Origin of the sequence: Paraeggerthella hongkongensis, from assembly GCF_003726035.1 — a bacterium.
In the GTDB taxonomy this organism is placed as follows: domain Bacteria; phylum Actinomycetota; class Coriobacteriia; order Coriobacteriales; family Eggerthellaceae; genus Paraeggerthella; species Paraeggerthella hongkongensis.
The window spans coordinates 1-42,764 of the sequence record NZ_QICD01000020.1 but is presented as its reverse complement, the minus strand read 5'-3'; the positions used below and the strand labels follow the sequence as shown (position 1 = coordinate 42,764).

Sequence of the window (42,764 nt, the reverse complement as noted above, 5' to 3'; positions counted from 1 at the left end):
GCTGCCGAAGGTCGAGGCCTGCATCGAGTACGTGCGCGCCTTCCCCGAGGGCAAGGCCCTCATCACCAGCCTCGAGTGCGCCGCCGCGGGCCTCGAGGGCAAGACCGGCACCATCATCACGGCGTAGCTCCCGCCACGTCGTGCAGCGCCCCGCTCCCTTCTAAGCCGGAGGGGCGGGGCGCTCGTGCATCCCGTGCACGGGGCGCTTGCGCGCGAAAAACTGCCAGCGACAGGGGTTTTCGCGCGCAACCTCTTGGGGTTGACGCGGACGGGCGCTTATTTGGCAGAGATTGGAAGGTTTGCGGCTCCTGAACGCGGAAGATTCCGCCTATAGCAAACAAGTGGTCGCATAATGCCTGGTCGCAGATTTCATCTTCCCTTTTCGTGCGCGCCGTCGCGAACGAAAAGCCACAAACCTCGGAATCTCTGCCATTTTCGAGCCCTCCGCGGACAGATTGGGGTAGCGTCCCGAGTTTTTTGGGCGCGAATCGGGATTCCCAGCGGCAGCATGGTTGATCGCGGCGACCTCCATTTCGCGCAAAACCGCCTTCGATGCAGTCGCGCGCGCAGCTAGGGTGGTTCGGTGCCGCGCTTTCGCGGTGAAAAAAGCCCCAGGCGGCGGGCTTCCCGTAGGCGCGGCGGCGGGTTGTTTGGTATAGTGATGAGCCGATTGGGTCACTGCGACGAGAAAGAACACCATGTCGTTAATCGTATGCAAATTCGGAGGTACGTCGGTCGCTTCGCCTGAGCGCATCCAAATGGTCGCGAAGAAGCTCATTGCGAAAAAGCAAGCCGGGCACGACGTTGTGGCCGTTGTGTCCGCCATGGGCAAGACGACCGATGAACTGGTCGGGTTGGCGGCCTCGCTCAACGACAACCCGCCGGCTCGCGAGATGGACCGCCTGCTGTCCACGGGCGAGCAGGTTTCCATGACGCTTCTGGCCATGGCCATCGAGGCGCGCGGCTACAAGGCCATGAGCTTCACCGGCCGTCAGGCCGGCATCGAAACGGACGGCACGCACGCCAAGGCCAAGATCGTGAAGGTGCACAACGAGCGCATCATGGATGCGGTTCGCAACGGCATGATCGCGGTGGTGGCCGGATTCCAGGGCATCGATGCGAACGGCGACATCACCACGCTCGGCCGCGGCGGATCGGACACTACGGCGGTGGCGGTGGCGCACGGCTTGGGCGCCGACGTGTGCGAGATCTATTCCGACGTGGACGGCGTGTACACGGCCGATCCGCGCGTGTGCCCTCGAGCGCGCAAGCTCGACGTTCTCAGCTACGACGACATGCTGGAGCTTTCCAGCTCGGGCGCGGGCGTGCTTCAGATGCGCGCCGTGGAGTTCGCGCGCAAGTACCAGGTGGTCATTCATTCCCGCTCGGCGTTCTCTGATGCCGAGGGCACCTATATCAAGGAGGAAACCGACATGATGGAGGAAGCCGTCATCACCGGCATTGCCCACGATACGTCCGAGGTGAAGTTCACCATTCGCGGCGTGCCCGACATGACGGGCGTGGCCGCCAAGGTGTTCTCCGCGCTGGCGGGCAATAACGTGAGCGTGGACATGATCATCCAGAACATCTCGCTGGACGGCATCACCGACATCAGCTTCACGTGCCCGGGCGCTGATCAGCAGCGTGCGTGCGAAACGGTGGAGCGGATCCTGCCGGATATCAACGCGCGCGAGTACGATGTTGACGAGGATATCGCGAAGGTGAGCTTGGTGGGCACGGGCATGAAATCGTCGCCCGGCGTGGCCGCCAAGGCGTTCCAGACGCTTGGGGAGAACCAGATCAACATCTTGGCCATCTCCACGTCGCCCATTCGCTTGTCGGTGGTGGTCGACGGCGCGCAAACGGCGCAGGCCGTGCGCTGCTTGCATACGGCGTTCGATCTGGATTCCGATAGCGTGTTCGAGGAAACGCAGCTGAGCGCTGAGGAGATCGCCGCGAAGATGAACAAGGGCCGGTAAGGGTTGCGTCGTTCTGCCGAACGACGCAACCGCCCGACGCTGCGAGGGGCCGGTGCACGCCGTCTTCGCGCGATCCCGGCGGCTCGCGTACCCAAGGTACGCTTCGCCCCCGCGATCTCGCGAATTCGGCGCACCCCTGCCCCTCTCGCTGACGTACTACGCCAACCTGGGACCCAACCGGCTGGGCGTTAACTCAGGCGCAACGCGAGCGCCAACCTGAAAACAAGGGGAAAGGGAGTTGCTATGGCTTGGACGAAGGAAATACCGGCGAATCCGGTGGTGGCGATCGCGGGAGCGACGGGCGCTGTGGGCGCCGAGTTCCTGCAGGTGCTGCACGACGTGGACTTCCCTGCGAGCGAGGTGCGCGCGTTGGCGTCTGCGCGCTCGGCTGGCAAGGCCCTGCCGTTCGCCGGCTGCGGGCAGGTGCCCGCGGGCGACCTTATCGTGCAGGAGATGACCCCCGAGTCGTTCCAGGGCGTGGACATCGCGCTGTTCAGCTGCGGAGCCGGCATGTCCAAGCAGATGCGCCAGGCCGTGGTGGACGCCGGCGCCGTGATGATCGACAACTCCAGCGCGTTTCGCATGGACGAGGACGTGCCGCTGGTGGTGCCCGAAGTGAACCCTGCGGACGTGGCCTGGCACAACGGCGTGATCGCGAACCCGAACTGCTCCACCATCCAGATGGTGGTGGCGCTCAAGCCCTTGTACGACCTGTCGCCGATCACGCGCGTGGTGGTGTCCACGTACCAGGCGGCCAGCGGCGGCGGCGCGCCGGCCATGGAGGAGCTGTACAGCCAGACGAAGGACTTCCTGGGCGGTACGCCTTCCGAGGATCTGACGGTCGAGGTGTTCCAGCATCGCATCGCGTTCAACTGCATTCCCCACATCGACGTGTTCATGGACGACGACTACACCAAAGAAGAGTGGAAGATGGTCGTCGAGACGCAGAAGATCATGGGCGACCAAAACGTCAAGGTCGCGCCCACGTGCGTGCGCGTGCCCGTGCTGCGCTGCCATGCCGAATCGGTGAACGTGGAGTTCGCCGACGAGGTGAGCGTGGAAGCCGCGCGCGAAGCGCTCGAAGCGTTCGAGGGCATCACCGTCATGGACGACGGCGCTACGAACACGTACCCCATGCCGGGCCTTCTGGCGGGAACCAACGACACCTACGTCGGGCGCTTGCGCAAGGATCCCACGGTCGAGCATGGCTTGGCCTTCTGGGTGGTTGCCGACCAGATTCGCAAGGGCGCTGCTCTCAACGCCGTGCAGATCGCGCAGCTGCTTTTGCCGTAAGGCCCGCATAGCAAAGCGCTTGCTCGACGGCCGCCTGCTTGGGCGGCCGTCGTTGCGAAACGAGGAAGAAGGGGCAGGGCAGGGGCGCGTTTCTTCGTCTTGCCCCTTTGCCTTGCTCGGTTCGCTTCGCCGCTATCTGCGTGCAGGGAACGCGTTCGGCGCAACGCGTCGAGGACGCGATGCGGGGTCAATTTGCGCTCGCTTGCTGTGTTGCGCTTGGATGCTCCTGCATTTTGCCAGGTGGTTGGTTTCGGTGCCGAAACAAACATGTCCTTTGGAATTCGTGCGGGTCTTTTAAGGTAAGCTAACGCATCGGACATAGTTGCGAAGAAGGGGGGCATGCTGATGGGTTGGGCGCGGGCATTGGTGAGCCCTCCTGAGTTTTCGGACTATCGCGAGGCCGTGCGTGAGCAGAATCTGTCTATGATGAAGGGCTTGTGCCTCGGCTGCTTGATCGTATCGTTCGGCGCTGTGCTCTTGGAGTTGATTGACGCCTCGTTTGGATTCAAGGGCGCGGGTGCGTATGCGCTTGCGGTGCTTTCCACCGTGGGCTACGTGAGCGCTCGAACCGTTCTTGTCCGCCACCTGGATATCGTGCTGGTTTCGTACTACGTGTTCTTGGGCCTGATGCTGCTTTTGTTCATGCTCATGGGAACCGTATGGGACACTGAATCGGCGGCTATTACGTTCATCATGTTCATGGTGATGTTGCCTTTGTTCGTGCTTGATCGGCCGTGGCGCATCGCTCTTTTCATCGGGGTTGCGACCGCGTTGTTCTGCTTTTTGACCACGATGTTCAAGAGTCCGGAATTGGCGTTGGCCGATGTGAGGAACAGCGTGTCGTTTTGCTTTATGGGCATTGCGATAAACACGGCTTTCATGCGCGTCAAGCTGAACGATGTGGTGACCAGGGCAGAATTCGAGAAGCTCAGCACTATCGATTCGTTGACGGGGGTGCTCAACCGTCGTTCGGGGGAAAGCCTGATCGAGTGGTTGCTCGAGGCTCGCGAAGAAGGTGCGCTATCGGCGCTTGCCATGGTGGACATTGACGACTTCAAGCAGGTGAACGACACGCATGGGCATAGCGTGGGCGATGGCGTCCTGCTCAGCGTGACGCAAGCGATCGAGCGTGAGCTGCGGCCCGGCGACGTGCTGTGCCGACTGGGCGGCGACGAGTTCGTCGTGTTCTTCTCGAAGCTTGCGTCACGGGAGGAAGGGGTTGCCCTTGCCCAACGATTCGTGGAGAACGTTCGTCGGGGCCACGAAGAAGCCGCGGGAGCAAGCGTGAGCGTAGGGGTGGCGTACTGTCCAGACTCGGGGGCTAGCTTTGCTTCGCTGTACCAGGCGGCGGACGAGGCGCTGTATCGTTCGAAAGGCGAGGGGAAGAATCGGGTAGCATGCGCTGGGCGGTCCGCCTGACTCTGCGCTTTGTTTCAATCTTTGCGGGTGAAGCCTTATACTGTGCCCCATGAAGAAAATTCGATTGGATACGCTCCTGGTGGAGCAAGGGTATTTTCCCCATGTGGACGCCGCGCTTCGCGCGGTGCTGGCTCATGAGGTGAAGGTGGACGACGTGTACGCAACCAGCGCCGCCGTGAAGGTTGCGCCGGACGCCGACGTGGTGGTGAAGAATCGCAAGCGCTTCGTTTCGCGCGGCGGGCACAAGCTGCAAGGCGCGCTCGACGCGTTCGGGCAGAGCGCGTCCGGCATGCGCTGTATTGATATCGGCTCGTCGACCGGCGGGTTCAGCGATTGCTTGCTGCAGGCAGGCGCGGCAACCGTTGCGTGCGTGGACGTCAACTACGGGCAGCTTGCCTGGAAGCTTCGGCAGGATCCGCGCGTGCGCGTGTTCGAGCGAACGAACATCAAGCTTGCCGACCCGGGCAGCCTGGGCGCTCCGTTCGATCTGCTGGTCGCCGATCTCAGCTTCATCGGGTTGGCGCAGCTTGCTCCGATATTCGCTCGGCTGAGCGCGCCGGGGAGCGTGTTCATCGGCCTGGTGAAGCCCCAGTTCGAGTCGCGCGCGGGCGAAACGGAGGGCGGCGTCGTCCGCGATGCCGCCGTGCGCGAGCGCACGGTGGCCGAGGTGCGGGGAGCGTTGGAGGAAGCCGGGTTCGACGCGACGGGCGTGGTGGAGTCGCCCATCACGGGCCCGGAGGGCAACGTGGAGTATTTGGTACGTGCGGTATTCGAAGGGTCTGATGCATGACGGAGCTGTTCTCTGCGAGAAGCTTTTCGGGCGCATGTCAAGAGCGCCTTTCCCCGTCGTTTTTCGGAACCAGTTTAGTACTCGTTTGGATACAATGCATTTTGTATGCTCGCTACATCTGGGTTGATTCTGGGTTGACCACTGTTGAGATCAACTTTGCGCGCTGCGCGTGCATCGTGGTGCTGGGAGCGATCGCGCTTCGAAAGCCGTTCTCTCATCGAGCGCAAACGGTGCTCGGATGGACGTCGATCTTGTTGATGACGTTGGGCAGTTTGTTGTTTTTCGTGCAATCGCTTATGCCCGATCTTCCGTTTACCCTGGTTGCGGCGATTTGCTCCGGGATTGGTTTGACTTGGGGTGGCGGCATGTGGATTAATTTCTACGTACGCCTTGGCCTGCATGAGGCGTTGCTGGTCGCGTTCGGGTCGTTGGCCATTTCCAGCGTCATAGGCATTTTCATAGGCTACGTGGAGGCGAAGACCGCGTTTTTCATAAGCATGCTTTTGCCGGTGGTCATTCTGGTTATGTATCTTCAGGCTCAGAAGGCGCTTGATGCGCGCGAGGCACGCGGAATCGTTACTCCGTCGCCGAATGACGTGTACGCGCACGAGCCTCGTTCAACTCTCGTGCGCTTGATTGTGGGCATCGCCTTGTTCAGTTTCGTACTTGGTGTGTCACGAGGTTTTCCGTTCGGGGAATCAATCAAGCTTTCGCCTTCATTTCAGCTAGTGCAACACGTGGGGGTGACGGTTGCGGCGCTTGGCGTTATGTGGTGGGCGCTCGTCAAAGGTCGGCGCCTGAGATTTTCGGCTTTATGGCAGGCGCAGCTTGCCGCTCTTGCGGTGGGCGTAATCATGTTGTCCACGCTTGATCCGTTTACCGGTCAAATCGGGGCTACGCTCATTGCCATCACGAATTTGTTCCAGGTGGGCTTTCTTTGGTTCACCTCGTACGATGTTGCACGTCATCGTGCTTTGCCGCCGTACCTGGTCGTAGGTTTTTTCTGGTTCCTTCATCTGTTTTTTCGCGAGAGCGGGCGATTGGTCATGTTGGGGATCGGAAATCGCGGAGGGTTCGAGCAGATGCTGGTTATTGCGGGGATGATTTGTCTGCTTGCTATGAGCGTGGGCTTCCTGCTGACGGACGCCATTCCGCGGACAAGGCCGCTGTTTGCGGAAGATTGTTCAGACGAAGGAGTTCCGTCCGCTCGGGAGGAGTGCCCCTCGTTCTCTGCGCTTGTAAACGGAGACGTACGTGTTTCCGACAAATCGGATCGCTTGATGCAGGTGCGCGAACAGTATGGGCTGACCAAGCGCGAGACCGAAGTTCTTTCTTTTCTTGCGGAGGGACGCAGTTCGTCCTATATCGCCGGGGAATTATATCTTTCGGACAATACCGTTCGCAGCTACGTGAAGAACATCTATCAAAAGCTTGACGTTCATTCGAAGCAGGATCTTATTGACTTCATGAAAAAATGACCGATTGGCTCTTTGCGCCCCTGGATTCTTGTTGCTTGGCTTCACGTGTTCGATCATCGCACGAAATCCCGTGGCATAAGAAACCCCTAAAGTCGTGACCGATTTTATTAAATCTGGTCTAACTTTAGGGGTTCGCTTTACTCAGCCGGGCTTTCGTTGGAGGGATCAATCTTGTTGAACGGCCTGTCGATGCGTCGTCAACCTGCAATAGCGGAGCGGGCTGCGATGCGCCCGAAGATTAGACACTCCGCGACATTGCCGCCACCTTGGTACATGCCGCTCCAAATGGAGCCGAATTCGCCCGCAGAGTACAGGTGCGGGATGGGGGTTCCATCCGGATCGAGGATTTCTGCTTTGGCGCTGCGAACAGGTCCGCCGTCGGTGTTGAGGAACGCAGGGCAGCACAACTGCGCGTAAAACGGAGGGGTGGAGATGGGGGTGAGAGTCTTTGCCGGTCGATGGAAGAAGATGTCGGTGCCGTTTGTGCAGCATTCGTTCCATTGGTCTACCGTGGTTTTTAGCTCGTTCGCGGGAACGCCCATCTGGTCGGCTAACTCCTCGATGCTGTTTGCGGAATAGGCAAGCTTGTCGGCAACCGGATCGGACGTGGTGGAAGCAGGTATGGCTCCCGCCTCCAGACCTTGTTGGTCGAATACGAACCATGCTTTGCTTGGCTGGGCGAGATGAGGCCATTCACCGCCGATTTGCATGTGGCCATGGCGACTTCCAACGGCTAGGGATACGTTGTCCCTGTACGCGATATCCGACTTGTTACTATAGCCGTCCCAATCCATATAGTAGCGACGTCCGTTCGTCCCTACCGTGATGCCGAATTGCTTCGGGCATGGTGAAATGATCTGGTTGTTCGTGAACTTCGTATTCGCCAAATCCCGTCCGGCCATCCAAAAGCCCGCAACATGCTCCATGTGCCAAAAATCCGCACCGACTTTCATGCACGCCTTATGCCCGTCTCCGGTATTCAAGTCTTCGATGGCGGGGTGTGCGGCTCCTTGCCCAATGAAGTCTTGACGCATGGTGGGATTTGCCTCGAAACCTCCCGTGCACATGATGACGCCCTTGTTTGCCTTCACGTTCTTGCCGCCGATGACGGCGCCGAGGATTTCTTTCGTGGTCGGGTCTTGCACGAGCTCGCTGAGTGGGGCTTCGGTGCGGTATTTGATGACGTCGGCATGGCTGGTTATGACGCTGTCGAGCAGCTTGGTAATATGTTTAGCGCCTTTGATCTCAACGTCTTTCTTGCCGGCTATCGTGAGTTTTCCCAGTGAATAGCAGTGCTCGAATTCGGGCCATTCGGGCGTAGGGGCCAAGGGGTCGTCCTTTGTGCTGGGCGGGATGACGGATGCTTCTTCCAACGCTCCTCCCAAGGTGTTGAATACCCAGTCGTAATTTTCGGCAGCCCCCTTGGCATAGGCTGCAATTACGTCATCGGGCGTGGTTCCTTCGCTGCCGCGCATTTCGAGCATGTACTGGTTGAACGCATTTTCGTCGTTTGTGTAAACGATAGTCCCCTTGCAGAAAGGGCTGTTGCCGCCCGGCATGGTGCCTTTTTCGGCTAGCAGGCATGTCGCGCCGTTTCCTTCGAGGGCGACCGTGATTGCGGCGGCTTGGCCTGCGCACCCTGCGCCAACAACCACTACGTCGAACTCTTCGTCCCATTTTGTGTCGGCGCCTTTGGTTGCCAAGCCCTTTTCCGAGCTGCTCGATGCCCCCTGCGGTGCGCATCCAATGACACTAAAGCTTGCGGCGCCTGCAAGTGCCACGCCTGCGGTCTTGAGGAATGTGCGACGACTCTGGTTTGTAAGACTGCTTGATTCTCCCATGGCGAATCCTCCTTGGTTCGATTCATACGCAACGGCTGTTGCGCATGTGCTGAAGAAGATCCTAAAAAAAGAGGCTTTTGCGCGGCACACCCCAAGTGCGGTGTTTTGTGCGGCAATGTGGCTCCCCCTGCAAAACGAGGGGGTGTAGTGACGTTGCCGTTGACCTGCTTGAATTGTGCAGGAAGCCGTGTAGTTGCTTGTGTGCGTGACGCGGCCTGTGGTCGATGCTCGTTTTCGGGAAGCACGCCTCGTACGGCCCCTTCTTGTCCAAATGTGCGACAATAGACGGATGCAATTGTGCAGGCGCGGCCATGGGCGGCGGCCTGTGCGAAGTTGAGAACAAGGAGCATCCGTGGCGGAATTCATCTATCAAATGTACAAGGCGCGCAAGGCGCATGGCGACAAGGTCATCTTGGACGACGTGTCGCTTTCGTTCTATCCCGGCGCCAAAATCGGCGTGGTGGGCCCCAACGGCATGGGCAAGTCGACGCTGCTCAAGCTGATGGCCGGTCTTGAGGAGGTCTCGAACGGCGAGGCGCGCCTCTCTCCCGGTTACACGGTGGGCATTCTGCAGCAGGAGCCGCCGCTCGACGAGGACAAAACCGTCCTGGAGAATATCGAGCTGGCGTTCGGAGAGGTCAAGGCGAAGATCGATCGCTTCAACAAGATCGGCGAGCTCATGGGCGAGCCCGATGCCGACTTCGATGCGCTCATGGCCGAGATGGGCGAGCTTCAGGACGCCATCGACGCGGCGAACGGCTGGGATCTGGACAGCCAGCTGTCCCAGGCCATGGACGCGCTGCAGTGCCCCGACCCCGACATGCCGGTGAACGTGCTGTCCGGCGGCGAGCGTCGCCGCGTGGCGTTGTGCCGCCTGCTGCTTGAGGCGCCCGACCTGCTGCTTTTGGACGAGCCCACCAACCACCTGGACGCCGAGTCCGTGCTGTGGCTGGAGCGCTTCCTCAAGAACTACCAGGGTGCCGTGCTGGCCGTCACGCACGACCGCTACTTCCTGGACAACGTGGCCGAGTGGATCTGCGAGGTTGACCGTGGCAGCTTGTTCCCGTACAAGGGCAACTACTCCACGTATCTGGAGACGAAGGCCGCGCGCCTGGAGGCCCAGGGCCAGCGCGATGCGAAAATGGCGAAGCGCTTGCAGTCGGAGCTCGAATGGGTGCGCTCCAGCCCGAAGGCTCGTCAGGCGAAGAGCAAGGCCCGTTTGGAGCGCTACGAGCAGATGGCCGCCGAGGCCGCTGCGTCGAAGAAGCTCGACTTCACCGACATCCAGATCCCCGTGGGTCCGCGCCTGGGCGCGAAGGTGCTCGTGGCCGAGCATCTGCATAAATCGTTCGGCGACCGCGTGCTGATCGACGACCTGTCCTTCGAGCTGCCGCGCAACGGCATCGTGGGCGTGATCGGTCCGAACGGCGTGGGCAAGACCACGCTGTTCAAGGCCATCGTTGGGCTGGAGGAGTTGACTTCGGGCACGCTCGATGTCGGCGAGACGGTGAAGATCTCCTACGTCGATCAGAATCGCTCTGGCCTCGACCCGAAGGCGAACGTGTGGGAAGCCGTGTCCGGCGGCACCGATTACATTCGCGTGGGCGATACCGAGATTCCGACGCGCGCTTACGTGGCCAGCTTCGGCTTCAAGGGCTCTGATCAGCAAAAGCCCACGGGCGTGCTGTCCGGCGGCGAGCGCAACCGCTTGAACCTGGCGCTCACGCTGAAGGAAGGCGGCAACCTGCTGCTTTTGGACGAGCCGACCAACGACCTGGACGTTGAAACGCTCGAGTGCTTGGAAGAGGCGCTGCTGGCGTTCCCGGGTTGCGCCGTGGTGGTCAGCCACGACCGCATGTTCCTGGACCGCGTTGCCACGCACATTCTGGCATGGGAGGGCACCGACGAGAATCCCGGCAACTGGTTCTGGTTCGAGGGCAACTTCGAGTCCTACCAGAAGAACAAGGTGGAGCGCTTGGGCGAAGAGGCTGCGAAGCCGCATCGCATCCATCGCAAACTCACGCGCGACTAGCGCACCGTCTAGCCGGTTTCAAGCGAAGGGGCTGCATCAAACGTGATGCAGCCCCTTTTCGGTGTGCCCGGCGCGTTCGGCAGGGCTTTGCCGGGTCGATTCGCGCCCATAATGGTGCGGGAGGCGGCCCGTGGTCGCCTCCGGGAAGCGCGCTAGTTTTTCAGCGAGTTGATCGGCGCGGGCATGCGGCCGCCGCGATGGGCGAACACCGTGCCCGCATGCTGGTTGACCGGCATGACGGGCGCGTAGCCCAGCAGGCCGCCGAAGTCCAGCCGATCGCCCACCTGCTTGCCGATCGCGGGGATAACGCGCACGGCGGTGGTCTTGTTGTTGATCATGCCGATGGCGCATTCGTCGGCGATGATGCCGAAGATGGTCTCGACGCTGGTGTCGCCGGGTACCGCGATCATGTCCAGGCCCACCGAGCATACGCAGGTCATGGCTTCAAGCTTCTCCAGGGACAGGGCGCCGGACTCCGCTGCGCGAATCATGCCGGCATCCTCGGACACGGGAATGAACGCGCCGGACAGGCCGCCGACCGACGACGACGCCATGACGCCGCCCTTCTTCACGGCGTCGTTGAGCATGGCGAGCGCAGCCGTGGTGCCGGGGCCGCCGCACTGGCCGACGCCGATCGCTTCCAGGATCTCTGCCACCGAGTCGCCTTCGGCCGGCGTGGGAGCCAATGAAAGGTCCAGGATGCCTTGCTGCACGCCCAGGCGGCGCGACGCTTCGCGCGCCATCAGCTCGCCTGCGCGCGTGATCTTGAACGCAGTTGCCTTGATGGCTTCGGCAACCGACGTGATGTCGGCGTCCTTCGGCAGGTCGGCCAGCACGGCGCGCACCACGCCGGGTCCCGATACGCCCACGTTCACCACGGCGTCAGCCTCGCCCGATCCGTGGAACGCGCCGGCCATGAAGGGGTTGTCCTCCACGGCGTTGCAGAACACCACCAGTTTGCCTGCGCCGATGCACTGGCGGTCGGCCGTGGCCTCCGCCGTCTGCTTTACGATGCCGGCCATCAGATAGGCGGCGTCCATGTTGATGCCCGCGCGCGTGGAGCCCACGTTCACGCTCGAGCATACGTTGTCGGTTACGGACAGGGCATGGGGGATCGACTTCATCAGCGTGGTGTCGGCTCGCGACGCTCCTTTGTGGACGAGCGCGCTGAAGCCGCCTACGAAATCGACGCCCACTTCCTTGCCGGCCTTGTCCATGGCGATGGCGATGGGGGTGAAGTCGGCTGCGTCGGTGGCTGCGCAGATTTCGGCGATGGGCGTGACGGAGATGCGCTTGTTCACGATGGGGATGCCGTACTCGCGCTCCAATTGCTCGGCGGTGGGGACCAGTCGTTCGGCGGCGCTGGTCATGCGGTCGTAGACCTTGCGGGCCATGACGTCGATGTCGGCGTCGGTGCAACCGCGCAGGTTCAAGCCCAGCGTGATGGTTCGGATGTCCAGGTGCTGCTTGCTCACCATCGCAAGCGTCTCGGCGATTTCTGCCGGCGTGATCTGCATGGCGTCCTGTCTTTCTCTCTGGCGTTTGGGTATCGGTACAGTCTAGCAAATTATAGGGCGGTATGCCGGACAAGACAGAGGGACGGGAGCGCGGCTGCAGTCGCGCGCGGGCATTGTCGATCCGAAAACACGTTTTTGGGCTCAAAAACGTGTTTTCGGATCGACAATGAGCTTCCCGGCATGGCGCGAGCGATTCGTCCTGTCCGGTTTCTACCCCAGCACGGCGTCGATGGCTCCGCGAGCGCGCTCCACGGCGCAGTCGAGTTCGTCTTCGGTGATGGTCAGCGCCGGGTTGAAGTACACGACGTTGCCCAAGGGACGCAGCATCAGGCCGCGGTCGAGCGCCTGCCGGTAGATCCGATATCCCATGCGCTCGCCCGGGTCGAACCCTTCCTTGGTGTCGCGGTCGACTACCAGCTCAAGCGCGTGAATCATGCCCAGGCGGCGAATCTCTCCCACATGGGGGTGGTCGCCGAACGCCTCGGTCAGCCGCGCTTGCAGGTGGTCCGCTTTGACGGCGGCTCGTTCGAGCACGCGATCTTCCCGCATGATGCGCTGCACCGCCAAGGCCGCCGCCGCTGCGATGGGGTTTCCGGCGTAGGTGTGGCTGTGCATGAACGCCTTGCCCTCGGAGTAGTCGGCGTAGAAGGCGCGGTAGATGTCGTCGGTTACGGCCGTTACCGCCATGGGAAGAAAGCCCCCGGTCAGGTTCTTGGAAGTGCAGAGCATGTCGGGGGAGACGCTTGTCTGGTCGAAGGCGAACATGGTGCCGGTGCGACCGAAGCCCGTGGCCACTTCATCGGCGATGAGGTGCACGTCGTGCCGATCGCACAGCGCTCGCAGCTTTTCCAGGTACAGCGGCGGGTACATGCGCATGCCGGCACTTCCCTGCAAAAGCGGCTCGACGATGACGGCGCACGTTTCGCGCCCGTGCTGCTCGAACTGCCGCTCGGCATGCTCAAAGCAGGGGCAGCTGCACGCGTCGCGCGTGCAGCCGTACGCGCAGCGGTAGCAATCGGGCGCTTCGATGACGTGAGACCGGTGCATGAGCGGCGCGTACATGCCCGCGTACGTGGCATCGGCGCACACGGACAGCGCGCCCAGGGTTTCGCCATGGTAGCCTTCGGATAGGCACATGAACCGCTGTTTTTCCGGATGGCCCGTTTGCAGGTGGTATTGGAAGCTCATCTTGAGGGCGCACTCCACCGATGTGGAGCCGTTGTCCGAGAAGCAGAGCTTGTCCAGCCCTTCGGGCATGATGGCGGTCAGCTCTTCGGCAAGCTGGATGATGCCCTCGTGGGAAAAATTGGCGAACAGCACGTGGTCGAGTTTCTTCGCTTGCTGCGCAACGGCTTCCGCGATGTCGGGATTGCAATGCCCCAGCGTATTGCACCACCAGGAGCTGATGATGTCGATGTAGTCCTTTCCGTCCAAGTCGAACAGGCGCACTCCCTCTCCGCGTTCGATGATGATGGGAGGGAAGTCCTCGTAGTCCTTCATCTGGGAGCAGGGGTGCCAGATGTGCGCGAGGTCGCGTTCTTGCCAAGTTGCCATGCGGGGTCCTTTCCGAAGTTGATGAAAAAGCGCGCCGTGCGGGCGTTCCGCGCGGCGATGGGTCAGTCGAACAGGCTTGCCAAGGCGGCGGCGTCGCAATCAAGGGCTTGCGCACGGGGCGGGACGCAGACGATCACGGGAATGCCCGTGATCTCGCTTGCCATCAGGCGGTTGTCCTCGTGGAGCAGATTGCCCGCTTCGTAGTTGTTGAGCACGATGCCGCGGCACGGGATGTCCTTTTCGTCCAGGTACAACGCGGTGGTGGCAAGCGCGTTCAGGGTCCCCAGCCCCGCATCGGCGATCACGATGGCCCCTAGGCTCAGGGCGCGTACGACATCCTCCAGCATGATGCGCGCGCGTTCGTCCCAGCGCAGCGGGCAGACGATGCCGCCGCTGCCTTCGACCAGCACCAAGTCATGGCGCCTGCAGGCTTGTGCGTAGTCGCGTCGGACGACGTCCAGGTCAACGGGGTTTCCTTCCAGCCGCGAGGCCAGATGCGGCGACACCGCCGTGCGGTACGTGTAGGAGACCAGGTGCTCGTGGGGCTCGTCCAGCCCGGCAACTCGAGCGACGTACGAAGCGTCGCCGAGGAGGTTGCCGCGGCCGTCCGTTTCGATGCCGCTGATGGCTGCCTTGTAGTAGCCCGCATCGTATCCCGCTTCGCGCAGGCGCTTGAGGATGAGTGCGCTCACGTAGGTTTTTCCGACGTCGGTGCCGGTTGCGGTGACGAACAGGCCGCGCGATGTCGTGTTCATGCGGTTCCTCGTCTCTGATCGAAGGTTGCTCGACGCATGTGGGGCGGCGCGCTTCATGATGCGTCAGATGATGGGGTCGGGCACGGAGAACCCGGCGGAAGCGGCCATCGCCCGATCGGACGCCACGGAGAAGCCGCCGGTGGTCAGCATGTCCCCCGATATCAGGGCGTTTGCGCCGGCTTCAAGGCAGGCGCGCCCGGCTTCGCCCAGGAGCGCGCGGCCGCCGGCAAGGCGCAGGGACGTGCCGGGCAGGGCGAACCGGAACAGCGCCACCGTGCGCAGCACGTCGTCGTGCGCGAGCGGCGGCATGCTTGCCAACGGGGTGCCGGCGATGGGGTTCAGCACGTTGAGGGGCACCGAGTTCGGGCGCAGCGCGCGCAGCTCGAGCGCCAGGTCTATGCGGTCGATAAGGCTCTCTCCCATGCCGATGATGCCGCCGCTGCACACTTCCAGCCCGGCTTCGCGCGCGGCTTCGATTGCGCGTAGCTTGTCGTCGTAGGCGTGCGTGGTGCAGATGCGGGGAAAGAACGCGCGCGACGTTTCCAGATTGTTGTGCACGCGCTCAAGCCCGGCTTGCGCCAGCAAGGAGAAGTCTTCTTTTTCGAGCAGGCCGAGGGAGGCGCATACGGAAACGCCCGTGGCGCGCTTGACGGCCGCGATGGCCAGCGCTGCCCGTTCGACCTCGCTGCGCGAGAGCCGCTGCCCGGATGCCACGAGCGAGAATCGCTGCACGCCTGCTCGGACGTCGCGTTTCGCCTGGGCGACGATATCTGCGGCGGTGCGGAAGGGGTACTCCTCCACGCGCGCGCTCCAGTGGCGCGACTGGGCGCAGTACGCGCAGTTCTCGGGGCAGCGCCCGCTTTTGGCGTTGACGATGCTGCACAGGTCGAACGCGTCCCCGCACTGCGCGCGGCGCACGCGGTTGGCTGCGGCGGCCAGGTCGTGCAGGGGCGCTTTTGCGAGCGCGACCAGATCGGCGCGGTCGAGCTGGTCGCCCCGCGAGGCGGCGCGCTCGCATCGGTCGAGGTGGCTTTGGTCGAAGGTGGTCATGCGCGGCCTCGCTTCGAAGCGACTAGCGGCAAAAGGCGCTTGGCCAGCACGGCGCTGGCGAAGCACAGCGCGATGTCTCCCGGCACGGCCAAAACAAAGCAGTACAGCACAAGCGGCCCCAGCGCTATGGGGGCGCCTATGACGAAGTTGCTGATAAGGTAGAAGTACGCCATGCCCATCAGGTAGACCGCGCCCAATCCGGCGAAGCATGAGGCAAGCAGGCGCTTCGTGGACGGCTTCGGCGCGGCCCATGCAATGCGCGCCGTCAGGTACGTTCCCGCGCAAAAGCCGATCAGGTACCCGAAACTCGGCTGCGCCAGATACCCGATGCCGCCGCCCGATGCGAAGATAGGCAGCCCGATCAATCCCAGCGCCACGTACGCCGCCACGCTCAGCGTTCCCCAACGCGGGCCCAGCAGAAGGCCGGCCATGGTGGTGAACAGGAACTGCAGGGTGAACGGCACGACGGGCACCGGTATTTTAACGAAGGCCCCCACGGCGATGAGCGCGCAGAACAGCGCGCACAAGACGAGCGATCGGGTGTGGTTGCGTGCGTCGGGCAGGGCGTTGGATCGTGCCGCCGCGCGGGTTGCTCTATCGGGCATGGGCCGTGCTCACCTCTCCGTACGGGAGTTCCAGGCGCGCTTTGTCCGGAAGCTCTATCACCAGTTTGAAATCGTCGGTCAGATCGACGGCGCGGGCGCGCGTTCGCGATCCGTCGCGCGTTACCACGATGGGCTCGCCCAGCAAAAAGCAGCGACGGCGGTACTCGCTGTAGAACGAGCGATCCTCCAGATGTTCGTAAAGCGTCCAGAAACGCCCCAGGATCTCGGCGACAAGCCTGTTGCGCACCGCTTTCTCCCCGTCGCTGCAGATGGAGCCCGCAATATCGCCGATGGCGTCGGGGAAGCCTTGCGCCGGCGGCTTCACGTTGACGCCGACGCCCAGCACCGCGTGCTCGAAGCATCCCGACTCCATATCCACGGCGCCTTCGGTGAGGATCCCCGCCACCTTCTTCCCGTCGCAGTAGATGTCGTTCACCCACTTGATGGCAGCGGGCCTGCCCGCCACCTGCTCGATCGCCTGCGCGCAAGCCACGGCTGCGGCAGTGGTCAGGTACTGCGCGCGATCTGCTTGCAGCGCCGGGCGCAGCACGATGCTCAGGTAGATGCCGGTTTCCGCGGGCGAGAAGAACTCCTTGCCGCGTCGGCCCTTGCCCGCCGTTTGGCTTTCCGCAACCACCACGGTGCCTTCGGGGGCTCCCTCGAGGGCGCGCCGGCGCGCTTCGTCGTTCGTGGATTCCACCTGCTTGCGAACGACGAGGGAAAACGGATGCTCCGATGGAAGAAAGCGCTCGATGGCCTGGGGCGACAGCAAGTCGTTTTCTTGCGAAAGCGCGTAGCCTTTGTTTGTCGCGGCGGCGATGTCGTAGCCTTCCGCGCGAAGCGCGTTGACCGCTTTCCAGATGGCGTTTCTGCTCACGCCGATGGCGCGAGCCAGCTTTTCGCCCGATACGTACCGGTCTCGATTGTCTTCCAGCAGGCTGAGCAGCTGCTCTTTGGTTCCCACGGCGCCCCCTTGTTCGGTAGGGGCATGGTAGGGGAGCCGCGTTGCGAATGTCAACAATTCAAAAGCGTACCGGGTGACAATGTGTGTCCGAACCATGGGTTTCGCGTGACCGCTGGCGGCCTCCCCGGCATCCTCGGCTTGCCTTCCTTGTTCCGAAACCCTAGAATAACGTTATTGAACAAACTGTTCATTATTGATCGACTTGTCGAAAAGGAGTGTCTCCATGGCGGAAGCGCGCGGCGCCGCGACGGTGCCCTGCTGCGAGGATAGGCGCATCACGCGGTCGAAGAAGGCGTTGAGGGATGCGATGGTCGCGCTTATGGAAGAGCGCGGTTTCGACGGCATCACCGTCAACGACCTGTGCGAGCGCGCCGATTTGAACCGCGGCACCTTCTACAATCATTTTCGGGACAAGGACGATTTGCTGGCAACCCTGGAAAACGAGATCATGGCCGATCTCGACAGCTTTCAAGGACAGATGCAGGAGCTGACCGTTCCTTATCTTTGGGCTCATAAAACCAAGAGAAGGCCCCTTCCTTTTTTGGTCAATTTATTTGACTACCTGCGCGAACAAGGCGATTTCCTGCACGCCGTCCTGGGGCCGGGCGGCGATGTGCGCTTCGGGCCGCGCTTGCGCGAGTCGGTGTGCACGAACCTGATCGAGTCCATCCTGCACGAGCGCTATCGCAACGACCCCGAGCCGTTCGTGCAGTATTACGTGGCGTTTTACGCGTCGGCGTACATGGGCGTCATCATGCGCTGGATCGAAACGGGCATGCAGGAAAGCTCGGAGGACATGGCGCTTATTTCCATCCGGCTCTTTTTCATCAAGCCGGGCGAGTCTATCAAGTTGTAGGTGATATCGATGAGTCTCAACGACGAAGCAACACCTTCGAAGGAGAACGTCATGGCGGGCAAGACCATGCACAACCACACCTTGCGCATCGGCATCGACGTGGGATCGACCACGGTGAAGCTGGCGATTTTGGACGAGGCGAACGATGTGAGGTTCTCTGTCTATCGCCGTCATCACGCCGACGTGCGCGCCACGATCGTCGAGGTTCTGAGCGAGGCTGCGGCCGATTTCGGCGACGAGCGCATGACCATCGCCATTACCGGATCGGGCGGCTTGCTGCTGGCCCAATGGCTGGGCATCGAGTTCGTGCAGGAGGTCATCGCGTCCAAGACCGCGGTGGAAACCTTCATTCCGGAAACCGACGTGGCCATCGAGCTGGGCGGCGAGGATGCGAAGATCATCTACTTCGACCAGGGCATCGAGCAGCGCATGAACGGCACGTGCGCCGGCGGCACCGGCGCGTTCATCGATCAGATGGCCGCGCTGCTCAACACCGATGCCGGCGGCTTGAACGAGCTGGCGCGCAACCACGCGACCATCTATCCTATCGCAAGCCGTTGCGGCGTGTTCGCGAAGACCGACGTTCAGCCCCTGCTGAACGAAGGCGCGCGCAAAGAGGACATCGCCGCGTCCATTTTCCAGTCCGTGGTCACCCAGACCATCAGCGGCCTGGCGTGCGGTCGGCCCATTCGCGGCCACGTGGCGTTTTTGGGCGGCCCTTTGCAGTACCTTCCCGAACTGCGCAAGCGATTCTACGAAACGCTCAACTTGGATGACGAGCACATCATCGTGCCCGAGGGCGCCCACCTGTTCGTGGCGAGCGGCTGTGCCATCGCCGGCGCCGCCAGCGAAACGGTGAAGGCCGAGTTGTTGTCCGACGTGCTCGATCGTCTGAAGAGCCTGGGCGACATGCAGGGATCCGAAGTGGTGCGCTTGGACCCGCTGTTCGCCGATGAATCCGACTACGTCGAGTTCAAACGCCGCCACGATGCCGAGGTGGTGCGTCGCGGCCAGCTTATGGCCTACGACGGCACGGCCTATCTGGGCATCGATGCGGGATCGACCACGTTCAAAGCGGCTTTGGTCGGGGAGGACGGGGCCCTTCTGTGGTCCCATTACGCCAGCAACAAAGGCGACGTGCTGGGGTGCGCCCGCGCGGCGCTTTCCAACCTGTACAACGACATGCCGGTGGATGCGGAAACGGGCGAGCCGCTGGTGCGTATCGGCCATGCGACCGTGACCGGTTACGGCGAGCACTTGCTGCTGGAAGCGCTGCGCCTCGACTCGGGCGAGATCGAAACGGTGGCGCACCTGAGGGGCGCTCAGGAGATGCTGCCGGGCGTGGAGTTCATTCTCGATATCGGCGGACAGGACATGAAGTGCCTGCGCGTGAAGGACGGCGTCATCGAGCACATCATGCTCAACGAGGCGTGCAGTTCGGGTTGCGGCAGCTTCATCGAAAGCTTCGCCACGGGCTTGAATCTGGGCGTGTCGGAGTTCGCGCAGGCTGCCGTGGAGGCAAAGCGCCCGGTTGACCTGGGAAGCCGCTGCACGGTGTTCATGAACAGCCGTGTGAAGCAGGCGCAGAAGGAAGGCGCCACCGTGGGCGACATCGCGGCGGGCCTGGCGATTTCGGTCATCAAGAACGCGCTGTTCAAGGTCATTAAAATCCGCGACCCGCACGACGTGGGCTCGAAGGTCATCGTGCAGGGCGGCACGTTTCTCAACGATGCGGTTCTTCGCGCGTTCGAGCAGTTGTCCGAAGTGGATGCGGTGCGCCCGGACATCGCGGGCAACATGGGCGCGTTCGGCGCGGCTCTGCTCGCGCGCGACCGGTACCGGGCAGCGTTGGCCGAGCGCGAGCGCAGGGGTCAGGCGGCCGCGGCGTGGAGCTCGGCCGACGACGAGGCGCTTGCGCCCGCTGCGCTGGAATCGACCATGCTCACGCTCGAGCAGCTGGAATCGCTTTCGCCCACGCACAAGACCGTGCGCTGCAAGGCGTGCTCGAACCACTGCTTGCTGACCGTGAACGATTTCGGCGTGGACGAGCGCACGGGCAAGCGCCGTCGCTTCATCACGGGCAACCGTTGCGAGAAGGGCGCCGGCACGTTCGATGAAAGCAAAAACGTGCCGAACCTGTACGAATACAAGTCGAACCGCCTGTTCGACTACGAGCCGCTTTCCGCTGAAGCGGCAACGCGCGGTTCGGTGGGCATTCCGCGCGCGCTCAACATGTACGAGAACTATCCGTTCTGGTTCACGTTCTTCACCGCACTGGGATTCCAGGTGGTTCTGAGCGATCCTTCCACGAAGAAGACCTACGAATCGGGCATCGAGTCCATGCCGTCCGAGAGCGTGTGCTATCCCGCCAAGATGTCGCACGGCCACATTATGAACCTGCTGGACAAGCGCCCCGATTTCATCTGGTTCCCGTGTTCGAAGTGGGAGCGCCAGGAGGACCAGGGCGCGGGCAACCACTTCAACTGCCCGATCGTTGCCAGCTATTCGGAGGCATTGCGCCTCAACGTGGACGACCTTCGCACGTCCGGGATTCCGTTCCTCAACCCGTGGCTGCCCTACGATCAGAAGGAGCATCTGAAAAAGCGCCTGTTCGTGGAGTTGGTCGAAACCCACCCCGAGCTCATGGGGGCGGCGGGTGCGCCCACGCAGGCTCAGGTGGACGCCGCGGTGGAGGCTGCATGGGCCGAAGACGAGGCGTTCAAGCGCGACATCCGTGCGAAGGGCGAGGAGACGCTTGCGTGGATGGAGCAGACGGGCACGCACGGCATCGTGCTGGCGGGACGTCCGTACCATAACGACCCGGAGATCAATCACGCCATTCCCGAATTGCTGACTAGCTTCGGGCTTGCGGTGCTGACCGAGGACTCGATCGCCCATCTGGGTCAGCTGGAACGCCCGATTCGCCTGGTCGATCAGTGGATGTACCACACGCGCCTGTACGCCGCCGCCAAGGTGGCCACCGAGAGAGCCGACCTCGATCTTATCCAGCTGAACAGCTTCGGCTGCGGTTTGGACGCGCTTACCACCGACCAGGTGCAGGAGATTTTGGAGCGCGCGGGCAAAGTGTACACCGTGCTCAAGATCGACGAGGTGTCGAACCTGGGCGCCGCGCGCATCCGCGTGCGCAGCTTGCTGGCCGCGCTCAAGGACCAGGCCGAAGAGCGCGCCGACGCCCTGCGCAAGCCGCGTCCCTGCCCGGTGGGCATCAGCGTGCCCGAAACCTTCGCCGAAAAGGCATCGCCCGAGGTCATAGCTGGCTTCAAGCAGCGTGAAGGCGCGACGACCGAGTTCCCGCGCGCCGTGTTCACCCAGGAGATGAAGGACGCGGGCTACACCATCCTGGCGCCGCAGATGGCTCCTATCCACTTCGATTTGCTGGTGGAGGTGTTCCGCAAAGAGGGTTACAACTTCGAGCTGCTTCCCTCGGTGGACCACGGCGCGGTGGACGCGGGCCTCAAGTACGTGAACAACGACATCTGCTATCCGTCCATCCTGGTTACCGGCCAGATCATGGAGGCGGTCATGTCCGGGCGCTACGACACGGACAAGCTGGCCATCGTCATCACCCAAACCGGCGGCGGCTGCCGCGCTACGAACTACATCTCGCTTATCCGCAAGGCGCTCGCATCCGTGGGATTGCCCCATGTGCCCGTGATCGCGCTTTCGTTCAAAGATTTGGGCGAGGACAACCCCGGCTTCAAGGTGACGCCGAAAATGCTGTTGCAGGCAACGTACGCCGTCCTGTATGGCGACCTGCTCATGACGGCTTTGTATCGTACGCGCCCGTACGAAGTGGAGCCGGGCAGTGCGAACCGCCTGTTCGATCATTGGATGGGCGAGTGCAAGGGGCAGCTGAAACGCGGCCTCAAGCGCAGCGAGTTCAAGCGCGCCGTCAGCCGCATCGTAGAGGACTTCGACACGCTTCCCTTGCAGGGCGAGGGAACGAAGCCGCGCGTCGGCGTGGTGGGCGAGATTTTGGTGAAGTTCCACCCGACGGCGAACAACCAGGTCATCGACGTGATCGAGCGCGAGGGTTGCGAAGCGGTCGTGCCCGGCTTGGTCGAGTTCTTCCTGTTCGGCATAGCGGGGTCGATCTTCCAGAAGGATCCGTTGGGACGCAGCGCGAAAAGCGCGCTCGGCGGCAGGATCGGCCTTGCCTTCATCGACAGGTTCCGTGCTCCGGTGACGAAGGCGCTGCGCGATTCCAGCCGCTTCGAGCCGCCGGCGAACATCTACGAGCTGGCCGAGTACGCAAGCGAGATCCTCAGCTTGTGCAACTCGATGGGCGAGGGGTGGCTGCTCACCGCCGAGATGGTGGAGCTCATCAAGACGGGCGCGCCGAACGTGGTGTGCGCGCAGCCGTTCGCCTGCCTGCCGAACCACGTGGTGGGTCGCGCCGTCATCAAGGAGCTGCGCCGCCGCTATCCCGAAAGCAACATCGTTGCCGTGGACTACGACCCTGGCGCGTCCGAGGTGAACCAGCTCAACCGCATTAAGCTCATGATCAGCGTGGCGAAGGCGAACCTGGTGGAAAAGGAGCAGCAAGCGCGGGCGGCGCGCGATGAATTCGTGTGCGCCGCTTGCCCTTGCTCCTGCGCTTCATGCGAAGATGCCGGCGCGTTGGAGATCGAGACGGAAAAGGCGTAGGGTCGCCCGATCGGCGCTCTGCGAGAAGAAGGCGAACGGGGCTGAGAAGCCCCGTTCGAGCGCGGTTGCCAGATTCTGTCAAAACAGACGAGTTTTGCGGCGATTTTTCGTCTCTCGCAGGCAGGTTGCAAAGGGGCGTTTTTTATCATGCCTGTTCAGGAACTTGCTCGTTGCATTTATCCTGGCTTGAGGACCAGCAAAACTCGCTCGTTTTGACAGGATGGGCTTCGGCTCTTCTACGGGAAGGCTCTTGGCATAGCCCTGTTGTTCGCACGGACCTTAGTCGATGGCCTCGAAGTTCTCGGCCATTTCGCGGGCTGTTCTCACGTCGTCGGTGACCAGACCGTTTATGCCGTAGCTGATTAGCCTTTGCATGTTGGCGGGATCGTTCACGGTCCAAGCGAAGATGGTTTTCCCGGCTTTGCGCGTGTCGTTGACCAGCTGCTGCGTCACGAAGAAGTCGTCAACGCTGAAGTAGTCGACGCATTCGATGTAATTGATGTAGCCGTAGGCGAGCGTCATGTCGTACATGGTGGGCATGCGGGGGTCGGCTTTTTTCACGCGCACGAGCGCGTCGTAGGAAATGCTCGCAACCACCACTTGATCGCGCATGTTGTAGCGGTTGATGAGCTCGACCGTCTTCCGCTCGAGATCCGTTCCGTGCCCGTCGGGTTTGACCTCGATGTTCATCTTGATCTTGTCCTTGCAGAGGGCGAGCGCCTCTTCGAGCGTGCATACCCGCTCCCCGGAGAATGCGGGGCCGAACCACGACCCGTTGTCCAGATCCTTGATTTCGTCGTAGGTGACTTCCCAAAAGTTCTTGTCCAGCCCCGTCGTTCGCTTGAGGTTGGCGTCGTGCATGACCATGAGCACGCCGTCGGCGGTTTGCTGCACGTCGAGCTCCACCCAGTCGGCGCCTTCGTCAATGGCCTGCTGGAAGGCGGCCAGGGTGTTCTCGGGCGCCGTGCGCGCCCCGCCGCGATGCGCGGTGATTTCCACGTAAGCGGGCGGCTCCGGAGACGGCTCGAACAGGCCGTGCGCCGTTACGTAGGACATCGACGAGAGGAACGCGATCAGGCCGAGCGCCGCCACAGTGGCTCGCTTTGGGAGCGGGGAGTGCTGGAGCGGGTCGTGCTTGCCGAATCGATAGGCAACCTCGATGTTCTTTTTCTCTGCAAGTTCGTAGAACGTGCTGCTCAGCGCTGCATAGCTGAACGGCGTCAGCAGGCATTGCGACACGATGAGGAACGCGAACGACACAACGGCAAGCCCTAGGGCGGCGCCAAGGGGCAGGTCGCCCTCCATGAGCACGCCCAAAGCCAGAAGGCCCACCAAGGCGGCCGCGACCGCTTCCGCCACGAACAGCGCGAGCAATCCCAGGATGCGGCGAGCGAGCACCCAATGGTTGCCGCGGAGCAGACTTTTGCTTGATGTGCGCGCCTGCATCCAGTCTTCTCCCTGCAACGTGAAGAAGTGCACGCCGAACGCCAGCAGGAAGGCGTGAACGTACAGCGCCGCGAACGTTACGACCAGCGCGATGGACAGCGCATTGTTTTCCCAGATGAAGTCCATGATGAACTCCGGCGGCCTGAAGTCGGTCAGAACCGACGAGGTCACGGCGATGTTCGTGAGGGGCACGAGCAGCAGCACGAAGGGGATCAGCAGCCAGTTGCGCGGATGGACGATGCGCATGGCTTGCTCGAAGGTGCGGTTCGCAAGTTCCCTCACTCCGATTTTTCGTTCGAGCTTGCCCGCCTGCATGAGCAAAACGAGCGCGCACATCTCGAACAGCGAGCCAAGCCCCAACGTGATGATCGCAAGAAGGGTGCAAAGCCAGGTGACCGGATGGCTGGCGAAGGCCGCAAGATTCGCATCGCACAGGTAGGAGAGATTCGACACGTACAGGGCGAAGTCGATGAGTCCGAGGCTCAATGGGATGAAGAGGATCGCGAAGGCGATTTGAAACCCTGCTTCGAAAAGGATCGCTGTTCGCATGTTGCAGGCGAACAGTCTCCAGGTGCTGCGAATGAAGTTCATAAGTCTCCTTGGAAACGGCGAGATCGCCGCATGCTTTAGCTCCTTGTTGGACTCATGATACCAGGTTGGCTGCACAAGCGCCTTGAGGGAGCGGGCGGCGGACGAGGTGCCGGCGAAGGCTGCCGAGCTCGTTGCCGACTGCGCGAACAAGCCGTTTGCGACAGTGGCAGCACGGATGCCGAGGGCAACGGCAACGGTTTCGTAAAATGTAATCAACAAAGTATCAATTGGGCGTACACTGGAACCGTCCATAGGACCCTCTTGGCAACCTCTCCTCTCGAAAGAAGGCGCTCATGAACATCTACGATTTCACCGTGAAAGACCAGCAGGGCAACAATGTTTCGCTTGCCGATTATCGCGGACGCGTTCTGCTTATTGTGAATACCGCTACCGAATGTGGCTTTACGCCGACGTATGCCCAGCTCGAAGAACTGTATCGCACCCTGCACGCGCGCGGGTTGGATATTTTGGACTTCCCGTGCGACCAGTTCGGCCATCAGGCTCCGGGAACGAACGAGGAGATCGCGGCGTTTTGCACTTCCCGCTTCGGCGTGACGTTTCCCCAGTTCGCAAAGATAGAGGTTAACGGCGAAGGCGCCGACCTGCTGTTCGCGTACCTGCAAGAGCAAAAGGGCTTCGAAGGGTTCGACCAGGGCCATGAGCTGACTCCTGTTTTGGAGGACCTGCTGGCGAAGGCTGATCCTGATTACGCCCGGAAGCCCTCCATCAAGTGGAACTTCACCAAGTTCCTCGTCGATCGCGACGGGAACGTCGTTCGCCGCTTCGAGCCTACGGCGAGCATTCCCGATGTGGTCGCGCCCGCCGTAGAGGAGCTGCTGTAGTCGGCTGCGGGCCGAGCCGTCTTCCGGCCGGGGTGCAAAGCAGTGCTTGGGCGTCCTGCTTTGCACCTGCGCGTTTTACGCCTCCAACTTGAGGTCGCCGTCCTTGATGAGGCCCGCTTTTCTCATGCCGGTGCATATTGCCCAGCTGAGAAGGGCGGGCAAGATGAAGCAGATCAACGCCAGTCCCAACCAATCGAAGGGCCCGGCTGTCGGTGCGCCCGCCATGGCGTCTGCAACCCATCCCGTGTACACGCCGATGGGGCCTACCAGCCCGCATGTTCCCATGCCCGATGCGATTGCGCTGCCGTTTTGCTGGAGCTGAAAGACGCAGGTGGCAATGGGGCCGGTGATGGCCGATGCCAGAATGGGCGGCAGCCAGATGACCGGCTTGCGCACGATGTTGCCCATTTGCAGCATGGACGTGCCCAGTCCTTGCGACACCAATCCGCCCCAGCTGTTCTCTTTGAAGCTCATGACGGCGAATCCCACCATCTGGGCGCAGCATCCGGCTACGGCTGCACCGCCCGCCAGCCCCGTCAAGCTGAGGGCGGCGCAGATGGCGGCCGACGAGATGGGCAACGTCAAGGCGATGCCGATGACCACCGACACGATGACTCCCATGAAGAACGGCTGCAGCTCGGTTGCCCACATGATGAATCCGCCCACGGACGACGCCAGGGCGCCGATGGCTGGCGCGACGGCTATCGACAAGCCGCAGCCTACCAGGATGGTGACGGCGGGCGTTGTCAGGATGTCGACCTTCGTCTCCTTCGACACGGCCTTGCCGCATTCCGACGCCGCGATGGCAACCACCAGTACGGCCAACGGCCCGCCCGCGCCGCCTGCAACGTTTGCGGCGTAGCCCACGGCGGCGAGCGAGAACAGAACAAGCGGCGGCGTTTTCAGGGCGTACCCGATGGCGATGGCCATAGCGGGCCCGGCGACGCTTTTGGCGAAGCCGCCTATCTCGTTGAAGAACGCGATTCCCGAAAGGTCTCCCACGGTGGCGAGGATTGTCCCGATCAAAAGCGAGGCGAACAAGCCTTGCGCCATGGCCGACAGCGCGTCGATAGCGTAGCGCTGCGGCGATATCTCGATGTCTTTGCGTGCGAGAAAGGAAGCGACGGCTCCTTGCGACATGATAATCCCCCTGATTGTCGAGCGGTTTCGTGGAACTGTACCCGTTCGATCTCTCAGGGGGAATGCTCGGCGGCGTTTTTTCGGCGAGGAGCGCTTACCGTGTGCGGTCGTCCATCCATTCGATGGCATCGCGGATAACGCGGTCGCGCTTGAACTCGTTGAATATCTCGTGGTAGAGGCCGGCGTATATATGCAAAGACTTGTCCGTGGCCGACACTTCTTCGTACATGTCGATGCTGTCTTGCGGGCTGACCAGGCCGTCGTCGCCGCCGTGCAGCAAAAGCACCGGATCGGAGAAATCCGCGGCATGCTCGCGGAGCCATACGTGGCCGTCGTGCACGGCGCGCAGCAGCGCAACGGAGAACTCTTTGACGACGAACGGATCGGCCAGGTACGCTTCGCCCACGGCGGGGTCCGAGCATACGCCGTCGCCCAGCTCGTTGGGGAGGTAGGTTTGCGGGTCGAGCCCCTGCTCGACCACGCCCGCTGCCAAGCCCGCATGATCGCGGGTCCAGGCTCCCGACAGCACGTAGCCGTCCAGCTTCCCGGGGTGCGTCGTTGCGTAACTGGCTGCGCCGAACCCGCCCATGGAATGCCCGATCATGAACAGCGGCAGGTCGGGGAAGTGCGCGCGGGCTTCTTCCACGAACAGGTCCGTGTCGGCCACGATCTGCTGGCGGTTGTCGTACCAGACCGCTTTGCCCATCGACCGGCCATGCCCGCGATGGTCGAAGCGCGCCACGGCGTAACCGGCTGCCAGCAGTTGCTCCACCACGTAGTCGTAGCGGCCGTAGTGTTCGCACAGGCCGTGGACGATAACCGCGCACGCCTTCGGGTTCTCGGGCGCGTCGATGCGTCCGACCAGCAGGAATCCTTCTGCTGCCTTCTTCGTGAGTTCCTGGTGCATGGGACCTTCTCTCTATCGGGTACGACGTTGATTCCATTGTAGCGCGTTGCGCACGGGGAAGAAGGATCGGCTGAGCAGCGCGACGTCCGATGTGCAGGCGCGAGCGGATTGCGTATCCGTGCCTGCGTGCCGTTCGCGGCCCGGTTTCCGGGCGCATTTTCGCGTCCCGCGTGCTCTCCGAGCGTATCCGCGCCGCCGTCCATTGCATCGATTCTTATTTGGGTCTTGACGGTGCGGCTCCCTCCTCTATACTGAACACCTAGTTATTTACTGTAGTATCTGAATCGGCTTTTTGCACCCGGAAGGAGGTTGGCCATGATGGCTGTTTTCTCGTACATGAACATGATGATGCCCCACGCTCTGTCCATGCTGATGGGCATGCGTCCGCGCATGCGCATGTCGTGCTTCGAGAATTGTCGCAACGCTATCCTTGTTTCTTAGGGTGAACGTACATACCGTGTCGCGATTCTCGGAAGCCTCTGGCTTCTTTTTTTATGCCCGAACTCGGGTTTTTCTCCTGCAAAGAAAGGTACTTATCATGAAACGCAAGCTTGTCGTTCTGCTCTCGATCGTTGCGAGCCTGTGCGCCGCGCTGTTCCTGCTGTCGGGCTGTTCGGCTCCTGGAGCGGATGATGCCAACGCGAAATCGCTCAAAGTGGGCGTGGTCGCCGGTCCGTATCAGGATCTGTTTCGCGAAGCCGTCGAGCCGTCGTTGAGGGAGCGGGGGTATTCCGTGAGCTACGTTGAGTTCTCGGATTACGTCCAGCCTAACAACGCCCTGGTCAACGGCGATATTTTGCTCAACGTGTTCCAGCATTCCACGTATCTGAACAGCTTCGCCCAGCAGCACGGCCTCGACCTGGTCGCCCTTCCCGAAATCCCCACGGCGGCCATGGGCGTTTTCTCCAACAAGGTGGATTCGCTCGACCGGTTGAGCGAAGGGGCAACGGTGGCCGTTCCCAATGACGACACCAACCTGTCGCGTTCGTTGCGCGTGCTGCAGCAGGCGGGTCTTATCTCCCTTGATTCGGCGGCGGATCCCGCCAAGGCAACGGTCGGCGATATCGCGTCCAATCCCAAGAACATCGTTGTCAAGCAGGTCAATGCCGAGATTTTGCCCACGGTGCTCGATAGCGTGGACGCGGCCGTGGTCAACGGCAACTACGCCATCGGCGCGGGCCTCGACCTTGCCGACGCAGCCTACGTGGAGCAGCTTACCGAGGGTTATTACAACGTGATCGCGGTGCGCGGAGAGGACGCTGCCGCTCCCTTCGCCCAGGATATCGTTGCCATTGTGGGCTCGGACGTCTTCCGGCGCGCCATCGAGGACCCCAGCCGTCCTTTCTCCGCCTTCAGCAGGCCGAGCGGTTACTAAGCGGATCCGTACACGTGAGGAGCATCATGATCGAGTTGAAAAACGTGCGCGTCGAATTCCCCTCGGAGCAATCCAAAGCGCCAGCCGTTGACGGGGTGAGCCTGGCCGTGCGCGAAGGGGAGGTGCTCGGCATCGTCGGGTCGAGCGGCGCCGGGAAGTCCACCCTTGTCAGAACAATCAATCTGCTGCAAACGCCCACCACCGGGGAGGTGATCGTCAACGGCGTTTCCATCGCGGGGCAAAAAGGCAGGCAGCTGCGCGAAACTCGCGCGGGCATCGGCATGATCTTCCAGCACTTCAATCTGTGGAACGCGAAAACCGTCGGCCAAAACGTTGCGTTTCCGCTCAAGCAAGCCGGGTGGAGCAAGCGGCAGGCGGACGAGCGCGTTGACGAGGTGCTGAGGTTCGTGAACCTGCTGGACAAAAAGGACGTCTATCCGCGCACGCTGAGCGGCGGGCAAAAGCAACGCGTGGCGATCGCACGGGCGCTTGCCCCCAGCTCGCGCATCCTGCTGTGCGACGAGCCTACGAGCGCGCTCGACCTGGAGACCACCGCATCGGTCCTTGACGTGCTCAGGCGCGCGAACGAGGAGCTGGGCGTCACCATGGTGGTCATCACGCACGAGCTGGACGTGGTGAAGCGCATCTGCCATCGGGTGGCGGTTATGGGCAAGGGCCGCATCGTGGAGCATGGCACCACGTTCGACGTGCTTTCGAATCCCCAGTCGGAGGTGGCAAAGGGCCTTGTCGAGCAAACGCAGCGCTTCGACCTGCCTGAAGAGGTGCTGCGGCAAAATGGAACGCTGCTTAAGCTGACGTACGCGGGTCCTGCCGCAACCGAGCCGGTTCTGTTCGAAGCGGGGTCTTCGTTCGACGTGACGATATCGATCGTGCACGGGCGGATAGAGTACCTTGCCCAACAGCCTTACGGGATTCTGTACGTGCTGGTGAACGGCGAGCCTGCGGAAATAGAGAAAGTCGCGGCGCACTTGAGAGCGCGCGTGGAACGTTTGGAGGTGGTGCGTCGTGCTGGATAGCATCATGCGAATTGCGCCCGAGCTTGGTGCTGCGCTAGGTCAGACCGCGTTCATGTGCTCGGTTGCGCTGGCGGCCGCCGTGGTGGTCGGGGGCGCGCTGGGGATCCTTCTGTACGTCACCGGCACGCGCCTGTTCGTGAAGAACGTTTGGGTCAACAGGCTGGTGGGGGCCGTGCTGAACGTGGTACGCTCCATTCCGTTTCTCATCCTGCTCATTTTCTTGCTGCCGCTTTCGTCTTTGATCGTGGGTACGAAGATCGGCAGCGAGGCCGTGGTGGTTCCTCTGTCCATTGCCGCGATCGCGTTCTTCGCGCGGTTGTCGGAAACCTCGTTTGCGGAGGTTGATGGGGGCATGCTGGAGGCTGCGTTCGCCGCCGGTGCCAGCAAAACCGCGGTCGTGCTGTTCGTGCTGCTGCCAGAGGCGCGCATTCCGCTGATCAAGGGCATTACCATCACGGCCATCTCCATTTTGGGCTTTTCCGCGATGGCCGGCATCGTGGGTGGCGGGGGCCTGGGCGATCTGGCGTACCGGTACGGCTACCAGCGCTACCAGGCCGACGTCATGGTGTCGTGCATTGCGGTGCTGATCGTGCTTGTGCAAGCGATACAGCTTTTGGGCGACGCGTGGGTTGCCCGAGCTCAGAAGATGCGCTAGCGTTCGCGCGCAACCCGTCGACTTGCGTTTTGTGGGCGATGGTTGGCAGCTTGCGTTTGCCATCGGGCTCGTCATGCCCGACAATGGACGCTGGTTGAAACGCTTGCGCGCGCACGCGCCGGCGCGACGAAAGGGGAGCTGCATGGATCTTGCATACGGTTGCTTGGCTTGCACGGGCGACAATTCGCTGCCGTTCATCGTGGGCGGCGTGGTCGTGGCCGCGCTGGCGGTGCTGGTGGTGGCGTTCGTTCTCATGCGCCGAAAGTAACGGGGTTGTCAGTGGAGTCTTCTTCGGCCGGAAAATTGGTCATCTGCCCTACGCCCATTGGGAATCTTGGCGATATGCCGCAGCGCGCGATCGCGGCCCTTCGAGACGCCGACGTCGTGTGCGCTGAGGACACGCGCGTCACGGGCAGGCTTTTGGCGGCGTATCGCATCGAGAAGCGCATCGAGCGCCTTGACGAAGCGCTCATCGGAGAGCGCGCGTCGGCTATCGTCGATCGCGTGGCGGCGGGCGAGGTCATCGCGTACTGTTCCGATGCCGGCATGCCCGGCGTGTCCGATCCCGGTTTGCGCTTGGTGCGCGCCGCGCATGAGGCCGGCGTGCCCGTGGAGGTGCTGCCCGGCCCGACGGCTGCCGCTACGGCGTACGTGGCCAGCGGCAGCACGAACCCGCGGTTCTATTTCGGCGGCTTCTTTCCGCGCAAGGACGCGGAGCGCCGTGCCATGTTGGATTCGTTGCGTGCGCTCGATGCCGCACTTATCTTCTATGAAAGCCCTAATCGCCTGGTCAGCGCGCTTGAATCGCTTGCCGAGGCGTATCCTTACCGCGAGGGCGCCGTATGCCGCGAGCTGACGAAGCTGCATGAGGAAGTGATGCGCGCCTCGCTTCCCGCGCTGCGCGACGCCTTTGCCGCACGTGCGCAGGACGGCGGCATCAAGGGCGAGATCGTGCTGGTGATCGATGGCCCCAGCGTGGCAGAGGGCGCTGCGGCCGAGGAAGACGCCGAGTCTGCCGCTCGCATTCGAGCGGCAGAGCTGAAGGCCGCTGGCGCGCGCAACAAGGACGTAGCTCGCACCATAGCCGACGAGTTCGGCATTGCGCGCAACGCGGCCTACGACATCGCGCTCGAAGCATAGGCGGCTGCATATGGGCACGAAGTCTGCGATGACGCGCTCGTTTGCGCGCTACGTCTCCCTCAACGTTGCGGGCATGGTGGGCATGTCCGCTTATATTCTGGCCGATACGTTCTTCATCGCCAACGGCGTAGGGCCCGACGGGCTGGTGGCGCTCAATTTCGCCATCGTTTTATACACGGTCATGCAGGCGACGGGCCTCATGATAGGCATCGGCGGGGCCACGGAGTTTCAAGTGCGATCTTCACGCGGCGACGCTCTGGGCGCCAATCGCGTGTTCACCACGGCGCTTGGCATGGCCGGCATCGCCGCCGTGGCGTTCTTTGCGCTGGTGCAGATTTTCGTGGATCCGGTTTCAACCGCGCTCGGCGCCGACGAGACCACGCATCCTCTCACGGTTTTGTACCTGCGCACCACCTTCGCGTTCGCTCCTTTGTTCTTGCTGAACAACGTGCTGCTGCCGTTCGTCCGCAACGACGGATCGCCGCAGCTTTCCATGGTGGCCATGCTGGTGGGAAGCTTCGGCAACATCGTTTTGGACTGGGTGCTCATATTCGGGTTGGGCTGGGGCATGTTCGGCGCGGCGTTCGCCACGGGCCTTGCGCCGCTGATGAGCATGCTGGTGCTTTCGTTGCATTTCCTGAAACGGCGCAACTCGTTTCGGCCGGTGCGCATGCGCCCGAGCTTGCGCACGGCGGCCCACATCGGCGCTTTGGGTTTCTCTTCGTTTGTGGTGGAGCTTTCAGGCGGTCTTGTCCTTTTGGTGTTGAACCTGATCATCCTGAACTTCGAAGGAAACACGGGGGTGGCCGCATACGGCGTGGTGGCGAATTTCGCGTTCGTGGCGAACTCGCTGTTCGTGGGCATAGCGCAGGGCATCCAGCCTTTGGCGAGCAATGCCTACGCGCGGGCGAGCGCTTCCGATGCGCGCTCCGTGTTGAAGCTGGCGTTGATCACGTCGGTTGCCATCGCGGCGGTCGTGTATGCCGGCGTGTTCTTGTGCGCGGAGCCGTTGGCGCTTGCGTTCAATCGCGACAACGATCCTCAGTTGACGGCGCTCGCGGTTGACGGCATGCGCATATACTTTTTGGGATACTTCTTCGCAGGAATCAATATCGTGGCGGCCGCGTTTTTCAGCGCCGTGGAGCAACCTGCTCGCGGCTTGATGGTTTCCTTGGTGCGCGGCTTCGTGGCCATGCTGTCGTTCGCGTTTCTGCTGGCGGCGCTGTTCGGCATGGCGGGGGTGTGGTCGACGTTTCCTGCCGCCGAGTTGGCGACGTTCGCGCTCACGGCTGTTTTTCTCGTCCGGTTCTCCCGCGTCCTTCGGACATGGCGCGCCTTTCCCGCCGAAGCGCAGGGCGGCGACGGAAGGGCTCTCTCGTGAATGCGGGCCGGTCCGTTCGCGAGCGGAGCGCGGAGGGTTCGGTGACGGAGCTTTTCGTGGACGGCTTGAGCGTGCGCTTGACGCGCAAGCGCGTGAAGAACCTCAATCTGCGCATCGCGCGCACGGGCGAGCATGTGGAGATTTCCGCGCCGCTGCACGTACGGGATCGGGATATCGAGCGGTTCGTTCGAGAAAAGCGCTCGTGGATCGATGCGAAGCGTGCGCAGGCGGCGGCATCGCCGGCCATGGAAGCCGCGCGCGCAACGTCCGAGCAGGTGGCTGCGTGGCGCGCGGTGGTGGAGTCGTGCGCTCCGGTTCTGGTCGAGGCGTGGGAGCCTATCATGGGCGTGAAGGCGGGCACGCTGGCGTATCGGAACATGACGAGCCGTTGGGGCAGCTGCCAGCCTTCCACGGGCCGTATCTGCTTGAACGTGCGCCTGGCGCTGTACCCGCCGGAATGCTTGGAGTACGTGGTGGTTCACGAGTTATGCCACTTGCTCGAGCGCGGGCACGGCCCGCGCTTCAAGGAGCTTATGGACACGTTCATGCCCGATTGGCGATATCGGCGCGACAAGCTGCGATAAAGCTACTTCGACGTCGCCTGCGCGCCCGCTGCTTGTTCGTGGTCGATCAGGTAGGTTGCAATGACCTCCGCCGCCTGGTCACGCTGCTCCTCGGACGATATCGATGCGGCTCCGTCGCCGTCTTGCGGGCCGTAGTCGCCGAACCCCGCATGGTTTCCGCCTGCTAGCTCCACGGTGGAGGACCCAGGCGGAAGAAGCCCGGAGTTCTCTTCAAGTTTTGCGCGGTTGAGCACCTGGTCGTTCGATCCGTATACGGAGATCGCCCCCAAGCTGGTGTGCGAAAGGTCGCTTGCGGAGTAGGAGGCCGCCAAGACGATGCCCTTCAGGTTGGGATCGTCGGCGTGATCTGCGGCGTATTGCGCGGCCATCGAGCCGCCCAGGGAGTGGCCGCCCACCCACCAGGAGCCTGTTTCGGGAAATGCCGCGCGAACCCGATCGGCCGCATTGATGTCGAAAAACGCGAAGTTGAACGGCATCTGCACCGCTACGGAGAAGATGCCGCGCTCGGCTAGGTCGCGCATGAGCGGGGCGTAGGCGCTGTACTCGACCTTTGCTCCCGGGTAGAACACGACGCCGACGTTGGAGGACGGGTTTCCGAATGCCAGGTAGCCGTCGCCTTGCTGGACGGGCAACGTTGCGGTTGGCGCAAGGTTCTTATGGTTCGCGTCTGTATCGTGGTAGTACGATCCGGCGTACACGAGGAAGGCGCCCGCCGCCAAGCAGGCTGCAGCCAGCACGATCGCCAAAGCGATCGCGAGGCGGCGGAGCCACCTTGCTTGCGGCTTGCGCATGTCATCTTGCAGGGTCATGATTCCATGATATCAGAGGCTCTCTCTTTTGCGTTCGAGGTTGCCGCCTGCTCGACAGGTCCATCGAACGAAAGGCTTTTGTCGTCGGTGCTCTGCATCCAGGCGATGTACGTGTCGGGAAAATGCGAGGCCAGGGCTGCGCCGAAGTCCACTCCCAGCAGCGATCCGGCTGCTGCGACGATGCGTGCGGGGTTGACCGAGCTTCCGATCGAGGTCAGCACTTCGTCCATGTTGTTCTCGAATGTATCGATCGACGCCAGTCCCGCCTTGTCGTAGGTCGGGGCGATTCCCGTATTGCGCTGGAACGCCTCTCGCATGCGGTCGAACAGCGTCGAGAACTGGTCGCTGGAAACGCTTGGCAGCGCAACGGTTGTTCCGTATCGCCCGTACCCCCAGGTTGAAAGCGGGATTTTCGGTACGATGTCGGATTCGTTCACGATGTTGAATATGTTGTGGTACGCGGGGCTTTGCCGGTCGGGCTCGCGCGTGCACCCGGGAGTTGCGAACGTGTAGGCATAGATGCCCGAAGCGGGAGCAATCTTGTTCGATGTTTCGCCAAGGTTGTTCAGCCTTGCGGCCAGCAGGTTCGCGATGGCCCCTCCGCGACTGTGGCCGGTGATCAGAATGCGGGTGCGTTCCGGGCTTGCTCCTATTTCATGCGCGTAGCGGGCGAGCGCGCGCTCCACTTCGGTTTCGGCTTTTCCGAACCCGTGGTGGTCGTCGCTGTCTCCCTGTGCATCGTGCAGGTTGAAGTTGCTGATCCATTCGATGCCGTAGCTTCCGCGCACGCCCACGAACACCAGCGTGAGGGGCGTTCCTCCTCGCGGGTCGGGAATGGTTTTGCTGGCGAAGGTGTAGGCGGCAACGTCGTGGGATCCTATGAAAAGCGCTCCCAGCTCGTCAAGGATGTTGCTGCGCAGCGCGTAGGATTCCGTGCGCACGTCGGCGAAGCCCAGGGCCCAAAGCGATTGCTCGGCGTAGGGGACCGCTCCTTCGACATTGCTGTAGTATTGCGATTCCGAATTGCACACCGCTGCGAGCACTGCGCAAGCCGTGGCTAGATCGTGATGATAGGAATTGGCATCTTGAAGCAACCAGGAATCGTTGAAAACCAAGTTCGTTGACGTCCGCCCCGCAAGGTTCGATGGATTGCTTGTCGTTACGGCCTCGCTGCAGTATTCGGCCATGATGGTGCTGCCTGTCGCCGAGGGGGTTGGTGCAGGCGCCGCCGCTTCGGCGGTCACGCGTGCCGTGGGCACAATGCCCATGGTGGCGCCCAGATAGCGAAGGGGGATGAGGAACATTCCCAAGAGCATAAGACTGACGAAGATGGCCGCAAGGGTGGATGCGATGCGACGTGCGGGCGCGGCGCGCATGGGCCTCCTCCTTGGCACGAGGGTCGTTTGAGATGCGAGGTCCAGTATACGGATGGCGCGGGGTCCTCTTCGCGTCTTCACGCAAAGAGGACCATTCTTAAGCACTTTGTTAGCGTTTCTTAAGGTTTCTGATCGCGGTGGCCGACCGCTGCTTAAAACGACGTCCAACCGCCGTCGGTGGCGACTATCTCGCCCGTCATGTGCGATGCGTCGTCCGAGGCCAAAAACAGGATCGACGCCGCCTGCTCTTCGGCCGTCGCTTCGCGTTTGAGCATGGACTCGGTTTTCTGTCCGGCCATCGATGCTGCCTCGGCCGGATCCGCGCCGGCTGCCACGGCCGCTTTCTGCTTCTCCATCACATATGCGTACGCCTCGTCCACCATGGGCGTCGCCGTGCCGGCCGGGTTCACCGAATTCACGCGAACGCCATAGTGCGCATAGTCCAGCGCCAGGTTCTTGGTCAATCCGTTGACCGCGTGCTTCGACGCGACGTAGGCGGGGTTGCCCGGCAGGCCGGTCATGCCGGCTATGGAGGCGACGTTGACGATGGATCCGCCGTCGCCCTGCGCGATGAACTGCCGAAGCTCGTGCTTTGCGCAGAAGAACACCGTGTACAGGTTGTTCGCCATGGTGTAGTCCATCTGTTCCTTGGTCAGCTCGTGCACGTTGTCGGGCTGGCCCATGACGCCGGCGTTGTTCACGGCGATGTCCAGACGTCCGAACGCTTCGACTGTTCGCGCGACCATGGCCCGGGCGTTCTCTTCTATGGAGAGGTCGAGGGGCAGAAACAGCGCGTCCGGGGCTACGGAGCGAACCTCGGCAAGCGTTTTCGCGCCCTCGTCTTCAAGGCGATCGACCAGCACCAGTTTCGCCCCTTCGGCGGCGGCGCGCAGCGCGGTGGCTCGTCCGATGCCGCGTGCGGCTCCGGTTATGATCATGACTTTTCCGTCGAAACGACCTTCGTATGCCTGCCTTGCCATGAGACGCCTCCTTCGGGGTGGGTTTGCCGCGCTTCGTCGAAAAAGCGCGAAGCGACGTTTCCAGCGTACGCTTTTGCGGGATCGGTTTGAAGGCGTTTGCGCAAAAAGCGCCGTGCCGTGCGTTTTCGGCGTGCTTGGCCGTCTTTGCGCCGGCTTGCGCTTGCGGAGTCGGCTCTCTATGCCGAACCGCCTTCGCCGTGCATCGGGCCGGGTCGTCTCCCCAAGCGCCGGTCGATTGGCAGGATGCCGAAGGCGGTTCGGCGGCGCGCATGGTGTTTTTTGCTCGATTTTGCCTCCAATGTTGCGTTTTCCACTCCGCAGATCCCCTTCGTCAGTCTTCTCTTGAAAATCCCATTCTATCGTCCCAGTTCAAGAAGGTGTGGCGTTCGGGGGCGCTGAACCGTGCGCAACATTGCTGCAAGAATCGATCGGTCGGGGACCGCCTTCGCGTTGGCACCGGTCCGGCTGGGTCGTGCTCGGCCGGACCGGCGATCCAGGTGCTGGTTGGTCTGCGGGGCGTCGGTGGCGGCTTGGCGCGCGGAGCCGGGTTCGTTGGCGCGTTGCGTGCGCGCCTGCGCCCGTGTTCGCTACGGCAACGGGTTGACCGCGCCGCACGATATCGGTGCGTTGCGTGCGCGCCTGCGCCCGTGTTCGCGCAGGATTTCCGCGCCGTGCGTTTTCGGCGTGCTTTGCGGCAGCGGCAAACGCCCGTGTTAGAATAACCAGTTGCTGTTGCGCTGCGACTTTGTCCGCGCGAACAGTGCATGCAGGCGCCCGCACCATCCGCGGAGCGCGCCGACCATCCGGCTGACGAGGCATCATGCGCCGCGCGGCCCCGAGAACAAAGGAAGCACCATGTCAAAGGGAACCTACTCGTTCACCACTCCGATCTATTACGTAAACGCGGCCCCTCATTTGGGCACGGCCTACGCCACCATCGCGCCGGATACCGTCGCGCGCTATCAGCGCATGAACGGCTATGACGTGGCGTTCGTGACGGGCATGGACGAGCACGGCCAGAAGGTGGCCGACACGGCGGCGGCCAAGGGCATGACCCCGCAGGATTGGTGCGACTCCATGGAGCCGGCGTTTCGCGACGCTTGGGATATGCTGGGCATCACGTACACCGATTTCGTGCGCACCACCGAGCCTCGTCATGCGCGTTCGGTCAAGAAGTTCTGGCAGGATCTTTTCGACAAGGGTTGGTGCTACAAGGGAAGCTACGAAGGCTGGTACTGCGTGCACGAGGAAACGTACTATGCCGAGAGCGATCTTGAGAAGAACGAGGAAGGCGCGTTCGTCTGCCCCGATTGCAAGCGTCCCGTGCAGAAGGCGGGCGGCGAGGAGAACTGGTTCTTCAAGCTGTCCGAGTTCCAGGAGCCGCTGCTCAAGTTCTACGAGGAGCACCCGGACTTCATTCGTCCCGAAACGCGCAGGAATGAGATCGTTTCGTTTGTAGCCGGCGGCCTGAAGGACCTTTCCATCAGCCGCTCCACCTTCGACTGGGGCGTGCCGCTGCCGTTCGACGAGAGCCATGTGGCTTACGTGTGGGCGGACGCGCTGATCGCGTACCTCACGGGCATCGGATACGCCGACGACGAGCGTCCGGGCGAGTTCGAGCAGCGCTGGCCCATGCAGTACCATTTCGTGGGCAAGGACATCACGCGATTCCATTGCGTGATCTGGCCCGCCATGCTCATGGCGGCGGGGTTGCCCATCGCGCATACCGTGTTCGGGCACGGTTTCCTGCTGACCAAGGGCGAGAAGATGTCGAAGTCTCGCGGCAACGCCCTCAAGCCGGCCGATCTGGTAAAGGTGTTCGGCGTGGACGCGTATCGCTACTACTTCATGAGCGACGTGCAGTTCGGCAGCGACGGTTCCATTTCCATGGAGCGCATGGTGCAGGTGTACAACGCCGACTTGGCGAACACGTGGGGCAACTTGTGCAGCCGCGTGTTCAACATGACGAAGAAGTACTTCGATTCGAAGGTGCCCGAGGCGCCGGCGTTCGCTGCGGAAAACCCGCTGCGCGAGATTTCCGACGAGCTGTACGCCGAATACGATGCGTGCATGTCCCAGGTGGACTTCACCGGCGCGGCGGCTGCCGTGCAGAAGCTTGCCGGTCGCGTGAACCTGTACGTGGAGGAGTCCGCGCCGTGGAATTTGGCGAAGTCCGAAGAAACGGCTGACCAGCTGAAAGCCGTTATCTACAACGCTTTGGAGGCTATCCGCATCATCGCCTTGTACATGGCGCCGTTCATGCCGAACACGTCGGCCGAGGTGTTCCGTCGTTTGAGCTTGGGCGACGTCACGGCCGTGACCGATATCGAGGCCGCCACGGCATGGGGCCAGCTTCCCGCTGGCAACGAAGTTGAGATCGGCGACCCGCTGTTCCCTCGTCTGGACATGGATGCCATCGATCTGAGCGTGGAATAGCTTCGTCCCGCCGGTCGAAGGGCCGGCGGGATCATCGGGCAGCCTGCGAAAAGGAAGGACGTGACCATGGCCGACGCACAGCAAGAACCCGTCTTCGACGACCCGTTGTTTCGCCAGAAGCGCAAGCATGGCAAATACCGCGTGGTCGAGGCGCCGCAATTGGAGTCCGAAGCGGCCGATACGCATGTTCATTTGCAGCTGCTGCCCGATCCTTCGCTTGCCATTGCGCGCTGCGCTGCTCACAAGGTGGGTTTTCTCTGCACGATCGTGGATGCGTTCGAGGATGGGTCGACTACCTTCGATCGTTTGAATTCGTGGCGTTTCGAAGCGGCTGCCGCTGCGAAACGTTTCACGGGATGGACTTGAAGCGATCCGTTTCCGCGCGTGCCGCGGATTCGCATTGCGACAGGGTGCCATCCTCACAATGCCAAGTACTTTGACGACGGGCTGGAGGCCGATTTGCGCGCGCGCCTGGCCGACCCTCGCGTGTGCGCCGTCGGCGAGATCGGGTTGGACTTCCATTATGATTTCTCGCCGCGCGAAGATCAGCGCCGCGCGTTTCGCCGTCAGGTTCGCCTGGCGAAGGAGGCGGGGCTTCCCGTTGTGCTGCACGTGCGCGAGGCGCACGACGAGGCGCTTGCCCTGATGCGCGAGGAGGGGTTCCCTGAGGCGGGGACGTTGCTCCATTGCTTCAATTTGGGCTGGGACGTGCTGGAGCCGTGGGTCGAAGAGGGGTGCTACGTGGCCTTTGGCGGGCCGCTCACGTTCAAGAACGCCGACGACGTGCGCGACGCGGCATCGCGGGTTCCCGTTGACCGCCTGGTTACCGAAACGGATGCTCCGTATATGACGCCTGAACCCATGCGCGGCATGACCTGCGGTCCCGAGCACGTCATCTTCACGGCCGCGCGCATGGCGGAAGCGCGCGCCTGCGCTCCAGGGGAGGAGCGCGCGGAGCTTTTGCGCCAGATGATGGAGAACGCGCGCGATCTGCTTGATCGTCCTGCAACGGCATGGCAGAAGGCGGCGTCCGAAGCTCGAGCAGCCGGTTCCGCGGGGGCCGCCTTGCCGCACGAAGGGTTGTGATGAGCGTGAATCGCCTGATCATATGCGGATCTTCCCGTGCGCGAGGTCGCAGCGCGGCCTTGTGCGAGGCGATCCGATGGGCGTACGAGGATGCGTGCCCCGACGATCGTGTTGACGTGGTCATGCTGTCCGACGTGCATATCGCGCCGTGCACGGGATGCGATGTGTGCCGACGCAACGTGCCCGGGCGCGACGAGCTGTACTGCATCATTGCCGACGATATGGTGCGCGTTCGTCGGTTGCTCAACGAGTGCGATCAGCTCACCGTGGTGACGCCGGTGTACTTTGCCGGGGCTCCCGCGCAGTTCAAGGCGTTTCTCGATCGGCTGCAACCTTACTTTTGGACGGATCGCCGCCAAGGGCGAAAGCGCCCCGTCGACTTGCACGTGGTGGGGGAGGGCGGCGACCCCCACGGATTCGGTCCGCTTGTGGGTACCGTGCGATCGGCCTTGGCCGTGGCGGGGCTTCGACTTGATGCGGTACACGATTGGGTGGGCCTCATTCCGCCTGATGGCAGCGTGCCCGAAGGCACAGACGTTTTGACGGGCGGGCGCGTGCATCCCGCCTCGGCTTACACATGCTCGAGCCCCGACGGCATTCATCCGCGTGCGGTTGAGCCGCGCGCCGAAACTGTGACAGGAGATTCGCTATGACCAAGCTCTCGCCTTTGGCGAGCGTTGCTGAAACGCGTGCGGTTCTGGAAGCGCATGGCTTGACGACCAAGTACTCGCTCGGCCAGAACTTCCTGATCAACGATGTTATCCTGCAAAAGATCGTCGCGCTGTCCCAGGTGTCCGAAAGCGACGACGTGCTGGAGGTGGGGCCCGGAATCGGGACGCTTACCATCGCTTTGCTGAAGCATGCGGGGCGCGTTGCGTCGGTTGAACGCGATGCGGATTTGCCTGCCGTGCTGGCGGAAACGCTTGCGCCCTGGGCGGATCGCTTTACGCTGATCAGCAAGGATGCGCTCGATCTGCGCACCGAGGACGTGCCGTTTTCCCCGACCAAGCTGGTTGCGAACCTTCCGTATGCGGTTGCCGCCACCGTGGTGCTTGACTATTTCGAGCGCTTTCCGTCGTTGGAGAGCGCCACCGTTATGGTGCAGAAGGAAGTTGCCGATCGCATGGCGGCGCAGCCCGGCACCAAAACGTACGGCGCGTACACCGTTAAGCTGCGCCTGTACGCGGAGCCGGCGGGTCGTTTTGCGGTGGGGCCGGGCAATTTCTTCCCGCCTCCGCGCGTGGAGAGCGCGGTCCTGCGGCTCGATCGCCGTCCCGTGTTCGACGAGGCCGGCGTTCCGCTTGACGCCGCTGCCCTCAAGGCTGCTGCCGTGATGGCGGACGCATCGTTCGCCACGCGCCGCAAAACCATAGCGAATTCGTGCAAGACGTATTTCGGCGGGCGCGGTGTCGAGGGCGCGCGCGCGATCGAACGTCTGCCCGAGCTGCTTGATCGTGCCGGCATCGATCCCAGGCGCCGCGGGGAAACCCTCGATCTGCAGGAGTTCATCAAGCTGGGAGCCGCTTTGCGGCGAGTCGTGTAGCGACAAGCGGGAATGAGACGAAGGGACGGGGTCAATGACTCATTTTCTGGCCTACGGCCGAAAATGAGTCATTGACCCCGTCCCTTCGTCTCATTCGGGCGGGTAACGGCCCGCCCTTTTCATGCGCTTCAGGCTGCGCTCTCGAAGGCTTGCAGCAGCTTCTTTCTGAGCGCCTTGCCTTTTCCGCATTTCGGCTTTGTGAGCGGGCACGACTTTTTGCAGCAGGGGCATGTCCGCCCCTCAATCGGGCTTCCGCTCTTTTTCGCGGAAGCCTTCTTGCTTTTCTCGACGGCCTTCGCGGACTTTTTCTTCTTGGCGGCTTTCTTCTCCTGATCGCGTTTCTTTCCCATGGCGCTTCCTGCTCGTCCTCGTCCTTATATGATGCCAACAAGGTATCATATAAGGACGAAGTTTGTGAACGAGCAAAACGAAAGCGACATAGTTTACCTAAGAAAACATTGCGCAGAACACGCGAGTGATTCTGTATGAAAAAGGTTATAAGGGGTTGAGGTTGAATTGCGAAGTCAGCCGAACACCCTTGTTTAAATAGGCGTTTGTGCAGTTAGCCGGACGTTTTGAAGTGTTTTGAGTCTGTTGCCTGATCTCACGATCAGGGGTTTTGCTTTGATCTCGGG

36 protein-coding genes and 1 pseudogene are annotated in these 42,764 nt (G+C 62.2%); 23 read left to right on the top strand and 14 right to left on the bottom strand.

The window, feature by feature from the left end; genetic code table 11:
- The 6 genes and pseudogenes from DMP08_RS12650 to DMP08_RS09225 form a co-directional block, all read left to right on the top strand.
- Nucleotides 1-127 (top strand): annotated as a pseudogene (locus tag DMP08_RS12650) (carbamate kinase); the annotation flags it as partial.
- A gap of 571 nt (nucleotides 128-698) precedes the next feature.
- Complete coding sequence (locus DMP08_RS09245) at nucleotides 699-1,979, top strand: aspartate kinase (protein ID WP_123192624.1); 1,281 nt, start codon at nucleotides 699-701, stop codon at nucleotides 1,977-1,979.
- Between the two features lie 243 nt (nucleotides 1,980-2,222).
- The gene (locus tag DMP08_RS09240) at nucleotides 2,223-3,272 is read left to right on the top strand and encodes an aspartate-semialdehyde dehydrogenase (RefSeq protein WP_123192623.1); all 1,050 of its coding nucleotides are present in this window, start codon (nucleotides 2,223-2,225) and stop codon (nucleotides 3,270-3,272) included.
- A 339-nt stretch (nucleotides 3,273-3,611) separates the two neighbouring features.
- A complete protein-coding gene (locus tag DMP08_RS09235) occupies nucleotides 3,612-4,691 on the top strand; it encodes a GGDEF domain-containing protein (protein WP_123192622.1) in 1,080 nt (359 codons plus the stop codon).
- A 49-nt stretch (nucleotides 4,692-4,740) separates the two neighbouring features.
- Nucleotides 4,741-5,481, top strand: coding sequence for a TlyA family RNA methyltransferase (locus tag DMP08_RS09230; RefSeq protein ID WP_123192621.1), 741 nt, complete (start codon nucleotides 4,741-4,743; stop codon nucleotides 5,479-5,481).
- Entirely contained in the window at nucleotides 5,478-6,959 is a 1,482-nt protein-coding gene (locus DMP08_RS09225; RefSeq protein WP_123192620.1) for a helix-turn-helix transcriptional regulator, read from the top strand. Before DMP08_RS09230 ends, DMP08_RS09225 begins: the two co-directional genes overlap by 4 nt.
- A gap of 197 nt (nucleotides 6,960-7,156) precedes the next feature.
- Here DMP08_RS09225 and DMP08_RS09220 read toward each other — a convergent pair whose 3' ends face one another.
- Nucleotides 7,157-8,662 (bottom strand): FAD-dependent oxidoreductase, encoded by a 1,506-nt coding sequence (locus DMP08_RS09220; RefSeq protein WP_161555455.1) that lies wholly within the window; start codon nucleotides 8,660-8,662, stop codon nucleotides 7,157-7,159.
- 490 nt (nucleotides 8,663-9,152) lie between these two features.
- Here DMP08_RS09220 and ettA point away from each other — a divergent pair, with 490 nt between their 5' ends.
- The gene (gene ettA / locus DMP08_RS09215) at nucleotides 9,153-10,832 is read left to right on the top strand and encodes an energy-dependent translational throttle protein EttA (RefSeq protein ID WP_123192618.1); all 1,680 of its coding nucleotides are present in this window, start codon (nucleotides 9,153-9,155) and stop codon (nucleotides 10,830-10,832) included.
- Between the two features lie 152 nt (nucleotides 10,833-10,984).
- Here the strand turns inward: ettA and DMP08_RS09210 are convergent, their stop codons facing one another.
- From DMP08_RS09210 to DMP08_RS09185, 6 genes are all read right to left on the bottom strand, one after another.
- The gene (locus tag DMP08_RS09210; protein WP_123192617.1) at nucleotides 10,985-12,349 is read right to left on the bottom strand and encodes a PFL family protein; all 1,365 of its coding nucleotides are present in this window, start codon (nucleotides 12,347-12,349) and stop codon (nucleotides 10,985-10,987) included.
- Nucleotides 12,350-12,559: 210 nt separating this feature from the next.
- Nucleotides 12,560-13,903 carry an adenosylmethionine--8-amino-7-oxononanoate transaminase gene (gene bioA, locus DMP08_RS09205; protein ID WP_123192616.1) on the bottom strand — a complete coding sequence of 448 codons (1,344 nt, stop codon included), beginning with the start codon at nucleotides 13,901-13,903 and terminating at the stop codon, nucleotides 12,560-12,562.
- A 62-nt stretch (nucleotides 13,904-13,965) separates the two neighbouring features.
- On the bottom strand, nucleotides 13,966-14,658 hold the full coding sequence (gene bioD, locus DMP08_RS09200; RefSeq protein ID WP_123192615.1) for a dethiobiotin synthase: 693 nt from the start codon (nucleotides 14,656-14,658) through the stop codon (nucleotides 13,966-13,968).
- Between the two features lie 63 nt (nucleotides 14,659-14,721).
- Nucleotides 14,722-15,708: a biotin synthase BioB gene (gene bioB / locus DMP08_RS09195; protein WP_123192614.1), complete on the bottom strand. Its 987-nt coding sequence runs from the start codon at nucleotides 15,706-15,708 to the stop codon at nucleotides 14,722-14,724.
- Complete coding sequence (locus DMP08_RS09190) at nucleotides 15,705-16,313, bottom strand: biotin transporter BioY (protein ID WP_123192613.1); 609 nt, start codon at nucleotides 16,311-16,313, stop codon at nucleotides 15,705-15,707. Before DMP08_RS09190 ends, bioB begins: the two co-directional genes overlap by 4 nt.
- Nucleotides 16,303-17,277 (bottom strand): biotin--[acetyl-CoA-carboxylase] ligase, encoded by a 975-nt coding sequence (locus tag DMP08_RS09185; protein WP_244596903.1) that lies wholly within the window; start codon nucleotides 17,275-17,277, stop codon nucleotides 16,303-16,305. Before DMP08_RS09185 ends, DMP08_RS09190 begins: the two co-directional genes overlap by 11 nt.
- Nucleotides 17,278-17,500: 223 nt before the next feature.
- Here DMP08_RS09185 and DMP08_RS09180 point away from each other — a divergent pair, with 223 nt between their 5' ends.
- Both DMP08_RS09180 and DMP08_RS09175 read left to right on the top strand, forming a co-directional pair.
- Complete coding sequence (locus DMP08_RS09180) at nucleotides 17,501-18,133, top strand: TetR/AcrR family transcriptional regulator (protein ID WP_123192611.1); 633 nt, start codon at nucleotides 17,501-17,503, stop codon at nucleotides 18,131-18,133.
- A gap of 51 nt (nucleotides 18,134-18,184) precedes the next feature.
- A complete protein-coding gene (locus DMP08_RS09175; protein WP_211328422.1) occupies nucleotides 18,185-22,801 on the top strand; it encodes a 2-hydroxyacyl-CoA dehydratase in 4,617 nt (1,538 codons plus the stop codon).
- 279 nt (nucleotides 22,802-23,080) lie between these two features.
- Here the strand turns inward: DMP08_RS09175 and DMP08_RS09170 are convergent, their stop codons facing one another.
- Entirely contained in the window at nucleotides 23,081-24,838 is a 1,758-nt protein-coding gene (locus DMP08_RS09170) for a glycerophosphodiester phosphodiesterase family protein (RefSeq protein ID WP_123192610.1), read from the bottom strand.
- Between the two features lie 293 nt (nucleotides 24,839-25,131).
- Between DMP08_RS09170 and DMP08_RS09165 the strand changes: the two genes are divergently transcribed.
- Nucleotides 25,132-25,680, top strand: a complete 549-nt coding sequence (locus DMP08_RS09165; RefSeq protein ID WP_123192609.1) for a glutathione peroxidase — start codon at nucleotides 25,132-25,134, stop codon at nucleotides 25,678-25,680.
- 75 nt (nucleotides 25,681-25,755) lie between these two features.
- Here the strand turns inward: DMP08_RS09165 and DMP08_RS09160 are convergent, their stop codons facing one another.
- Both DMP08_RS09160 and DMP08_RS09155 read right to left on the bottom strand, forming a co-directional pair.
- Complete coding sequence (locus DMP08_RS09160; RefSeq protein ID WP_123192608.1) at nucleotides 25,756-26,820, bottom strand: PTS sugar transporter subunit IIC; 1,065 nt, start codon at nucleotides 26,818-26,820, stop codon at nucleotides 25,756-25,758.
- Nucleotides 26,821-26,914: 94 nt separating this feature from the next.
- Entirely contained in the window at nucleotides 26,915-27,727 is an 813-nt protein-coding gene (locus DMP08_RS09155) for an alpha/beta hydrolase (protein WP_123192607.1), read from the bottom strand.
- Nucleotides 27,728-28,042: 315 nt separating this feature from the next.
- On the opposite strand from DMP08_RS09155, the gene DMP08_RS12745 reads away from it, so the two are divergent.
- From DMP08_RS12745 to DMP08_RS09125, 8 genes are all read left to right on the top strand, one after another.
- Nucleotides 28,043-28,168, top strand: coding sequence for a hypothetical protein (locus DMP08_RS12745; protein WP_280176554.1), 126 nt, complete (start codon nucleotides 28,043-28,045; stop codon nucleotides 28,166-28,168).
- 97 nt (nucleotides 28,169-28,265) lie between these two features.
- The gene (locus tag DMP08_RS09150; protein WP_123192606.1) at nucleotides 28,266-29,102 is read left to right on the top strand and encodes a MetQ/NlpA family ABC transporter substrate-binding protein; all 837 of its coding nucleotides are present in this window, start codon (nucleotides 28,266-28,268) and stop codon (nucleotides 29,100-29,102) included.
- A 26-nt stretch (nucleotides 29,103-29,128) separates the two neighbouring features.
- Nucleotides 29,129-30,139 carry a methionine ABC transporter ATP-binding protein gene (locus DMP08_RS09145; protein ID WP_123192605.1) on the top strand — a complete coding sequence of 337 codons (1,011 nt, stop codon included), beginning with the start codon at nucleotides 29,129-29,131 and terminating at the stop codon, nucleotides 30,137-30,139.
- Nucleotides 30,129-30,794, top strand: coding sequence for a methionine ABC transporter permease (locus DMP08_RS09140; protein WP_123192604.1), 666 nt, complete (start codon nucleotides 30,129-30,131; stop codon nucleotides 30,792-30,794). The genes DMP08_RS09145 and DMP08_RS09140 overlap by 11 nt, the downstream gene beginning before the upstream one ends.
- A gap of 142 nt (nucleotides 30,795-30,936) precedes the next feature.
- The gene (locus tag DMP08_RS12740) at nucleotides 30,937-31,062 is read left to right on the top strand and encodes a hypothetical protein (protein ID WP_280176553.1); all 126 of its coding nucleotides are present in this window, start codon (nucleotides 30,937-30,939) and stop codon (nucleotides 31,060-31,062) included.
- Between the two features lie 11 nt (nucleotides 31,063-31,073).
- Nucleotides 31,074-31,934, top strand: coding sequence for a 16S rRNA (cytidine(1402)-2'-O)-methyltransferase (gene rsmI / locus DMP08_RS09135; RefSeq protein ID WP_280176552.1), 861 nt, complete (start codon nucleotides 31,074-31,076; stop codon nucleotides 31,932-31,934).
- A 10-nt stretch (nucleotides 31,935-31,944) separates the two neighbouring features.
- Complete coding sequence (locus DMP08_RS09130) at nucleotides 31,945-33,315, top strand: MATE family efflux transporter (protein ID WP_123192603.1); 1,371 nt, start codon at nucleotides 31,945-31,947, stop codon at nucleotides 33,313-33,315.
- A gap of 41 nt (nucleotides 33,316-33,356) precedes the next feature.
- On the top strand, nucleotides 33,357-33,899 hold the full coding sequence (locus DMP08_RS09125; protein ID WP_244596902.1) for a M48 family metallopeptidase: 543 nt from the start codon (nucleotides 33,357-33,359) through the stop codon (nucleotides 33,897-33,899).
- 2 nt (nucleotides 33,900-33,901) lie between these two features.
- On the opposite strand, the gene DMP08_RS09120 is transcribed toward DMP08_RS09125, so the two are convergent.
- The 3 genes from DMP08_RS09120 to DMP08_RS09110 all read right to left on the bottom strand — a co-directional run bounded on the left by DMP08_RS09120 (nucleotide 33,902) and on the right by DMP08_RS09110 (nucleotide 37,064).
- Nucleotides 33,902-34,708: an alpha/beta hydrolase gene (locus DMP08_RS09120; protein ID WP_123192601.1), complete on the bottom strand. Its 807-nt coding sequence runs from the start codon at nucleotides 34,706-34,708 to the stop codon at nucleotides 33,902-33,904.
- Entirely contained in the window at nucleotides 34,705-36,084 is a 1,380-nt protein-coding gene (locus DMP08_RS09115; protein ID WP_123192600.1) for a lipase family protein, read from the bottom strand. The genes DMP08_RS09120 and DMP08_RS09115 overlap by 4 nt, the downstream gene beginning before the upstream one ends.
- Before the next feature lie 152 nt (nucleotides 36,085-36,236).
- Nucleotides 36,237-37,064 (bottom strand): SDR family NAD(P)-dependent oxidoreductase, encoded by an 828-nt coding sequence (locus DMP08_RS09110; RefSeq protein ID WP_123192599.1) that lies wholly within the window; start codon nucleotides 37,062-37,064, stop codon nucleotides 36,237-36,239.
- An 855-nt stretch (nucleotides 37,065-37,919) separates the two neighbouring features.
- On the opposite strand from DMP08_RS09110, the gene metG reads away from it, so the two are divergent.
- From metG to rsmA, 5 genes are all read left to right on the top strand, one after another.
- Nucleotides 37,920-39,500, top strand: a complete 1,581-nt coding sequence (metG, locus tag DMP08_RS09100) for a methionine--tRNA ligase (protein ID WP_123192597.1) — start codon at nucleotides 37,920-37,922, stop codon at nucleotides 39,498-39,500.
- A gap of 66 nt (nucleotides 39,501-39,566) precedes the next feature.
- Nucleotides 39,567-39,866 (top strand): nitrate ABC transporter substrate-binding protein, encoded by a 300-nt coding sequence (locus DMP08_RS09095; protein ID WP_123192596.1) that lies wholly within the window; start codon nucleotides 39,567-39,569, stop codon nucleotides 39,864-39,866.
- Nucleotides 39,867-39,884: 18 nt separating this feature from the next.
- Nucleotides 39,885-40,586, top strand: a complete 702-nt coding sequence (locus DMP08_RS09090; protein ID WP_123192595.1) for a TatD family hydrolase — start codon at nucleotides 39,885-39,887, stop codon at nucleotides 40,584-40,586.
- Nucleotides 40,586-41,239 (top strand): flavodoxin family protein, encoded by a 654-nt coding sequence (locus tag DMP08_RS09085; protein ID WP_244596901.1) that lies wholly within the window; start codon nucleotides 40,586-40,588, stop codon nucleotides 41,237-41,239. The genes DMP08_RS09090 and DMP08_RS09085 overlap by 1 nt, the downstream gene beginning before the upstream one ends.
- Nucleotides 41,236-42,129, top strand: coding sequence for a 16S rRNA (adenine(1518)-N(6)/adenine(1519)-N(6))-dimethyltransferase RsmA (rsmA, locus tag DMP08_RS09080; RefSeq protein ID WP_123192594.1), 894 nt, complete (start codon nucleotides 41,236-41,238; stop codon nucleotides 42,127-42,129). Before DMP08_RS09085 ends, rsmA begins: the two co-directional genes overlap by 4 nt.
- Before the next feature lie 128 nt (nucleotides 42,130-42,257).
- Here the strand turns inward: rsmA and DMP08_RS09075 are convergent, their stop codons facing one another.
- Nucleotides 42,258-42,479: a hypothetical protein gene (locus DMP08_RS09075; RefSeq protein WP_123192593.1), complete on the bottom strand. Its 222-nt coding sequence runs from the start codon at nucleotides 42,477-42,479 to the stop codon at nucleotides 42,258-42,260.
- Nucleotides 42,480-42,764 lie beyond the last annotated feature (285 nt).

Bases quoted from the DNA above. Each gene is read 5' to 3' on its own strand.
- DMP08_RS09225 (WP_123192620.1), top strand. From the start codon at position 5,478: ATGACGGAGCTGTTCTCTGCGAGAAGCTTTTCGGGCGCATGTCAAGAG.
- DMP08_RS09085 (WP_244596901.1), top strand. From the start codon at position 40,586: ATGAGCGTGAATCGCCTGATCATATGCGGATCTTCCCGTGCGCGAGGT.
- DMP08_RS09235 (WP_123192622.1), top strand. From the start codon at position 3,612: ATGCTGATGGGTTGGGCGCGGGCATTGGTGAGCCCTCCTGAGTTTTCG.
- bioB (WP_123192614.1), bottom strand. From the start codon at position 15,708: ATGACCACCTTCGACCAAAGCCACCTCGACCGATGCGAGCGCGCCGCC.
- DMP08_RS09115 (WP_123192600.1), bottom strand. From the start codon at position 36,084: ATGCGCGCCGCGCCCGCACGTCGCATCGCATCCACCCTTGCGGCCATC.
- rsmA (WP_123192594.1), top strand. From the start codon at position 41,236: ATGACCAAGCTCTCGCCTTTGGCGAGCGTTGCTGAAACGCGTGCGGTT.
- DMP08_RS09150 (WP_123192606.1), top strand. From the start codon at position 28,266: ATGAAACGCAAGCTTGTCGTTCTGCTCTCGATCGTTGCGAGCCTGTGC.
- DMP08_RS09180 (WP_123192611.1), top strand. From the start codon at position 17,501: ATGGCGGAAGCGCGCGGCGCCGCGACGGTGCCCTGCTGCGAGGATAGG.
- DMP08_RS12745 (WP_280176554.1), top strand. From the start codon at position 28,043: ATGATGGCTGTTTTCTCGTACATGAACATGATGATGCCCCACGCTCTG.
- DMP08_RS09155 (WP_123192607.1), bottom strand. From the start codon at position 27,727: ATGCACCAGGAACTCACGAAGAAGGCAGCAGAAGGATTCCTGCTGGTC.
- DMP08_RS09170 (WP_123192610.1), bottom strand. From the start codon at position 24,838: ATGAACTTCATTCGCAGCACCTGGAGACTGTTCGCCTGCAACATGCGA.
- DMP08_RS09160 (WP_123192608.1), bottom strand. From the start codon at position 26,820: ATGTCGCAAGGAGCCGTCGCTTCCTTTCTCGCACGCAAAGACATCGAG.
- DMP08_RS09230 (WP_123192621.1), top strand. From the start codon at position 4,741: ATGAAGAAAATTCGATTGGATACGCTCCTGGTGGAGCAAGGGTATTTT.
- DMP08_RS09165 (WP_123192609.1), top strand. From the start codon at position 25,132: ATGAACATCTACGATTTCACCGTGAAAGACCAGCAGGGCAACAATGTT.
- DMP08_RS09145 (WP_123192605.1), top strand. From the start codon at position 29,129: ATGATCGAGTTGAAAAACGTGCGCGTCGAATTCCCCTCGGAGCAATCC.
- DMP08_RS09110 (WP_123192599.1), bottom strand. From the start codon at position 37,064: ATGGCAAGGCAGGCATACGAAGGTCGTTTCGACGGAAAAGTCATGATC.
- DMP08_RS09130 (WP_123192603.1), top strand. From the start codon at position 31,945: ATGGGCACGAAGTCTGCGATGACGCGCTCGTTTGCGCGCTACGTCTCC.
- DMP08_RS12740 (WP_280176553.1), top strand. From the start codon at position 30,937: ATGGATCTTGCATACGGTTGCTTGGCTTGCACGGGCGACAATTCGCTG.
- DMP08_RS09120 (WP_123192601.1), bottom strand. From the start codon at position 34,708: ATGACCCTGCAAGATGACATGCGCAAGCCGCAAGCAAGGTGGCTCCGC.
- DMP08_RS09075 (WP_123192593.1), bottom strand. From the start codon at position 42,479: ATGGGAAAGAAACGCGATCAGGAGAAGAAAGCCGCCAAGAAGAAAAAG.
- DMP08_RS09210 (WP_123192617.1), bottom strand. From the start codon at position 12,349: ATGCAGATCACGCCGGCAGAAATCGCCGAGACGCTTGCGATGGTGAGC.
- DMP08_RS09245 (WP_123192624.1), top strand. From the start codon at position 699: ATGTCGTTAATCGTATGCAAATTCGGAGGTACGTCGGTCGCTTCGCCT.
- bioD (WP_123192615.1), bottom strand. From the start codon at position 14,658: ATGAACACGACATCGCGCGGCCTGTTCGTCACCGCAACCGGCACCGAC.
- bioA (WP_123192616.1), bottom strand. From the start codon at position 13,903: ATGGCAACTTGGCAAGAACGCGACCTCGCGCACATCTGGCACCCCTGC.
- DMP08_RS09190 (WP_123192613.1), bottom strand. From the start codon at position 16,313: ATGCCCGATAGAGCAACCCGCGCGGCGGCACGATCCAACGCCCTGCCC.
- DMP08_RS09240 (WP_123192623.1), top strand. From the start codon at position 2,223: ATGGCTTGGACGAAGGAAATACCGGCGAATCCGGTGGTGGCGATCGCG.
- DMP08_RS09175 (WP_211328422.1), top strand. From the start codon at position 18,185: ATGGCGGGCAAGACCATGCACAACCACACCTTGCGCATCGGCATCGAC.
- DMP08_RS09095 (WP_123192596.1), top strand. From the start codon at position 39,567: ATGGCCGACGCACAGCAAGAACCCGTCTTCGACGACCCGTTGTTTCGC.
- metG (WP_123192597.1), top strand. From the start codon at position 37,920: ATGTCAAAGGGAACCTACTCGTTCACCACTCCGATCTATTACGTAAAC.